The organism is Aquibacillus halophilus (assembly GCF_009649745.1).
In the GTDB taxonomy this organism is placed as follows: Bacteria; Bacillota; Bacilli; order Bacillales; family Amphibacillaceae; genus Aquibacillus; species Aquibacillus halophilus.
Map to the genome: position 1 here is coordinate 519042 of NZ_WJNG01000002.1, position 57671 is coordinate 576712.

General features: G+C 35.1%; 51 protein-coding genes, 1 tRNA gene, 3 pseudogenes and 1 riboswitch (1 of these 56 only partly in view). Of the genes and pseudogenes, 31 read left to right on the forward strand and 24 right to left on the reverse strand.

Annotation, left to right across the window (positions count from 1 at the left end; genetic code table 11):
* Positions 1-176, reverse strand: partial view of a glycine C-acetyltransferase gene (locus GH741_RS03630; protein ID WP_153735386.1) — the 5' portion only. It extends 1015 nt beyond the left edge of the window; 176 of the gene's 1191 nt are visible here — the first part of the coding sequence; its start codon is at positions 174-176; the stop codon falls past the left edge of the window.
* A 776-nt stretch (positions 177-952) separates the two neighbouring features.
* Between GH741_RS03630 and GH741_RS03635 the strand changes: the two genes are divergently transcribed.
* From GH741_RS03635 to GH741_RS03660, 6 genes are all read left to right on the forward strand, one after another.
* Positions 953-1771, forward strand: a complete 819-nt coding sequence (locus tag GH741_RS03635; protein WP_153735387.1) for a pyruvate, water dikinase regulatory protein — start codon at positions 953-955, stop codon at positions 1769-1771.
* A gap of 324 nt (positions 1772-2095) precedes the next feature.
* Positions 2096-3226: an N-methyl-L-tryptophan oxidase gene (gene solA / locus GH741_RS03640; protein WP_338079220.1), complete on the forward strand. Its 1131-nt coding sequence runs from the start codon at positions 2096-2098 to the stop codon at positions 3224-3226.
* A gap of 716 nt (positions 3227-3942) precedes the next feature.
* Positions 3943-4557 carry a 3'-5' exonuclease gene (locus tag GH741_RS03645; RefSeq protein WP_153735388.1) on the forward strand — a complete coding sequence of 205 codons (615 nt, stop codon included), beginning with the start codon at positions 3943-3945 and terminating at the stop codon, positions 4555-4557.
* A 279-nt stretch (positions 4558-4836) separates the two neighbouring features.
* Entirely contained in the window at positions 4837-5379 is a 543-nt protein-coding gene (locus GH741_RS03650) for an NAD(P)H-dependent oxidoreductase (protein WP_153735389.1), read from the forward strand.
* 227 nt (positions 5380-5606) lie between these two features.
* Positions 5607-6830, forward strand: coding sequence for an NAD(P)/FAD-dependent oxidoreductase (locus GH741_RS03655; protein ID WP_153735390.1), 1224 nt, complete (start codon positions 5607-5609; stop codon positions 6828-6830).
* Positions 6831-7347: 517 nt separating this feature from the next.
* Complete coding sequence (locus tag GH741_RS03660) at positions 7348-7671, forward strand: hypothetical protein (RefSeq protein WP_153735391.1); 324 nt, start codon at positions 7348-7350, stop codon at positions 7669-7671.
* Positions 7672-7867: 196 nt separating this feature from the next.
* Here the strand turns inward: GH741_RS03660 and GH741_RS03665 are convergent, their stop codons facing one another.
* From GH741_RS03665 to GH741_RS03715, 11 genes are all read right to left on the reverse strand, one after another.
* Complete coding sequence (locus tag GH741_RS03665) at positions 7868-8014, reverse strand: BH0509 family protein (protein ID WP_240795414.1); 147 nt, start codon at positions 8012-8014, stop codon at positions 7868-7870.
* 333 nt (positions 8015-8347) lie between these two features.
* Complete coding sequence (locus GH741_RS03670) at positions 8348-8833, reverse strand: BsuPI-related putative proteinase inhibitor (protein ID WP_170287549.1); 486 nt, start codon at positions 8831-8833, stop codon at positions 8348-8350.
* 193 nt (positions 8834-9026) lie between these two features.
* Entirely contained in the window at positions 9027-9689 is a 663-nt protein-coding gene (locus GH741_RS03675; RefSeq protein ID WP_153735393.1) for a haloacid dehalogenase type II, read from the reverse strand.
* A 19-nt stretch (positions 9690-9708) separates the two neighbouring features.
* Positions 9709-10257, reverse strand: coding sequence for a polysaccharide deacetylase family protein (locus tag GH741_RS03680; RefSeq protein ID WP_153735394.1), 549 nt, complete (start codon positions 10255-10257; stop codon positions 9709-9711).
* Between the two features lie 128 nt (positions 10258-10385).
* On the reverse strand, positions 10386-11153 hold the full coding sequence (gene phnC, locus GH741_RS03685; protein ID WP_153735395.1) for a phosphonate ABC transporter ATP-binding protein: 768 nt from the start codon (positions 11151-11153) through the stop codon (positions 10386-10388).
* A 14-nt stretch (positions 11154-11167) separates the two neighbouring features.
* Complete coding sequence (phnE, locus tag GH741_RS03690; RefSeq protein WP_338079221.1) at positions 11168-11923, reverse strand: phosphonate ABC transporter, permease protein PhnE; 756 nt, start codon at positions 11921-11923, stop codon at positions 11168-11170.
* An 11-nt stretch (positions 11924-11934) separates the two neighbouring features.
* Entirely contained in the window at positions 11935-12801 is an 867-nt protein-coding gene (gene phnD / locus GH741_RS03695; protein ID WP_153735397.1) for a phosphate/phosphite/phosphonate ABC transporter substrate-binding protein, read from the reverse strand.
* A 46-nt stretch (positions 12802-12847) separates the two neighbouring features.
* Complete coding sequence (locus tag GH741_RS03700; RefSeq protein WP_153735398.1) at positions 12848-13756, reverse strand: NAD-dependent epimerase/dehydratase family protein; 909 nt, start codon at positions 13754-13756, stop codon at positions 12848-12850.
* 145 nt (positions 13757-13901) lie between these two features.
* A complete protein-coding gene (gene selD / locus GH741_RS03705; protein ID WP_153735399.1) occupies positions 13902-14951 on the reverse strand; it encodes a selenide, water dikinase SelD in 1050 nt (349 codons plus the stop codon).
* Between the two features lie 61 nt (positions 14952-15012).
* Positions 15013-16014, reverse strand: coding sequence for a glycosyltransferase family 4 protein (locus GH741_RS03710; RefSeq protein ID WP_205677311.1), 1002 nt, complete (start codon positions 16012-16014; stop codon positions 15013-15015).
* A gap of 685 nt (positions 16015-16699) precedes the next feature.
* A tRNA-Sec gene (locus tag GH741_RS03715) sits at positions 16700-16796 on the reverse strand.
* 156 nt (positions 16797-16952) lie between these two features.
* Between GH741_RS03715 and GH741_RS03720 the strand changes: the two genes are divergently transcribed.
* The 3 genes and pseudogenes from GH741_RS03720 to GH741_RS03730 form a co-directional block, all read left to right on the forward strand.
* Entirely contained in the window at positions 16953-17117 is a 165-nt protein-coding gene (locus tag GH741_RS03720; RefSeq protein WP_153735400.1) for a YfhD family protein, read from the forward strand.
* Between the two features lie 205 nt (positions 17118-17322).
* Positions 17323-19215 (forward strand): selenocysteine-specific translation elongation factor, encoded by a 1893-nt coding sequence (gene selB / locus GH741_RS03725; RefSeq protein WP_153735401.1) that lies wholly within the window; start codon positions 17323-17325, stop codon positions 19213-19215.
* Positions 19216-19318: 103 nt separating this feature from the next.
* A pseudogene (locus tag GH741_RS03730) lies at positions 19319-19507 on the forward strand (Rdx family protein); the annotation flags it as partial.
* A 40-nt stretch (positions 19508-19547) separates the two neighbouring features.
* Here the strand turns inward: GH741_RS03730 and GH741_RS03735 are convergent.
* Positions 19548-20069: a hypothetical protein gene (locus GH741_RS03735; RefSeq protein WP_153735403.1), complete on the reverse strand. Its 522-nt coding sequence runs from the start codon at positions 20067-20069 to the stop codon at positions 19548-19550.
* A 280-nt stretch (positions 20070-20349) separates the two neighbouring features.
* Between GH741_RS03735 and selA the strand changes: the two genes are divergently transcribed.
* Positions 20350-21765, forward strand: a complete 1416-nt coding sequence (selA, locus tag GH741_RS03740; RefSeq protein WP_153735575.1) for an L-seryl-tRNA(Sec) selenium transferase — start codon at positions 20350-20352, stop codon at positions 21763-21765.
* 251 nt (positions 21766-22016) lie between these two features.
* Positions 22017-22256: pseudogene (locus GH741_RS21555) on the forward strand (DsbA family oxidoreductase); the annotation flags it as partial.
* A 43-nt stretch (positions 22257-22299) separates the two neighbouring features.
* Here GH741_RS21555 and GH741_RS03750 read toward each other — a convergent pair.
* Positions 22300-22596 carry a hypothetical protein gene (locus GH741_RS03750; protein WP_153735405.1) on the reverse strand — a complete coding sequence of 99 codons (297 nt, stop codon included), beginning with the start codon at positions 22594-22596 and terminating at the stop codon, positions 22300-22302.
* Positions 22597-22968: 372 nt separating this feature from the next.
* Between GH741_RS03750 and GH741_RS03755 the strand changes: the two genes are divergently transcribed.
* Entirely contained in the window at positions 22969-23178 is a 210-nt protein-coding gene (locus tag GH741_RS03755) for a hypothetical protein (protein ID WP_153735406.1), read from the forward strand.
* Between the two features lie 538 nt (positions 23179-23716).
* Complete coding sequence (locus GH741_RS03760) at positions 23717-25867, forward strand: type IA DNA topoisomerase (protein WP_153735407.1); 2151 nt, start codon at positions 23717-23719, stop codon at positions 25865-25867.
* Positions 25868-25924: 57 nt separating this feature from the next.
* Here GH741_RS03760 and GH741_RS21565 read toward each other — a convergent pair whose 3' ends face one another.
* Positions 25925-26089 carry a hypothetical protein gene (locus tag GH741_RS21565; protein WP_170287551.1) on the reverse strand — a complete coding sequence of 55 codons (165 nt, stop codon included), beginning with the start codon at positions 26087-26089 and terminating at the stop codon, positions 25925-25927.
* A 276-nt stretch (positions 26090-26365) separates the two neighbouring features.
* Between GH741_RS21565 and GH741_RS03765 the strand changes: the two genes are divergently transcribed.
* Together GH741_RS03765 and GH741_RS03770 are read left to right on the forward strand one after the other, a co-directional pair.
* Complete coding sequence (locus GH741_RS03765) at positions 26366-29056, forward strand: EAL domain-containing protein (RefSeq protein WP_153735408.1); 2691 nt, start codon at positions 26366-26368, stop codon at positions 29054-29056.
* Between the two features lie 141 nt (positions 29057-29197).
* Positions 29198-30124 carry a VanW family protein gene (locus GH741_RS03770; protein WP_153735409.1) on the forward strand — a complete coding sequence of 309 codons (927 nt, stop codon included), beginning with the start codon at positions 29198-29200 and terminating at the stop codon, positions 30122-30124.
* On the opposite strand, the gene GH741_RS03775 is transcribed toward GH741_RS03770, so the two are convergent.
* Positions 30121-30447 carry a hypothetical protein gene (locus tag GH741_RS03775; protein WP_153735410.1) on the reverse strand — a complete coding sequence of 109 codons (327 nt, stop codon included), beginning with the start codon at positions 30445-30447 and terminating at the stop codon, positions 30121-30123. The genes GH741_RS03770 and GH741_RS03775 overlap by 4 nt on opposite strands.
* 168 nt (positions 30448-30615) lie before the next feature.
* Here GH741_RS03775 and GH741_RS03780 point away from each other — a divergent pair, with 168 nt between their 5' ends.
* The 4 genes from GH741_RS03780 (at position 30616) to dacB (ending at position 35658) form a co-directional block, all read left to right on the forward strand.
* Positions 30616-31587, forward strand: a complete 972-nt coding sequence (locus GH741_RS03780) for an AAA family ATPase (protein WP_153735411.1) — start codon at positions 30616-30618, stop codon at positions 31585-31587.
* Positions 31584-32723: a DUF58 domain-containing protein gene (locus GH741_RS03785; RefSeq protein ID WP_153735412.1), complete on the forward strand. Its 1140-nt coding sequence runs from the start codon at positions 31584-31586 to the stop codon at positions 32721-32723. Before GH741_RS03780 ends, GH741_RS03785 begins: the two co-directional genes overlap by 4 nt.
* Positions 32695-34041 (forward strand): DUF4129 domain-containing protein, encoded by a 1347-nt coding sequence (locus GH741_RS03790; protein ID WP_170287552.1) that lies wholly within the window; start codon positions 32695-32697, stop codon positions 34039-34041. Before GH741_RS03785 ends, GH741_RS03790 begins: the two co-directional genes overlap by 29 nt.
* A 126-nt stretch (positions 34042-34167) precedes the next feature.
* A complete protein-coding gene (gene dacB / locus GH741_RS03795; RefSeq protein ID WP_240795390.1) occupies positions 34168-35658 on the forward strand; it encodes a D-alanyl-D-alanine carboxypeptidase/D-alanyl-D-alanine endopeptidase in 1491 nt (496 codons plus the stop codon).
* A gap of 58 nt (positions 35659-35716) precedes the next feature.
* Here the strand turns inward: dacB and GH741_RS03800 are convergent.
* A pseudogene (locus GH741_RS03800) lies at positions 35717-37214 on the reverse strand (MDR family MFS transporter).
* Between the two features lie 137 nt (positions 37215-37351).
* The gene (locus GH741_RS03805) at positions 37352-37714 is read right to left on the reverse strand and encodes a hypothetical protein (RefSeq protein WP_153735415.1); all 363 of its coding nucleotides are present in this window, start codon (positions 37712-37714) and stop codon (positions 37352-37354) included.
* A gap of 612 nt (positions 37715-38326) precedes the next feature.
* On the opposite strand from GH741_RS03805, the gene GH741_RS03810 reads away from it, so the two are divergent.
* The 10 genes from GH741_RS03810 (at position 38327) to GH741_RS03855 (ending at position 48033) form a co-directional block, all read left to right on the forward strand.
* Entirely contained in the window at positions 38327-38881 is a 555-nt protein-coding gene (locus GH741_RS03810; RefSeq protein ID WP_153735416.1) for a flavin reductase family protein, read from the forward strand.
* A gap of 105 nt (positions 38882-38986) precedes the next feature.
* Positions 38987-40915, forward strand: a complete 1929-nt coding sequence (locus tag GH741_RS03815) for an ATP-dependent DNA helicase (protein ID WP_153735417.1) — start codon at positions 38987-38989, stop codon at positions 40913-40915.
* Positions 40916-41071: 156 nt separating this feature from the next.
* The gene (locus tag GH741_RS03820) at positions 41072-41269 is read left to right on the forward strand and encodes a hypothetical protein (protein ID WP_153735418.1); all 198 of its coding nucleotides are present in this window, start codon (positions 41072-41074) and stop codon (positions 41267-41269) included.
* Positions 41270-41391: 122 nt separating this feature from the next.
* Entirely contained in the window at positions 41392-42378 is a 987-nt protein-coding gene (locus GH741_RS03825) for an acrylyl-CoA reductase family protein (protein WP_153735419.1), read from the forward strand.
* 21 nt (positions 42379-42399) lie between these two features.
* Positions 42400-42966 carry a histidine phosphatase family protein gene (locus GH741_RS03830; protein WP_153735420.1) on the forward strand — a complete coding sequence of 189 codons (567 nt, stop codon included), beginning with the start codon at positions 42400-42402 and terminating at the stop codon, positions 42964-42966.
* Positions 42967-43029: 63 nt separating this feature from the next.
* Positions 43030-44085: a lactonase family protein gene (locus tag GH741_RS03835; RefSeq protein WP_153735421.1), complete on the forward strand. Its 1056-nt coding sequence runs from the start codon at positions 43030-43032 to the stop codon at positions 44083-44085.
* A gap of 76 nt (positions 44086-44161) precedes the next feature.
* Complete coding sequence (locus tag GH741_RS03840; RefSeq protein ID WP_240795391.1) at positions 44162-45103, forward strand: carbon-nitrogen hydrolase family protein; 942 nt, start codon at positions 44162-44164, stop codon at positions 45101-45103.
* Positions 45104-45285: 182 nt separating this feature from the next.
* Positions 45286-45870, forward strand: coding sequence for a sigma-70 family RNA polymerase sigma factor (locus GH741_RS03845; RefSeq protein ID WP_153735423.1), 585 nt, complete (start codon positions 45286-45288; stop codon positions 45868-45870).
* Positions 45863-46639 (forward strand): hypothetical protein, encoded by a 777-nt coding sequence (locus GH741_RS03850; RefSeq protein WP_153735424.1) that lies wholly within the window; start codon positions 45863-45865, stop codon positions 46637-46639. The genes GH741_RS03845 and GH741_RS03850 overlap by 8 nt, the downstream gene beginning before the upstream one ends.
* 167 nt (positions 46640-46806) lie before the next feature.
* A riboswitch (cyclic di-GMP riboswitch) is annotated at positions 46807-46893 on the forward strand.
* 111 nt (positions 46894-47004) lie between these two features.
* A complete protein-coding gene (locus GH741_RS03855; RefSeq protein ID WP_153735425.1) occupies positions 47005-48033 on the forward strand; it encodes a GGDEF domain-containing protein in 1029 nt (342 codons plus the stop codon).
* Between the two features lie 53 nt (positions 48034-48086).
* Here GH741_RS03855 and htpG read toward each other — a convergent pair whose 3' ends face one another.
* Entirely contained in the window at positions 48087-49955 is a 1869-nt protein-coding gene (gene htpG / locus GH741_RS03860) for a molecular chaperone HtpG (protein ID WP_153735426.1), read from the reverse strand.
* A gap of 541 nt (positions 49956-50496) precedes the next feature.
* Between htpG and GH741_RS03865 the strand changes: the two genes are divergently transcribed.
* Positions 50497-51627, forward strand: coding sequence for a DEAD/DEAH box helicase (locus tag GH741_RS03865; protein WP_153735427.1), 1131 nt, complete (start codon positions 50497-50499; stop codon positions 51625-51627).
* Positions 51628-51916: 289 nt separating this feature from the next.
* Positions 51917-52591 carry a cysteine hydrolase family protein gene (locus tag GH741_RS03870; RefSeq protein WP_153735428.1) on the forward strand — a complete coding sequence of 225 codons (675 nt, stop codon included), beginning with the start codon at positions 51917-51919 and terminating at the stop codon, positions 52589-52591.
* 98 nt (positions 52592-52689) lie between these two features.
* Here the strand turns inward: GH741_RS03870 and GH741_RS03875 are convergent, their stop codons facing one another.
* The 5 genes from GH741_RS03875 to GH741_RS03895 form a co-directional block, all read right to left on the reverse strand.
* Positions 52690-52839, reverse strand: a complete 150-nt coding sequence (locus GH741_RS03875) for an aspartyl-phosphate phosphatase Spo0E family protein (protein ID WP_153735429.1) — start codon at positions 52837-52839, stop codon at positions 52690-52692.
* A 163-nt stretch (positions 52840-53002) separates the two neighbouring features.
* Complete coding sequence (locus GH741_RS03880; protein WP_420809383.1) at positions 53003-53725, reverse strand: amino acid ABC transporter ATP-binding protein; 723 nt, start codon at positions 53723-53725, stop codon at positions 53003-53005.
* Positions 53726-53797: 72 nt separating this feature from the next.
* The gene (locus GH741_RS03885; RefSeq protein ID WP_153735431.1) at positions 53798-55003 is read right to left on the reverse strand and encodes an amino acid ABC transporter permease; all 1206 of its coding nucleotides are present in this window, start codon (positions 55001-55003) and stop codon (positions 53798-53800) included.
* A gap of 4 nt (positions 55004-55007) precedes the next feature.
* Positions 55008-56180, reverse strand: a complete 1173-nt coding sequence (locus tag GH741_RS03890) for an amino acid ABC transporter permease (RefSeq protein ID WP_153735432.1) — start codon at positions 56178-56180, stop codon at positions 55008-55010.
* Between the two features lie 92 nt (positions 56181-56272).
* On the reverse strand, positions 56273-57412 hold the full coding sequence (locus GH741_RS03895; protein ID WP_153735433.1) for an amino acid ABC transporter substrate-binding protein: 1140 nt from the start codon (positions 57410-57412) through the stop codon (positions 56273-56275).
* Positions 57413-57671 lie beyond the last annotated feature (259 nt).

Genomic DNA, 57671 nt, shown 5'->3' on the forward strand with positions numbered 1-57671 from the left:
TCATCTGTTGCTAGTCCTAAGTAATTATTTGATGAAAGGTTAATTAATTCCTTCCCTTTAATAGTAATGATTGCTCCATTGGCACCCTCAACCGGGTCGATTTCATTATATAGTCCTTGTGATTTTAATCCTTCTAACTTCTCAGAAAGAAAGCTGGTAAGTTTCGTACTTGTCAACAAAATCCCTCCTAAATTAATATGTGTGTTAATGCTCTAAAAACAACTGTGCGTCTAATGTGAACATTTCGTTCTGTTTAAGTGCTTATATATATACATTATAACAGAAATCTATAAAAGTGTTCATAGGAAAAAGACATTCAATCAAAAAAACTATCGTATTGGTAAACACGCAAAAAAAAAATCTAGGGTACTTATTTAGTATGGTTAACCATCGTTAAAAGCATGTGAGGCTTTTAATAATTTGGGGAACTAACATAACCGATTCTGTGTTTGGTTTATATTTCCAAAATAGTCGGCGGAGTGTCAAAGGAAGTGCTAAATTCTTGAACATCGTAGAATTTCCAATAAATATATGATGAAAAGCCGAAGCAATTAGCTAGACGTTTCATTGACAATTTTAACAAGTATTCTATTGTTCCAAGTGATATTAGGAAAGCAGGTCCAAAACTTTGTAAGGCTCGTATTTTCTAAAGCTGTTACCAAGGTTTTAATGGAAAATGTTACTTTCCATATAGTTCTTGTATTGGTAATATATAAATTATATGATTAACTCAAGAGTTTAAATTAATGGATATAATTGGATAGAAGGATCTCGATGATTGGATACACCAACCTTATTATCTTATCAAGTTGATAACTTGCCAGTGTACGTGCCACGAGTGATCATGAAAACGAGAGTGAACAACTTGTTGTTGGACGGATTACTAAAACAAATATGACAAGACTACTACTGGAGGCCTAACAGCCTCGTAGAAGGCGAAGGAGGACGAAAATTGATCCAAAAACAACGCTTTATTTATGTTTGCTCTGACGCAGTTGGTGAGACGGCAGAGGCTGTAGCACGTGCGACAACAAGGCAATTTTCTGGAGAACACATTCATTTGATAAGATATGGGCATATTCAAACAGATGATGAGATTCGAGAAATAATGGTGGAGGTCGTCAATACTGGTGGAATAGTAGCCTACACACTGGTTCAACCGGAACTCCGAGAAACAATGAAACAGGAAGCAATTCGTCTGGATATTAAAGCAGTTGATGTAATGGGGCCGATGATGCAGGCTTATATTGATACATATAATGATTCCCCTAGGCAGGAGCCGGGATTAAGACAAGAATTAGATGCAGAATACTTCCAGCGTATCGAAGCGATTGAGTTTGCGGTAAAGTATGACGATGGAAAAGACGTACGAGGCCTAATAGCAGCACAGGTAGTATTAATTGGTGTATCTAGAACATCAAAAACACCTCTTAGTATTTTCCTGGCTCATAAAGGGATCAAGGTTGCAAACCTACCCATATTGCCTGACACCAAACCGCCTATTGAGTTGTTTAGCGCTATTAAACCATTAATAATTGGATTGACTATGGAGCCTGAAAGTCTTTTGAAGATTAGAAAAGCACGGTTAAAGGCACTTGGCTTACCTGATGAAGCAAGATACGCTTCTATAGCTCAGATAAGAGAAGAAATTAAAATTGCTAAAGCACTGATGAAAGAATTAGATTGTCAAGTGATTGATGTTTCTGATAAGTCGATTGAAGAAACTGCTGGAGTTATAATGAGCTGGATGAATGACAAGAATCAAGGCTAATGAAAACCTGTCAAGGGTTTTCATCGACAGATAATAACTGAATATTGAATAAATATTAGAGTTAATTTTATGATAATAAGTCTATCAATGCTCTTAAATCAGAAACAGTTCAGGCAAATCGTGAATGTCGTAGTATAAAGAAAAAATCGAGTCTAGTAATACCATAATTTTACAGGTGTATCTAGCCGGAACTTTAATGTATCTCTTGCATCATCCAAGGCTGTATAGCAATTTTAAAAACATAAGACTTTTCTCGAGAAATAGAGCATTATGTATCTAAAGCAGACACAAGATGACTTTAATATGGAATAGGATGTGAGGATTGTGACTTATGATGTGATAATCGTTGGCGCCGGATCAATGGGAATGGCTGCAGGCTATTATCTTTCCAAGCAAAGTAAGCATGTCTTGCTATTGGATTCTCATGATCCGCCACACGAACAAGGCTCTCACCATGGGGAGACTAGAATAATACGACACGCTTACGGTGAGGGGAATAGCTATGTTCCAATGGCTCTGCGTTCTCAAGAATTATGGTTAGAATTGCAGGAGGTAGCAAAGGAGAAGTTATTTATTCCAACAGGGGTATTAAATGTAGCCCAACCCCACTCATCATTCATTAAAAATGTAATAAAAAGTGCGGATTTCTACTCATTGGCCCTTGAAAAACTAACAGCTGAACAAATCAACAAAAAGTGGAAGGGGTTCAATGTTTCTAATGATTTAGTAGGTTACTTTGAATCTAAATCAGGTGTGTTGTTTAGCGAGGCCTGTATTCAATCTTATCGTGATCTCGCTATGGGAAATGGAGCAGTGCTTAAATCAAATATTCGGGTAGAATCGGTTAAAATTAATGATGAAGGTAATGTGACTGTAAAAACAAATGAAGGTGAATATCAAGGCAATAACTTAGTCTTGACAGCAGGGAAAGGGATGAATAATTTACTTCATATGTTGAAGTTAAAACTGCCTTTGCTACCAGTAAGGAAGACCTTTTCTTGGTTTCATTCTGAAGAATCTATTTATAATTCATTTAATTTTCCTGCCTTTGCATTTGATGTCCCGACTGGAATATATTATGGGTTTCCTAGCATTGAAGGAGCTGGAGTGAAGATTGGTCGACATGATAGTGGACATCCTGTAACAGCGGGAAAAAATCTTGAAGAATTTGGATATTATCCAGAGGACGAAGAGGAAGTTTGTAGATTCTCTGAAAAAGTTATGTCGAGTGCGATGAATCATAAATTAGGTAAAACGTGTACGTATATGAATACACCAGATGGAGATTTTGTTATAGATAATCATCCCAATTATCAAAATGTATTTATTGCATGTGGTTTTTCAGGGCATGGTTTTAAATTTAGTAGTGTCGTTGGTGAAATAATTAGCCAACTAATTATTGATGGCAAGACTCAATTTGATTTAACACCTTTTTCGATAGGTAGGTTCAATTAGAGTTTAAGTAAAAACTTGGAATGGTTAACAAAGCAAGTGCCCCGCGTTGTTGAATTGAGAAATTGGCCTTAGTGCTAATAAAATGACTAGCGTTAAGATGGTTGGGGGAGAGTGAAGAACATTACGATGATGTTTGATTATCTTGAATGGGCTAACCAACAAATTCTTAAATAATGGTCATATTAATGCTCAATCAACGGAGCATTGGTTCAAGCAGATTAACTTAGATTTGATTACCTTTATGCTAGGCTAAATACTATCTATACCAAGATTCCTGATTTTTGATGGTGTTTTCTCATGTTCAAATCAATAAACATGTAGTAAAATCTAGGAGGTGCAGAAAGATTAATTTTTCACCCATATTTATCAGGCGATAGGCTTCATTATGGAACGCAAATTTAAGAGGGATTTAGGAATGCATAAAAAGAGGGAACACATGATGCGAGCAGTACTTGAAGGGATCAATCTTAACATGTTAATGTCAATACGGAATTGGTTCCTAACTATTTGAGGCTCAGTCGCTTATTTGAAGAAGATTATGAAGCAATTGTTAAATTTCAGCAGAAGTATATTGGTTAATATCCAAAAATGCCACTAGGTATTAGTCCTAGTGGCATTTTTTTATGAAAGATTGATAGAGTTCATGTTAGAATAATTAAGTAGTGACTTTAAGGTTTCGCATCAAGTACACCCACAATTTTTGGAGGATACAATAAATGAACTTAGTATCTATTGATTTTGAGACGGCAAATCGATATAGGTCTAGCCCATGTGCAATTGGTATCGTGGTTGCAAATAAAGATGGAATTATTGATGAATTTTATAGCTTGATTAATCCGTTAATGGATTTTGAGTCAAATAATATTTACGTACATGGTATTACAGAAACTGACGTTTTGGACGCACCAACTTTTGCAGAATTATGGCCAAGGATTGTTCCGTTTCTAACAAATAACCTAGTGATTGCTCATAATGCTAGTTTTGATATGAGTGTATTACGAGCATCATTAGATCGGTATAATTTGCCTTATCCGGAGCTTGAATATCTATGCTCTGTTATGATTTCGAAAAAGGTTTGGCCAGGGATGAGTAGTTATAAGTTGAATAGATTGGCTGAAGTTAAGGGCATAGAATTTTCACATCACCATGCTTTGGACGACTCAAGAGCTGTAATAGAGTTATTGCTGCAGGCAATTGGAGAAAAACAAGTAGATAGTTTGCAAGAACTTGTTAGTACAGTTAATATCTCTTGTGGTAGAATTTTTGAACGAAGCTACATAACACCAAAAGTAATAGGTAAAACTAGAGAGAATAGTAGAACAACTAATTAATGCAACCGAGGAAAACCTCGGTTTTACTTTAATTTATGGTTCGTTTTCTAAGGTAGTTATTCGAGATTAAGAAATCAAATGCGTCATAACCTTTTGCCTTTTCTTCCTTATAATGGGATTGCTAATCCAGCGCTGAGGAAAGCGCCTGCCCTGAACAGAAATCAACGACCGGTTAGTAGCAGGTCTATACATTTTGTGTCAAAAACGTCAAAAACAACAACAATCTTTTAATAGGAACCTTAATTATTGTGATGAAACGGAAGAAGTGAGGAGAATTAGATGAAGACACTAGTTAATATTGCGCACCCGACCATGCAAGAGTCTCGATTGAATGCCTATTTAAAGGATGCAATAAAAAATCAGCCTGACCTTAAAGTTAATGATCTTTATGCTGAATATCCTGATGAACAAATAGATGTTACAAGAGAGCAACAGTTATTAGAAGAACATGACCGAGTAATCTTTCAGTTTCCCAATTATTGGTATAGCTACCCGCCACTTTTAAAAAAATGGTTTGATCATGTTTTACTCCGTGGTTGGGCATTTAAGGGAGGCTATGCACTTGAGGGAACAGAGTTTGGATTAGCGATTAGCTCGGGATTTACCTCGGAGGATTATCGGTTTGACGGACTTCACAGACATTCAATCGAACAAGTGATGGCTCCTTTTTATGCGACTTGTAATTTTATAAGGACAAAATCGTTACCTATATTCAATACATTTGAGGATGAAATGAATACAGAATTAGACCTTCAAAATCATTCATTAGAATATCTCAAGTACCTCCGAAGAGAATCCTATCCGTTTCACTATAAATCATGATTTAACAACACGCCATTTATAATTGAAAAGAGCTATTGGAAAATACTATTCGTTAGACGACTTTAGTTCTGTTTGATACAATTAAAGGTAGATTTAAGAAAGTCCTGGTTGTGGAACTTCCTCATTGACATTGAATGTGAAAGAATCTACATAAGAGTTTTTTCTACTAACTGGGGCCTAAACGATGTTCTCATATATAAAATTTAAATAAGAGAGGTGGATGAAATTTGAATCAAAATAAACCAAAAATAGTCATTCTTGGTGCAGGGTACGCAGGAATGATGACAACAAAAAAACTAATCCAAAAATTTAGACCTGAGGAAGCTGACATTGTTTTGGTAAATAAGCATAACTACCATTACCAAACAACATGGCTTCATGAAGTGGCAGCAGGCACTATCGATATTAATCGTTCAAGAATCATGATAAGTGATGTAATTAATACAAGAAGAGTTCAGCTGCTTCAGGATACAGTTGTTGAAATAAATCGAGAAGATCAAAAGGTTATCTTGGAAAATGGCGAGATAGACTACGATTATTTAGTTATTGGTCTAGGTTTTGAGAAAGCCACATTTGGTATTCCAGGTATGGATGAAAATGCTTTTACAATACAGAGTGTTGATAAAAGTCGAATGATTCGTGAACATATTGAGTATCAGTTTGCTAGTTATAAAAATTCTACTAATGATGACGGTGATAAAGACCATTTGTTAAACATTGTAGTGGGTGGTGGCGGTTTCACTGGGATTGAATTTGTTGGTGAACTTGCTGAGAAGGTACCTGAATTATGTAATAAATATGATATCCCAAGGAACAAAGCAAGAATTATTAATATTGAAGCGGCACCTACGATTTTACCAGGTTTCGATCAGGAGTTGATAGACTATGCTCGGAAATCATTAGAAAACCGAGGAGTTGAATTTAAGACTGGTGCAATGATTAAAGAATGCAAACAAACTAGTGTAATGGTAGGAGAAGAAGAGGAAGAAATCAAAGCTGGAACTATTGTCTGGACTGGTGGAGTTCAAGCAAACTCAATTGTAGGAAATTCAGGATTCGAATTAACCAAAGGTAAAGTAAATGTTGATGAAGATTTGCGTGCTCCAGGTTATGAAAATGTATTCATTTTAGGAGATTGTTCTTGGGTAATGGATAAGGAAAGTGGTCGACCATATCCTCCAACCGCACAACTTGCGATGCAAGAAGCAGATACATGTGCAAACAACCTTAAGGCATTAATTCAAGGAGGGCCATTGGAGAACTTTGTGTTTGATAATAAAGGAACTGTGGCCTCACTTGGCGGGAAGCATGCTATGGGAACCGTTTTTGAAGGAAAAAAACTTTTCGGAGTTACAGCTAAAGCGATGAAAAACGTCATTGATGATCGTTATTTGTTCTTACTTGGTGGACCTAAATTAGTACTGAAAAAAGGAAAGTTTCGTCCTTTTTAACGTAAGTTAGTATAAATGAAACCAATCACGGGATCACTAGAGGAGGGAAAATTGGTAATGAAAAATACACTTCTTTTTACATTGCTTACGTTGGCATCAACAATAGCGTATGTGATTTTTTCTCGGAATATGGAAAAAACAAGGGATTTTAGATAATTAAATCTTTAAAGCGTACATTGAAAAGCTAGTAGCCATCCATGGACTACTAGCTTTTTACGATAAGAAATGGGCAGACTAAATAGGATGAATACAACTATTTAACTGGGTTGCAATTAAGTATTTGAATTGGTTTTAGATAATAGAAATCATTCAACATCGGAGAAATGAAGTCACTATAATGATCTGATGATGATTAAGGGAAATTTTTTAAAAATGGAAACCTATGATACACTTAGGTTTTCTAAATTCCCGGATAAACATTGTCTTTTATTACAAAAAAAATGAAACAAATTATTATTTTCTTACGTAGATTCAATGAAGAGGTTTGTCCTCAACAATTACATGAGGGGGTTAAAAAATGAGCACAGTAAAGAAAAAGAAATTTGATATTAAGGTTTTTATTCTCATTGCACTGCCATTATCAATTCTTATTCTAATTTTGATATTACCAGAACTTAATATACAGAGTGATCTTGAAAAGAATATTATCGAACCCTATTTAAATACTGTTATAGACGGTGATTATGAAATTGAAAATATTGCAGAAAATATGCATCCTGTTTCTGGTGTATCTGGAGATGTTTATGATGTGTATATCTCTGAAGATGGTTCACGGGGAGCATATCAAGTAATAATAGAAGATGACAAGGTCGTATCTTTTAAAAGGAAGGAAGGTTATTAAAGTTAATATCATTTATGGTGTTAAACAAATGGCGTTCAAGTTTAATAATCCGATAATAAAAAAGTAAAACTTCCATAAAAAAGGAAGTTTTACTTTTTTATAATAAATATCAACAAAACGTTTAAGAAGTCAAGAAATATAAAATATAAAGCTCTCATGCAGTCTCGCATAAGAGCTTAAGAATAATTATTAAATTCTACATTAAGTCATAAACTGATTCCTCGAAATAGAGCCAGTGGAAATATTCAATCTGTTCATCCGACATGTTAAGGACGTCTTCTTTGTTGTACTTCGTCTTCTCCCATAAGTGCTCCATCTTGAAATTCCGTTCTACTTGACTCACTGTAAATCCTCCTTATAAACCTTCTTTAAAAGAAGTGTTTATTTATTGTAATCGTTTTCTTTACCTTGATTTCATTATACATCTCAATATGAGATTAAACAAATATCATTTTGAGAATGATTTATCTAATAGTGATATTGAAATGCTATCTTTCATTTTAAAAGCCTAGTTGTGAGGTAAATAGGATATAAAATTGCTATTTTATGTGGGGGAGGGCATGGAGAATCTAACTATAATTTTGAGGGAAAAGCTATTAACCAAAAAAACAACTCTTCAAAATGAAGAGTTGTTTTTTGTTAATGATTGTTAGGATATATAACGTACATTAGTTTATCAGTTAACCGAAAAATCAGTAGACACTTCATACTTTTTGCCATCTTCTGGTGTCATCCAAGCTGTTAACACATAATCTCCAGCTGTTAGGTTTAATTCCTGAAGTTCAATGGTGTATTGTAATGCTTCGCCTGGCTTTACTTGTTCTTCGCCTAATACTTGCATAAATGATGCAACACTTGAGAATTGATGTAATTGTTCTCCATCCTTAGTTTCCACAGTGTAATCAAATCGTTGGGAGCTAGTGAATTTTAGTGTTATTTCTTGTTCTGTCTGATTAGCTACTTGGTATTCGTATACTAGTGGGCTTTGCTCTGTAAGGCTTGGCACCATTTTACCTGCGACAATACCCTCATTTCCATCATCGTTACTACCACTTGTATTTTCATCTTGTTGGTCTTGATTTGATTCATTATTACTTGTACCACATCCAACTAATAGTACACTAGTTACTAGGATAAACAACAGTAAGATTATTTTTTTCATTAATATTACCTCCACTTTAATAGTTATAAAGAATACTCTTTTGTCTATTTGTCGTTCCATCAGCTAGTTTAGTTACAAAAATCATGTGTATTTTTTAAAAAAATTATATTATCTAATAACATTTTATTGCTTATAAGATATTATGTATAAATTAAAATGAATCGCATGTAGTTGATCACATGCGATTCATTAATTAAACCCATTCTAAGATACCGGTTAAATCTTGGTAAACACTGTCAGGCATTAGATTTAATTCTTCAACTGGGAGTCTTTTTCGATTAATCCAGGCAGTACGGACTCCATAATTCTCTGCTCCGGAGATATCCCACCCATTTGATGAAACAAATAGTGTGTTTTCTTTTTGGCTATTTAGAACTTCCATTGCATAATGGTATGATGCCGGGGCAGGTTTGAATTCCTTTACTTCATTTGTACTAATAATTTTGTCGAATAAAGTGGTTATTCCCGCATTTTTTACTAAAGGATCAAGCATGTCATGGGAACCATTTGAAAAAATAGCTAGCTGTTTGTTCCCCAGTTGGCTTAATACTCCCTTGACTTCAGGATATACATCTAAGTTCAAGTAGGCAGCAACTAGTTCTTCCATTTGTTCTGGATTAGTCTGTTCCCCATGCTTCTTAATTGCGTAGGTTAGGGCAGCTTTAGTAATTTCAAAAAAAGTAGCATAGTTTCCCATAATTTGACGTAGTAGGGCATATTCAATTTGTTTTTCTCGCCAAGTCTGGCTAATCTTTTGTCCTTTTCCCGAAAAGTGATTTTCAAGTTTATTAGATAAGGAATGAACGTCAAAAAGAGTACCATATGAATCAAAAATTATTGTATTTATATGACTCATTCATTCTCCTCCTTTTTTCTTATAAGAGTCGGAATGTGTATCCTTTTTCCCTAATAGCATCTATTAATTGAGGTAGGATGGACAATGTTTGTTTTAACTCATGTAAAAGGATGATTGACCCATCTTCTAAATTATTAACAACATTATTAATGATTTGATTTGGATTGTTTTTAAGTTCCCAATCGATACTGGCAATTTTCCACATTACAGGGATTAATTCTAACTGTTGTGCCGCTTTAATTGTATCGTCATTATATCGGCCGAAAGGAGGACGGAAATATGTTACCTTGTTTCCAGTGATGTCCTCTAGATGTTTAACGCTATTTTGGAGTTGTTTTAATTGCTTTTGATATGATAGCCTTTCCATATCAGGATGATTGATTGTATGTGTCCCAATCCAATGACCTTCATCCAAGACACGCTTCCAAGGCCTAGTCGGATAAAGCAGTCGAGATTGCCAGAAGAACACAGCAGGAACATTCGTTTCCCGTAATATGTCGAGTATCTCAGGTAATACTTTACTAGGACCATCATCAAAAGTTAATACTACAGATTTTTGAGTAGTCAAGTTTACTCTGGTTAGTACATTTACATCCTTAGAGTCGTACACGACCCTTGTCTGATCTACTATTCATGGAGTTTTAATCATCATAGTAGTCACTCCTTTGGTTAATTATCTTTACCAGGACAGAAATATTAGGTATAGCTATGTTGCTTATTTTTAATTGCATTGTGATAGGTATGGTCGAATTCAATTTCATTAAATAATTCAGGACTTCCATCAAATACAATTTTACCATCTTTTAATGCGATAATACGAGTAGCAAATCGTCTTGCTAAATCAACATCATGAACATTAATGACAGTAAGAAGTTGATGACGATTGTGCATTTCTTGTAGTAGAGTAAATATATGGTTTGATGTCCCAGGGTCTAAGCTAGAGACTGGTTCATCACCTAGTAATAGTTTTGGCTGTTGTAATAAAGCCCGTGCAATACCTACTCGTTGCTTCTGGCCACCACTTAAATGTTCCACCCGACGTCCAATTTGTTCGGTGAGTCCAACATCTTCAATGACTTGTTTAGCACGATTTACTTCCTCTGGACTGAACCAGCCTATGAGATTCTTGTAAGTGCTTCGATAGCCAAACATACCAGTTAAGACATTCTGTAATACACTTAGACGTGGGATCAGGTTGAAGTGTTGAAAAATCATCCCCATCTCACGTCTAATTTTTAGTAATTGTTTTTCAGTCATGTTGGAGACAGATTCGCCATTCCAAGATACTTGGCCTTGGTTCGGTTTTTGGAGACCATTAATACACCGAATAAATGTTGACTTTCCAGCTCCACTCTTACCTAATATACACACGAATTCACCTTTTTCAAATGTAAGGTTAATTCCCGATAGTGCATTTTCGTGGCCCCCACGGTAACGCACAGATAAGTTTTTTATCTCTAACATAGTAAATAGCCTCCTTAGATGACCTTCTTGCGCACATAGCTACCGTATAAATCAACAACAATAACAATGACCATAATTATTAAGACGTCTAATGATACAGATGAATACTGAAAGGTTTTAAAGTCATTAAACAGTCGTTGACCAATACCACCGCCACCAATAAAACCTAATACAAGAGACGTTCTGATAGCAACTTCAAAACGATAGAAGTAATGTGATAATACATTTGGCCATATTTGCGGAAGAATGCTAAACAGATACGCAAACCAGTTTTTTGCTCCTACCGCCTTCATTGCTTCTTGCGGACCTGGATCAGCAGATTCTATTAACTCCGAAATCAATTTACCTAATACCCCTACATTGTGGAACATAATTGCCAACACAGCAGGGAAGGGACCTAGACCAAGTGCTGTTAATAAAACAAGTCCAAAAACAATTTCTGGAATCGATCGAACAAAGCTCAGTGCGAACCTAGAAAAATGATAAAGATATTTGGAGGGTGAAGTATTCCACGCTGCGACAAAACTAATTGGGAGTGCTATAAGTAAACCAAGAAAACTACCTAGAAACGCCATCGAAAGCGTTTCTAGACTGTCTTCAAGCATATTAGGAAGTTTAGAGAAATCCATAGGGAACCATTGAGATAAGAAATCAATCATGTTACGAAAATCCCTAAATTTAGATAGATCGAATTCAGTTAGTCTCATACTAATAAAAATAAATAAAGAGAGTATGAGAAAAGTTATAATATTACGACGTTTAAACCACACAATGATCAGCCCTATTCTTCAATAATTCCTTGTTTGACTGCTGCTTGCTTTATGCTTTCATAGTCTTCATTCGTAGCAGTGGTAAATGCACTTGCTCCAAATGCATTAAGGATTTCTTCATCTTCAATCTCAGTGAAGGATTGTTGTAATTTTTCAATTGTTTCCTCGTCAGTATCTTTGTGAACAGCCCATGGATATTGAAATAAATCTTCTGATTGCCAAATCGTTTTCAATTGGTCGCCATCAACTTTGCCTGCTTCTACTAGCTGATTATAAATAGCACTATCAATTGCTCCAGCATCGACTTGTTGATTCTGAACGGCTAAGGCTGTCGCATCATGGGAGCCGGTAAAACGAGTTGAATTAAATTCGTTTTCATCCTCGTCTTGATAAACACCGCGATCCTGTAATTCAATACTTGGTATTAACGATCCAGATGTTGAATTTTGATCGCCAAAAGCAAAATCAATTTCCTCTGAATTAGCTAGCAAATCTTCAATTGAATTCCAGGGATTATCTACATGAGTAATAATATAAGAGTGGTAAAAAGGTTCCCCATCTATTAACTGAGTTATGATTGCTTGTGCTCCGCTCTTTGCATGAGCAACTACATATGTTAAAGGTCCGAAATAAGCCATATCAATTTTGTCATAATTCATAGCTTCCACAACGCCATTATAGTCTGGATATACTTCAATGCTTACTTCGCGATCTAATTCCTCAGATAGGTGAGATTGTAGCTTATCCATGGCGCCTTCCATTTCTCCCTCTGTTTGAGCAGGAATAACCCCTATCGTAAATAGCTCACTTTCTTCCCCACATGCAGTAAGTATAAATATCGAACAAAGAATAAGAACAGTAAATATTTTTTTTATCATTGGTTTCACCTCATTTAAATATTATGAAATGTACTTTTAAAACTATTTACTTTAGCTCCAATAGAGTCATGTTCAATCCTTGCTCCAAGGAGTATTTTGCTTTCCAGTTTAATGTATTTAATGCTTTTTTATTATTTAAATAACTGTGTAAGATATCACCGTTTCGGCCTTCGGAGTAGATCGGTTCAATATCCTTTACAAGTAAATTGTTTATCATACGGACTAGATTATTTAGGCTTGTTTTCGTATTCGTGCTAACATTTAAGATTTGATTATTTCCTTGTTCAATCGCAGCTACATTTGCAGTAGCGATATCTTTAACATAGATGAAGTCTCTAGTCTGATTACCATCACCAAAAATTATTGGATTACTATCTTCTAACATTTTATTGAGAAATATAGAGATGACATTACCTTCACCTTTGCTATTAGCGGAACCAGGTCCGTATACGTTAGAATATCTTAGTATCGTAAAGTTAAGTCCATGGATACCACAGTATGTTTTTATATAATGTTCTGCAGTTAGTTTAGAAATTCCATAGAATGATAAAGGCAACTGTGGATGTTTTTCGTCGACAGGTAAATAAATAGGATCACCGTAAACAGCTGCAGTGGACGAGAATATCACTTTTTTTACGTCATGTTTGTTACATTTTTCTAGGACATGTATAGTTCCTAAAATATTAGTAGTCGCATCCAGTTTAGGGTTGATAATTGATTGACCTACATCAACCTGGGCAGCTAGGTGAATTAAACAATCTGGTTTTTCTGTCTCGAAAATGCCATCTAAATCACTATTAATATCAACAGAATAACAACGAATATTACGGTGATGTTCGAACTGCTCGTTAGTACTTTGTTCATCAATAATTGCCACATCATATTTATTTTCAATCAGTTCATTTACTACGTGTTTTCCAATAAATCCAATACCGCCAGTTACAAGAACTTTCATTGTAATGTATCCTTTCTATTACTAGTAACTAGAACAGTTATGTGTTATGAAGATATCAAGTTCCAAAGATATTGTAAAAAAGGACTCGAGCAGAGTCCTTTATAATTTTTGGATCAATAGCTTTAATTTTCAGTTCTAGGAGTTATTAAATAACTTTAATCCTGCCTGGATTCTCAGCAGTTACTTCTCCAATAATTGCTGATGATACGTTTCTATCTTGGAGGTCCTGCTGGAGTGAATCGGCTTCGGATTCAGGTACAGAAATCAAAAGTCCTCCAGAGGTGACAGCATCACAAAGAATCATTTGATCGATCTCACTAATATCATCACTATAATCGATACAATCAGCTAACCATTTGTGATTTTTCTTTGAACCACCTGGAATAATATCCTGCTCAGCAAGTTCCTTAGCCTTTGATAGAACTGGAACAGCATTATTATGAATGGTAATTCCGACACAACTTCCTTCAGCAATTTCTCTTGTATGGCCTAAAAGTCCAAAACCAGTAACATCTGTACAAGCATTTACTGAGTAGTTTTCCATTGCTTCGGCTGCATCCTTATTAAGAGTGGCCATCACAGTTGAAACTTCATCAATATCTTTTTGTTCCAATAGACCATTTTTTATTGCAGTTGTTAAAATCCCAACGCCAATTGGCTTCGTTAAGATTAGACGATCTCCTGGCTTTGCGCCGGCATTAGCTCTAATTCTGTCAGGGTGGATGATTCCAGTGACCGATAAACCAAATTTAGGCTCTTGATCATCAATCGAGTGACCACCAACTAACGCTGCTCCAGATTCTCTTACTTTATCTGATGCTCCAGCTAGAATATCAGCTAAAATACTTTTATCAAGTGTATTAATCGGGAATCCAACGATATTCATTACCGTAATCGGTTTGCCGCCCATAGCATAGACATCGCTAAGTGAATTTGCTGCACCAATTTGCCCAAACATGTACGGATCATCAACAATTGGTGTGAAAAAATCCAATGTCTGAACAAGCGCAGTATCATCATTAATTTTATATACTCCTGCATCATCAGAAGTGTCTAAACCAACTAGTAAATTTGGATCTGGTACGGACTTAGGTAAATGACGCAGAACCTGCGCCAGGTCTTCAGGACCAATTTTGCATCCTCAACCACCTTTAGTAGATAGAGAAGTTAATTTAATAATTTCATCTTTAGACATATGGATCACTCCTTGTAATTAGAATGTAGTTGTAGAAGGGGAAGAATACTACTTTTAAAGTTCATTTTTGATTTAATACATCTTGATAGATATTTAATAAATATTCCGCTTCATGTGTACTTGAGTGGTGCTTGGCAATGTATTGTTTTGCATTATCACTTATTGATTGCCTTAACTTGATATTATTCATGATTTGCTCAGCATAATCAAGAAATTGGTTTGTATCACGATAGATAAAACCCGTCCGCGTGTGGGATACAATACTTTTATTCCCTTCATTGCTAGAGACTAAAACTGGTAATCCATAGCCCATTGCTTCTAATATCGCAGAAGATTGACCTTCAGAATGAGAGGTATTCAAAATACAATCTGCAAGATGGTACACAGCACCCATTTTTTCATGAGGGAGCTGACCAAGATATTCAACCCATTCTTCATTTTCACTTACTAAGTCCTTGACAATTTGCCCTTCTTCTTCTTCAAGAACAGGCCCAACAAGCCAAAGTCTTATATGTGGGTGCTTCTCATGTAATTTTTTTAACATTTGAATTGCTGAAGGAATGTTTTTTACTTGTCTTACTCCAGCCGGAAGTACATACAAAAAAGTGTTTGGTTCTTTTTGAAAATCATCGCCTGAAACACTAAATTCACTAGTTCCCTGAGGTATCATAAATGTCTTGTCTTTAATTTCTGGTACCTCTTTTATTAAGGTTTCTTTTGCCTCCTCATTAAATACATGAATCGCTTTCGCTTCACTTAAACAAGTAAGTACATCAGAACGAGTATCGTTATCAAACAAATTATAATTTAGGTCAGTTCCAGTTAGAGTGACAATATAGTCTTTTGGCTTTATCTTAAGATTTTGTAAGAATATATAAAAACGATAGGCATTAAATCCGTGTACAATATCTGCTTGAAGCTGCATCTCAGATCCTTTATTGTCTGTTATAGAAATAATTTCCGTATTAACACCTAACTGTTCTAACCCATCCGCCATTCGTTGGACGGTAATCGTATTTCCTCTCGGTTGGTGAAAATTAGGTGTAGCTAAGATAACTTTCATCATGTTTCATCCTTTGTGGTATTAAATTCTGTATGTAAATTAAAATCATAAAACGATTCAATAATTAGTTTTAGCCTAATTATTGATTACAATTCTAACTTCTACTAGATGTAATGGTTAAGTGCTTTCCTAATCATTATTAATAGTAATTTCAAGTTTGTCATTTATTTTGCTCAATGTGTAGAGAGAAAAAATATGTTCTTTTCGTTATTTGAAGAAAATATACTTAATTTTTTATGTGACAATAAAATTGAAAAAAAAAGAACCATGCAGGGCATGATCCTTAATATGTGAAAGATAAACGAGTTAGTGATAATTATATTTTTTGGCAGGACTCTGGTTGAAAACTGACCTTAATCCTTCTTGCCATTTTGTTTTAGTTACTGTTTGCTCTTCTACTTTTACTTAAGGTTCCTTTATGAAAAAGGTGAAAGTAAAGGAAACCAACGCCCTGTTCCAATAGTAATAAAGAAAATAGAAGGTTAGAAGAGGTTTAACACTGCTAGAAAGCATACCGGATCCGATATTTCCATAAGCACCTACCATTAAAGGGGTAGCAGTCATAGAATATAAATCTCATTGTGTTAGAAAAATTTCATGCATTTTCTGAAGTTTTGTAGTACTTAATAAGTAAAAGGATAGGTTTTTTTGACTCATTAATTATTGTTGCAATAGGATTTTAAATTGGCGGGACTGTGTGGGAATCGAACCCACCGAACCTGGCACGCAGGTTCCTCAGGGTTTTGAAGACCCAGGGGGACACCAGTCACCCATCCAACCCCATGAAATAATAGTTATACATTTGTTTGAACCTTATTTAGTTTATAACGAAAAGATTTCATGTGCAAGAAGGATGCATATGGCAAATTTAGTAACAAATTATTTAAGGCCTTTCTTATCATACTAAAAATGTATGAACATGAAAAGAGGTGAAAAATATGGGAAGAGATGAGCATCACCATTCGAAAGGGAAAAACAAAAATGAACTTCCACAGACACCTGATTATGCAAAGGGTGCAGTCGGTGTAGATATGGAGATGGCCAAGCATCCAGAAGTTCAATCTGGAGTTGCAGATGAAAGTGAAGAACGTAATCAAAAATAATTGCATATAAATAAGAACGAGCGATTTATCAAAGGAGCTATTCTGCTACTTGTTGGTAAATCGCTTGTTTATTAAACTTTCACTTTGGAAAGGCACTATTTTAATAGTAAAAGGACGTTACCCTATAAATCTTCGTACTTGAATCAATAGCTGGCTAGGATTAAAGTAATAGTAACTAGATAAAATCGAAGGCAGGGTAATTAGAATGGAAGCGACATATTATACCATTGGTATGGCAGGACATATTGATCATGGGAAAACCACTTTAACTAAAGCATTAACTAATGTTGATACCGATAGGTTAAAAGAAGAGAAGCAACGGAATATTTCGATTGAAGCAGGTTATGCACCTTTACATACAAAAGATGGGACGCATGTATCTATCGTAGATGTTCCTGGACATGAACGATTCATAAGACAGATGATTGCTGGTGTAGCAGGAATAGACTTAGTTGTGCTAGTAGTTGCTGCTGATGAGGGCGTAATGCCACAAACAAAAGAACACTTGGAAATTCTTGAATTTTTGGGGATTAAGCGGTGTATTGTGACAATTACTAAAATAGATCGAGTCGACGAAGAATTATTAGAGTTAATTGCCCTTGATATTGATGAAACATTGTCAGGTACATCATTTGAAAATTCGCCAATGGTTAATGTCGATAGTGTTTCGGGTAAAGGAATCGATACATTAAAAGAATCGATTTTTCATGAATTACAGTCCGTCGAACATCGTGATCGCTATGGTTCGTTTCGTTTACCAATCGATCAAGTGTTTACTGTTCAAGGACAGGGAACGATTGTACGAGGAACAGTTTATGAAGGAATTGTAAAAAATGGAAGTCTGCTTCGAATATTACCTGGTGACGAAAAGGTTAAAGCAAGAAATATCCAAGTTCATCATCAAGATGTAGAGGAGGCTAGAGCAGGGCAACGAACCGCTATCAATCTTACTGGAGTTGAAAAAGATGGCATTAAAAGAGGTGACGTACTCGTTGCTTCAGATCATTTTTTAGTAACGGATACTATTGATGTTGCGATTCGGTTTGTCACTGACTTACGTTCAGTTCTTAAACAACGTTCCCCAGTAAAGCTCCATGTTGGAACGTCAGAGGTAATGGGCAAAATTGTATTTTTTGATAGGAACTCAGTTGAAGAAATAAATAAAGAAGTATTATGCCAAATTCGTTTAGATAATGAGATAGTCGTCCGCCGGGGAGATCGTTTTATTTTAAGACGACCAACACCAGTAGAAACAATTGGTGGAGGTTGGGTGATAGAGCCAAAAGGAGAAAAGTACCGTTTTGGTGATGAAACAATCAAAATGCTTCAAAAGAAAAAAGAGGGGACACCGGAAGATTTGATTAAGGATGTACTAAAAGTAAGTTCCCCACTTACAATAAATCAGATAATTCAAGCAACATCATTGGATCAGAAGGAAGTACAAACAATCCTGAACAAAACAATCGAAAAAGGCGTTCTAGTTGAAATTCCAGGAAACAAATATGTCCTCTCATCACAAATTCACAAAATTAAAGATGACATAACTGACCAATTGACCGATTTCCATGACCGTTTTCCGATGCGTCTAGGGATGAACAAGGCTGAATTAGTTCAATTATTGCGAGCAGATTTTTCGAAAGAAATGGTTGAGTATACCTTGGAGCAAATGGTAAATCACGGAACCATCAAGAAAATAGAAAGATTTATAGCAAATGAAAATTTTGAACCACACTTACCAACAAAGTGGAAAACTAGAATGGAAGAAATTATCTCTAACCTCAAGGCAGATGAGCTTGAAGTAAAAAAGTGGGAAGACTATATATCGAGTACGCCTATTTCTAAGGATGAATCAGCTGAATTAAGAGGTTTTCTACTTCTAACTAATCGTGCGTACCAGCTAACAGATGATATGATTGTACACAAACTGGCTATTAATCAAGCCGTAGATTCATTACAACAACAAACTGGTACTGTTTTTGATTTAAAAGATGCAAAAGACATTTTAAATGTGTCACGAAAATATCTAATCCCACTATTGGAATTATTAGACTCTCTCCATCATACTGAAAGAGAAGAAGGAAAACGAAGATGGTTATAATGAACTTATATTTCAATCCTTTTATTAGATTTTAATGAGGAGGTAGTATGTGATGAATTATAAAGTATCCGTTGAATTTTGTATGCAGTGAAATTATGCTCCTAAAGCCGCAAGTTTTGCGGAACAATTATTTACCCATTACCGGTCAAGAATCACATCTATGGAGCTTATTCCGAGCTCTGGTGGGGCGTTCGAAATCACTGTCAATAGTAAGAAGATTTACTCGAAATTAGAAACTGGTAAGTATCCAGAAGTAACTCAGATTATTGAAAAAATGGAAAATCAAGTCTAGCAAACAAAACGCTCAGGAAAAATCCTAAGCGTTTTGTTTTTTATGGCTTGAATGATTGGTATTTTTCGCTGTAAATTGGACTTAACATGTAATGATTTTCTTTTTTGTTATCTAAATCTTGGAAAGAAACTTCACCATTCCCCATTTGTAAATGAACAGTGTTTAATGAGCTGATTTTTTCTTCAAGTTCAACAGTAAGTGCCACCTTCATCGTAGTCATATCATTGTTCATATTGGATACTGACATTTCTTGAACGGAATGTGGAGAGTTGTTGATGTTAATAGTATCCATATCTAAATCAGATTGGTCACCGGTAAAAGTTCCAGAAACCGTAATGGTTGAACTGTCTTTAGTAAATGGGAATGAGAAAAAACGATCTACCTTGCCTAACCTTATTTGCCATTCAAAAGAAACCCAGTTTGCTTCGAAATACCATGGCATACCATCCGTTTCACCAAACTCATTTTTGTTTTTGAATGGAAAATGCCCAATCCCAGTTATGTGATACGCTGAATCGTTTATCTCTAACGTTTTATCTACAGAATAGGTTTGAAATTTCAAGAAATGGTGATATCCAAATACCACTAACGTGCACATTATAGCTGTAATTATAACAACTGAGATCTTTTTTATGATAGGAATCTCTCCCTTTTAAAAGAAATTTTAATTGCTGATCTTTCATCTAGTTTAACACAATTTACAATCCATTATTTTACATTCTCTCCGGATTTTTTAAACAACTAGTGTATCCATAAACATTGTCAAATGAAGCTAAATTGTTTGGTATTGATGGGTATTCCATTTATAATAAAGATGGATTTTGTAGGAGGTTGATTGTGTGATGCAATTGTTGAGAGAATTACCGCCTGTACATGAGTTACAAAAGAGTAATCGATTCACGAGTCTTGTTGAGAAACTATCGATTCCTGACTCACAGGTTACTAAAATCATTCAAGCTGAAATTGATTATTTGAGAGAAGAATTGTTAGCTGGCAATGTCCCTATCGAAAAGCCTAACAAGCTAACCTTTACTGAATACATATGGAACAACACCGAAGAAAAGGTTCTGAAATTTAAACAAGATCGATTAATCCGTGTAATTAACGGAACAGGGACTGTACTCCATACAAATTTAGGACGTGCCAGATTAAGTGAAGAGGCCATTACCCATGTAGTTTCGGTTGCATCTAATTACTCTAATCTTGAATACAAAATTTCAGAAGGAAAAAGAGGATCAAGACATGATATCCTTGAGGAATTACTGACTGAAGTAACCGGTGCTGAGGCTGCGATGGTTGTTAATAACAATGCAGCAGCTGTCTATTTAGTGTTACGTGCCTTGGCAAAAGACAAAGAGGTAATCGTTTCTCGTGGACAACTGGTGGAAATCGGAGGATCTTTTCGTGTTTCATCAATTATGAGTGAAAGTGATGCAGAGCTCGTAGAAGTTGGAACAACAAACAAAACTCACTTGTATGATTATCAAAACGCAATCTCGGAAAAAACTGCGATGATCCTTAAGGTACATACAAGTAATTTCAAAACAATTGGATTTACCGAAACTGTGGCAACTGAGGAATTAGTTGAACTGAAAAGAAAAAACTCGCACTTAATTTTTTATGAAGATCTAGGGAGTGGCTCATTATATGATTTTAGGAACGAAGGGATTGGGGAAGAGCCGGTTGTCAGAGGAGTAATTGAATCAGGTGTGGATCTAGTATCTTTTAGTGGTGACAAGCTATTGGGTGGACCGCAAGCCGGTATCATTGTCGGTAAAAAAGAATATATTGAAAAATTAAAAAGTCACCAATTAGCAAGAGTTCTACGAGTAGATAAAATGACTTTTGCCGGACTAGAAAAGACACTACGCTCATATTTGTCTAGTCAGGATTTAGTTGAACAACTTCCTACAGTACGAGATATCATTAAAACAGATCAACAAATATATGAACAAGCAAACGATTTTTGTGTTCAATTAAAGAAATACAGCGAGTTGTATCATTTACAAGTTTTAGCAGATACTTCCCAAGTTGGTGGGGGAACGATGCCTGGAGTTAAACTTCCAACCTATATAGTGACAATTAACCATAAGAACATATCCACACCAGAACTAGCAAGAATTTTAAGAACTGGAACTCCTGCTATTGTTACGAGAATAAAAGAAGATAAAATCATTATTGATTTCCGAACAGTAACAAAAAAAGAAATGCCAGAGTTAATAGAGAGTTTTATTAGTCTAAGTGGGATGGATGATTAGGCAGAAGTTTTGTAGATGCACTAGTGAAAACTAATCAAAGGATATTAACCTCTATATTATAAAATGTGGAAGAGAATATGACCAAAAAAATCACTGTATATTCAGTGTTTTATAGGAAAAATCCCTCCTTGACCAGTTGGCCAAGGATCATAAAGTAGAATGGAAAGCATTCGAATTAAACCAGAGGGGGTAGAAATACCACCACATCCTCTGGAGTATTATGAACAGGCCAAAGGCAAGCACATTTTCAGAAAGAAAAAACAATCAATGATATCGACACCCTTGCAGAGATAGGTGAGGTCATTGGGCTTAATCCAAATTCTCTTCGTGAGGCGATTGAGTCTCATCAATATGAACAACAAATAATAAATGAAACGGAAGAAGCCCAACGAATGGGTGTGACAGGAATTCCATGCTTTGTTTCTGGAACGAGAGGCGTTATGGGTGCACAAAACTATGACACTCTAATGCAATTAATTAACGAAGAATAAGTCTAATTTAAGGAGCGTGAAAATCAGCTCCTTTTTAACTTATTTATCTCGTTTGGCTTTTCTTGAAAAATTTCCAAAGTAGAACAATGTTCAACAAGCAAATCAATACAAATGACGTTTGATAGACAAATACACTTAAACCTTTGCCAATTGAATCGGGCTCTGTTAAATACCAATAATAGCCTGACGGAATAATAACCACTAAAGAAACAGCGATTGAAATTACTAATGAAAGCCAAAAGTTTTTCGACTTTTTCAACAGACCAACTCCAACTCGGTTGGAAATAATCCATGCAAATACAATAATTCCCCAGAAAAGTAATACTCGAATAAGATCCATTAAATTCACTCCTTTCGTGTGAAATGTGAACTCTATTTGTTTTTTTCTTGTAGTAATACTTATTAGTCGAAATCTTTTAACAGTTGGTTACATGTAATTATATTTTTATAAAACCTTTAATCTAATGACTTACTGAATCAAAACCAAAACCGATGACATGCCATCAGCAATTATTTTTAAAAAACCAAGTGAAGTAAACTACACCACAACAGGTGTTGACTACCCCTGCTCCTATTTTTGAGAAGTTAGGGGTTTACTTTTATTTAAAAAACAGTAAAATTTAAATGATAATAATATTTTGTTGATTTATACATAAGATAATTGAATTTTGCTGACTATCATGCTATTTTTCCTGAAAATGAGGTGAAGATTTTGGATTTTATTAAAGAGTCAATGCAGTTACCAATAGACAACTTAGTTGGTTTGTTATTATACGCAGTGATCTATATGTTTTCAGCTGGTTTATTTGTTGTATTAGCACTTACATTTATTCCTAATCGATTGCCATATGCTGTAAAAAGTGCAATTGTAGGAATTGCTGTATTAGTAAGTCTAGTGTTTTGGTGGAATAATATATTATAACCTTCTGATGAGCAAGTCTTGTTCAATGTGGGCATTCGCTGCTATCTATTTGATAATGCACCTTCAATTGTAGAGTGGATTGTTATTGCGACTGAACAATTCCAAAGTCAACGTGGCTTGATTGTTTTAAAAAGTGGTCACTTACTAGTTAATAAATCAAACTAACAGGCTAGCTGGTTATTCTCAATTAGGGAATAGTGGCTAGCTTTTTCCTCGCTCACTAAAAATCAGTTGGCTCAACTTTTACTAATATTGTATAGCTACGAACATACGTCATTAACTGTATTTTTTTATTTAGAAGTTGAAGGATTATAGCAACTTTTGTAGAATTTTAGAACTAATAAATAAACTGATTGTAGGTTCCCCATTTCCATACTCCTAAAGAAGTAGTTTATATCCTTCCTGCGAAAAAATGATAACCCTTTCTTTTGTCTGTACTTTACAAAACAAAATGTATTATATGTAGATCTAAACATATAAAAGATGTGGAGTATGATAAAATAGTAAGTCTAGTATTCTAAAAGATTGGTGATAACCTATGAGATTAATTATTGCAGAAAAACCCTCTGTCGCAAAAAACATTGCAGATGCATTGAAAATAAAAACGAAAAAGGATGGTTATTTTGAGGGAAATAACTATTTGATTACGTGGGCGTTCGGCCATTTGTTGCAGCTATTTGATGCCAAGGATTACGATAGTAAAATGGCAAGTTGGAAAATGGATAACTTTCCATTTATCCCACCGAAATTTCAGTATAAGGTGAAGAGTAGTCCGAGAAGTAAGGGGAGAGTTGATAGTGGAGCGTATAAACAACTAAAAACGATTCAATCCTTAATCAAGAGAAACGATGTAGATATGATTATCTCCGCTTGTGACTATGATCGTGAAGGACAATTAATAGGCGATAGTATTATTGAATATCAAAAGGTTAAAAAGCCAGTATACCGTTTGTTGTTAAATGAATGGACACAAGCAGAAGTACTCCAGGGTATAGAAAAGATGAAATCCAATGACGAGATGAAGCCCTTAAAGGACGCAGGGATTAGCAGGCAATGGGCAGACTGGGTAATTGGGATAAATCTAACATCTGTTGCAACGTTAAAATATCAAAAAGGTAAAGGTAAGGCCCTTAATATTGGACGTGTACTCCTTCCGACCCTTAAAATCATCTATGATCGTGACAAAGAAATAGAGCAGTTTAAGCCAGAAAACTATTTTAAGCTAACTGCAACGTTTCAAACGACTGAAGGAAAAGACTATCAGGGCTCATACACCGAAAATGACCAGGAAAAATTTAAGAAAAAAGAAAATTTAGAAGAAATAGCCAAGGATATTGAAAATAAGGAAGCAATGATCGTCGATAAGCAAATAGAGCGTAAAAAGGATTTTCCACCGTTTTTATTTAATCTTTCCAATTTACAAGGATTCATCACTAGTAAATATAAAGGGTGGACATCTGATAAAGTGTTAAAGGTAGCCCAGACACTTTATGAGAAAAAATTCATTACATATCCAAGAACCTCCAGTGTTGCATTAGAAGAAAGTTTAGTTGCTAAAACAGCAAGTGTACTAAAGGCGTTAACGGAAAATTTTGTTTACAAGGACGAGGTAAAGTTCATTAAATCAAAACGAGTGTTTAACAATGCAAAGGTAGAGAGTCATAGTGCGATTATACCTACTTATGTGTTGCCAAACCGCTTAACGATGGATGAAGAGACTGTCTATTCTGCAATTAAAAATCGTTTCATTGCCCAGTTTATGCCAATTGCTGAACATGAGGAAACAAAGCTGACCACCAAAATAGTTGATGCAGAGCTAGTAACCGGTGTCTTCATTTCTAAAGGAAAAGTGCAGCTTGTGGAGGGATGGAAAAAGGTTGAAAAAATCCAATCCAAGGATACCCTTTTGCCTCAGGTACAAGTAAATGACCATGTGCAATTGCTAGAATACGAGATATCATCCCATGCAACGAAGCCACCGAAATATCATACAGAAAAAACGTTGTTAAGAGTGATGGAAACGTGTGGAAAAGGATATAAGGAAGATGACGTTGAAGAGGTATTAACAGGGTTCAGTATCGGCACACCTGCAACCAGAGCAGACACAATGAAAAAACTTAAGGATGTAGGGTATATAACATCCGAATCACGGAACTTATTATGCACGGATTTGGGTAAAAAACTCGTTGAAACATTTCCAATTAAGGACTTATTTGACCTAGAGTTTACCGGTCGACTCGAAAAGTCATTAGCTGACATAGAAAAAGAACAAGTGAATAAAGACGACTTCCTCCGATTAGTTTTTTCATTTACAAGCAAGTCTGTTCAGACAATAAAGGGTGATGCTGACGTGACAATCAACCAACTTTCCACTGAACAAAATTCTATTACCAAAGAGGTGTTAGGGAAATGTCCGGCATGTGGGAATAGTATTATTGAAGGAGTAAAAGGATTTGGTTGCAGTAACTGGAAACAAGGCTGCAAATTTGTCGTTTGGAAAAATGACAAATTTCTAGGCGCAATGAAAAAGAAAGCAACAAAATCAATGGTTAAGATGCTATTAAAAGATAATGTCGCCCATGTTAAAGGCTTAACAAGTAAAAAGGGGAACAAATTTGATGCTTACTTGAGATATGAAAAAAATCCAGCAAATGATTATTATAGTTGGAAAATGGAATTTAAGAAGTAAGAAAAAGTTATTAAAAGTGAAGAGTGTTTAGAAGACTCTTCACTTTTACTTATCCTTCTAAGTATCGCTAGGATCATACTCATCATAAGACAGCCGAGTAACGGTTGTTGAATCATCTTTGTTCATATCCGTTTCCGTTGCATTTTCTCCGTAGGATTCATCAGGATCGATACCAGGTGCCACTTTTGGTTCTACCTTTTCTGTTTTTTTCTTTTTATCCATCATCAAACCTCCTATCTTTATTAGTCTTCCGAGTATCTTAAAATTTATAGATAGAGAAATGTTAAAAATACAAGAGTGAATGGTTACAACTAAACTTAACTCATATCTTTCAAATACATACTATTAATCAGTCAAAGCAAATTTGTACAACTGTCGACAAATCTCACGTCCATTTGATAATTTAATATGGTAATATAGTAACAAAGAACTATACCTACATAATAAACTAATTTACTTGTTATCTCCGGACAAAAAGCGAAGAGCGGGTGAAAACCAATGGTTTTTAAGAAAAATATATCTTTTATTGTTTTATTTTTGATTGCATCCTATATCACGATTATATTTGGGAGAAATGATGATATGATTCATTTAATCGGTGGTATTATTACTTCTTTCATTCCTCTAATTGCTGCTTTCTGGTTGTTCAAGGCATCACGACGTAGTAGTAATGAAGAAAAAATATTTTGGTTATTATTTTCTATTGGGTATTTAAGTAGTTTCATTGGTGAAATAATTTGGGATGTTTATGAATACCTTTTTCAATTAGCAATACCTTTTCCAGGATACCCAGACTTCTTTTATTTGTTGAATTACTCCCTTTTATTTATGGCTTTTATTTACAAGATGTTTAAGGAGACTAGAACTGTATCAGCAGTACGATACCTGTTTGATTTGGTGGTTGTAATGACTGTTGCTTCAGCTTTTAGCTGGCATTATCTAGTTAGGCCAATTATCAACATTTCTATGCATAATGAACCATATCTTCTTTTTATGTTAGGATACCCAATGGGAGACTTGGCTATTTTGCTTTTAGCTACTAGCATTTACTTGAGCAGTACTGATTTATTGAAACAAAAAAGCCTACTATTACTTTTCGCTGGATTAGTGACACAAGTAATCGCTAATTCTTCTTACCTCTACTTGCAACTTTCAGATCAGTACAGTTCGTGGAGCCTGATTGATCCAATATTTTACCTTTCGGTATTACTTATTGCTATGGCAGGTCGCCAATATGATAAAGCAGATACCGATTCCATGGTAATTACGAAAAAAAGAAAAAGTGTTCTTATCAATGAAAGAAATTTATTTTTAAGAATTTCAGTTCCATATATTGGTGTAGCTGTTTTAATTGGTTTTCTGTTATTTGAAGGTAGTTCATCTACTTCTATTATGTTAGGTGCCATTATTTCTATATCTCTCATTATATGCAGGCAAATAATTGTCATAGTTGATAACCGCGATCTATTACTAAAATATAGAAAGCAAGCAAGAGAATTAACAGTTAACGAACAAAGGTATCGGTCATTATTTGAACACCATACTGATGCTGTATTTTCTTTAGACTTAGAGGGTAATTTTAAGACAGCTAATCCTCAATTTTTATCTATGACTGGTCTAGAAGAATCTGAATTGGAAACATTAAATCTCTCAAACATTCTTCCACAAAAAATAGTGACAAGGGTTTTCAATTATTTTATTTATGCAAAAGAAGGTAAGCCCCAATATTTTGAAATTGGTATAAAGAATAAAAAAGGAGAAAATCAATACTTAAGCATTAACTACATTCCTATTTTTATAATGGATAAAGTAAATGGAGTATTTGGAATTGCTAAGGATGTAACTCAGATGAAAGAGACGGAGGAGAAAATTAATCATCTTGCATACCATGATTCATTAACCGGATTACCCAACCGTAGACATTTTGAAACCTTACTTAATCAGGCGATTGTTGAGGCAGATAATAATAAATCAATGCTTGGTGTCCTCTTTCTTGATCTTGATCATTTCAAGCTAATCAATGATACACTTGGCCATTCAGTTGGGGATGATTTGCTTGTATCGGTTGCAGAACGGCTAACTCAATGTTTATCAACTGATAATATTGCTGCTAGACATGGTGGAGATGAGTTTATCATCCTTCTCAAAGGAATTCATCAAAGTGAAGAAATTAGTGGTCATGCTGAAGTACTCTTGAAACATTTAAATGAACCTTTCTTGATTAACCAGGGTAAGGTTTCGGTAACCCCAAGTATAGGTATTTCTATCTATCCAGAAGACGCATCGAGTAGTGAAGATTTGTTAAAAAATGCGGATAAAGCGATGTATCGTGTGAAGTATCAAGGTAAAAACCATTATCGTATTTACAAGCCATTGAGTGATGATAAATCCCTTAGAAAATTGGCAATAGAGAAGGATATTTACTCAGTTATAGCAAACGAAGAGCTAGAAGTGTATTACCAACCGCAAATTGAAACAGATACCGGCTTAATCTACGGTGTCGAGGCATTAGTTCGATGGAATCACCCTGAGTTTGGATTAATTTCACCAGCTGATTTTATACCTCTAGCAGAGGCAACAGGAGTTATATTTCCTTTAAATGAATGGGTGCTGAGAACTGCTTGCAAACAACTAAAAATATGGCATGAGCAAGGTATTCTTATCTACATGGCCGTAAACATATCCCCACAGCAGTTTTATAAAGAAGAGAACCTTACAACTAAGGTAAAAGAAGTACTTGACGAATGTGAGCTTGATCCAAGTTTCTTAGTTATTGAAATTACAGAGGCAATTGCTATTAACAATATGGATATAGCTATTCGAAAACTGTTTGAATTAAAGAGGTTAGGGGTACAGGTTGCCTTAGATGACTTTGGAACGGGCTACTCTTCCCTTTCTTACTTAACTCAATTACCAATAGACACAATTAAAATTGCAAGGGAATTTATTGATGAAATTGGAACAGCTTCAACAACCTCAGCAATACTAGCGGCTTTAGTTACAATGGCTAACGACTTGAATCTGAAAATTGTCCTCGAGGGAGTTGAAAGAGAGGAACAACTTCAGCAGTTAATGCGATTTAGAAGTCACTATATGCAAGGTTTTTATTTTAGTCGACCTATTCCTTTAGAGGAAATGAATGCCATGTTAAACGATATGTGTGTACCGTGGCTTTTAAAAAAAATATAAATAATTATTAAAATGAAAAGCAAACCAGTCTATCAATTAGATTGTTTTGCTTTTTTTGATGGGTAAATTTGTTAAAAAGAGTTGATAAGTCACATGAAATTGTTTCATTCGATGAATACTAAGATAAGGAGGTCATATGGGATGAAATCAATTGCTTTATCATTATTGTTACTGACAACGATTCAACCAGTTCTTGAAATGAATTTACTCATATCGCATAGAGGAATAAAGATTGATGAGGTAAGTCGTTCAGAATTTGCGATTCCTTTATTAGATGAAACTATTATTGATCAAGCAAAGTATCATGAGCTTGTTGAAAAATTGGAGAAAGTAGCAGTCCTAGATCCAATTAATGCTTTTATGGATGAAAAAGGGGAAATTGTTCCAGGTGAATCAGGTTATGCTCTTGATCGATATCTTTTCGCTCAGCAATTTTATGATTTTTTTTATAAAAACAGCTATTCTAAGATTCAACTACCTTTAAGGAAGGTTTATCCAAAAGTAGACGGCGAGTTACTAGATTCGATTCGATCTAAACAAATTGGTAAGTACGTAACCTATTTTAATGTTAGTAACAAGGAGCGATCTCACAATATTAGATTAGCAACTGAAGCCATAAATAATGAAGTTGTCTTTCCAGATGAGACTTTCTCTTTTAATCAGGTTGTTGGCAAAAGGACGGAAGGTAAGGGTTACTTACCAGCCCCAGTCATTGTTAAAGGAGAATTGGCAGAAGATATAGGAGGCGGTATATGTCAGGTTTCTTCTACACTTTATAATGCAGTGGACCAAGCAGGAATGAGAATAGGACAACGATATTCCCATAGTAGACATGTTCCTTATGTACCACCAGGTCGAGATGCCACTGTAAGTTGGTATGGACCGGATTTTTCTTTTGAAAATAATTATAATCAACCTATTCTTATTCGGGCAAAGACCGTCCATGGGAAAGTTATTATTTCTATTTATTCATCTGATCAGATAAGGAATGAAGAAAAATCTATTCCAAACGCATCAAAACAATTACCGTTTGAAATCAATCGTGAGTCTAAAAGAGGTGAGGATTAATCACTTTTAGGACTCCAGACTCCAAGGTGATTGAGTAATAGCGTTAGCTCCTCAGCTGCACGGTCAGTGGATTTAAAGTATTCTTCAATCCCACAATCTTGGAGATGGCGATATCTTTCAATTATACTGTCTAATGGTATCCTTTCTTCCTTGGTTGCGTTTAAATAATAGGGTGCTAAAGCAGTACAAAGAACAGTGAAAGCCCCTTTTTCATTTTCGATGAAATTGGTTGATACAACTCCTGCCATCCCATCCTTATCCTGGATATTTAAAGCCCTTTTTGCTACGATTTCCAACTTGATTGCTATTTGTTGGCTAAACAAAGCGGATCACTCCTAACTAAAATTTTGTCAATCAATCTAATCATCTATCTAAAGTTTACCTTAATCCTTGTTTCCATCAAAGTTTATTGATTTTGAAGGAAAAAATGATGTGTATGTTAAATACTATTAATGGAACCATTTTAAATTAACAAAAAAGGAGTACAATCCATGGATTTAACAACTATCGCAATAATGGCAGAAAAAGTTAAAGAAAATATTGAAAAGGTAATCGTCGGAAAAGAAGAAACTGTCGACCAGTTACTAGTAGCATTAATATCATCCGGACACGTTTTACTTGAAGATGTCCCGGGAACCGGGAAAACATTATTGGCAAAATCATTAGCTCAATCATTGAGTTGTTCCTTTAAACGAATCCAATTTACTCCTGATTTATTACCAACTGATATAACAGGAATTAATTTTTATAACCAAAAACAAGGTGAATTTGAGTTTAGACCTGGACCAATTTTCACTAATATTTTGTTGGCGGATGAAATTAACCGTGCCACACCTAGAACACAGTCAAGTTTGCTAGAAAGTATGGAGGAAAGACAGGCAACTATTGATGGGGATACTATGCAATTGGTTGAACCATTCATCGTAGTAGCCACTCAAAACCCGATTGAGAGTCACGGGACATTTCCTTTACCTGAAGCGCAATTAGACCGATTTTTGTTAAAAATTAATGTAGGTTATCCCTCCAAAGAAGAAGGGATAGAAATTCTCAAACGATTTAAAGAGAGTAATCCACTCGATCAAATTGAGGCAGTAGTAAGTAGTGAGGAGATAATTGAAGCACAACGGTTATATTCTCAAGTTTATGTAAGTGATGATATGCTTTTTTACATAATGGATATTGTTGAAAGAACGAGGATACATCCAGATATTGAATTGGGTGTGAGTCCACGTGGAAGCCAGGCTTTGCTAAAAGCTACCCAAGTTTATGCAATATTAAAAGGTAGAGATTATGTCATTCCTGATGACATAAAGGCAATGGTTAAACCTGTTCTAGGTCACAGGATCACACTCACTCCTTTTATGGGAAGAAAGAACAAACAAGTGGACAAGACTTTGGATAAACTAGTAAACGATATAATTGTTCCTACTGAAAAGGATTTAATAAAGGGTACGAGAAAATGAGTCTTGCATGGTTTATTTTTGTGTTGATATTTTGTATCCTTGGTCAAGCTTATATCTATCAAAAATGGGGATTAACTAATATTCATTATACTCGCTCTTTTAGTGAACGGGCAGTTTTTGAAGGTGAACAAGTAGAGATGATTGACGAGATTTCAAATAAAAAGATATTACCAGTCCCCTGGGTGCGATTAGATTCTAAGATTAATAGTCATTTACAATTTACCCATTCAGTTAATGATGATGGAGAACCTGAATTATTCCACCATACCATGTTTAGTTTGATGCCTTATCAAAAAGTAACTAGACGTCACCAGATATCCTGTGAAAAACGTGGATACTATCGCCTTAATACAGTTTCTATTTCAACTGGAGATGCTTTTGGATTTGGCCAGGATTTTCAACTGTTTCAAGCGTTAACTGATATTACTGTTTATCCAACAATTTCTTCCATCGAAGATGTTCCACTGCCTTCACATAGCTGGCTAGGAGATATTGTGGTTCGAAGATGGATCATTGAGGATCCATTTTTTCATGCAGGGGTTCGTGAATATAGCTATGGTGATTCAATGAATAATATTAACTGGAAAGCCACTGCTCGGACAAATCAATTACAAGTAAGTAAAAAAGATTATACTTCGGATCATCATTTAATGATATATTTGAATTTTGATGAAACAGAAGATATATGGCTTCCAATTGAAGATGAGGAATTAATGGAACGTGGTTTGTCTTATGCTGCTTCTGTTGCTCAATACGCTATTTCAAAAGGGATTAGTACCGGTTTTGGATGTAACTCCTATCTTGTAGAACCGTTTGGGCAGATGGGCAAAGTTAAGGATTCTGTAAGAATAAGTTCCAAAAACAATCAAAACCAGCTTACCTTCATTCTAGATACCATGGCCAAACTAAAAATGGATCGAAGTAGGAATTTTAATTATTTCTTACAGGAAGATATTGAAAGGACTATGTCCAATACAGATATTCTTCTAATAACATCAATTCTTACATCTAAAATGAAACACCAAATAAGACAATTAGAAGCACTTGGTAACTCAGTCGAGATTTTATGGCTTCAAAAAGAGGGCGTAAGCCAGGAGACCAATGGCCATGAAGAAGGTGTTCTATATGGTAACTAGAAGTAAGTATATCGTTGTTAAATGGCTACAGGTAATGGTTGAATTTCTAACTGTATTTCCGATTCTTCTCCTAATTGCAATTTATACAGTCCCATCCAGTTCAATGTTTTACTGGTTTATATGTCTATCTTTACTACCTTTAATCGGTATGATCTTTCGCTTTTATTTTACGAATAAAAAACAATGGTATTATGTTAGCTTTATTTCACTGTTTAGTTTGGTATTGCCAATTTTATTTGGAAGTGGTACTGTATCGGCTTCTATTTTTTATTTGCTTACATTTGTTTTTCTTTATCGAGGGCTTCTCTATGTGGAGCAGGAATGGGATGAGCTTTTTTTGCCTACTTATATGTGGGTCGTTGGTTTACCTATTTATTTTAGTGGCTACTTTCTCTACTTAAACGTGAACAAATTGACAGTATATTCCGGGTTGATTTTATGGAGCGGGATTATACTCATAGTTCTTACCTTATTTATAACAAATCATAGGCGTTTGATGGAAGCTGACTTATCTAATTCACATAAAACAACGATTAATCGGGCAGTTCAGCGACATAATCGAATTTTCATCATCCTTACCCTTTGTTTAGCTTTATTTATTACGAATTTTAAAGTATTTCAAGATTTTTTATATAGTGTTACTTCAAACATCTTTCGCTCTCTTTTTTGGGTACTTTCTTTATTAGATGGTGGAGAATCAAACGGCGAACAGCCCTCTCCAAACGAAATGCAATTTTTCCCAAGCGTCGGCGAAAATGAACAATCATTACTAGCTGTTTGGTTTGAACGGATATTTTTGTTTATAGTATCAGTTCTTCTTATTTTAGCAATAATCATGCTAGTTATATATCTAATAAATAAACTAAACCGTAATATTACAGCTGTTTTTTCAAAGGTTTTTCAATTTTTAAATCGATTACTTCGAATAAACAATCAGGAAGCTATTGAACAAGAATATGTCGATGAAAAAGAAGTAACTTTTGATTGGGATGATGTTCTTAAACACACAAAAAACAGAGCTAGTGAGTTGCTTTTTAACCGATTAAAACGGAGAGCCAGCTGGGATAATCTAACCAACACGGATAAGGTACGATACCTTTACCGTCAATTTATCAATAATCAAATAAATAACGGATATTCAGTGCACCCTTACCATACTCCACGCGAAATATTAGAGGAAATAAATAAACAAGCCCCTATAAAAAAAGAGGTTCTCTCACAATTACAAGAATCATATGAACAGGCAAGGTATGGGAGAGTTCAAGTAAGTGATGAAAAGGTTAAGGACCTAATAAATATGATAAGTAATAATAAGTAGCTGTTCGTCTCAAATAAAAAATAAAAGGGTATTTGATGAGACAGTACTAAAATTTATACTATTAATATGGAGAATTGGAAACAATAGATACCGTTGCTAATTTTTAGTATGGATAAGGTGGTTTTGATGAAATTTCTTAAAGTAGAAGTAAGTTTATTGTCTGTTATTGCTTTTTGTGCTCTGTTCACGTTTTCTAATTCAACAAAGGATAGTACTTTTGCAAATAGCGTTTTGGATCATCAGGCACTTACTAGTCAATTGGATCAACTTCTTCAATCCGACCCTAATCTACAAGGAGCGTTGATCGGGGTAAGCATTCGATCTGCTTCTACTGGTGAAATTATTTATGATCACTTAGGAGACACGAGATTAAGACCTGCTTCGAATATGAAATTGTTGACTGCTGCATCAGCTTTATCTGTGCTAGGGGAGAACTTTTCTTTTGTGACAGAAGTAACTACTGACGGCTCAATTAACGGAAACACCCTAGATGGAAACCTTTTTTTAAAGGGAAAAGGAGATCCCACCCTACTAAAATCTGATTTTGAAAAAATAGCAAAGGTTCTTCGTCAAAGTGGCTTGAAAGTTATTCAGGGTGACCTAATCGCAGACGACAGCTGGTATGATGATGTCCGTTATTCACCTGATTTAATTTGGAGTGATGAGCATACCTATTACGGTGGGCAGGTATCTGCTTTAACAGTATCACCAAATAAAGATTATGACGCAGGCTCAGTTATTGTGGACATTGCACCGGGAACAGAAACTGGTAGTGACGCAACCATTACTGTAACGCCAAAAACTGATTATGTTTCTATTGAAAACAATGTTATAACTGTGCCTGCTAATACGAAAAAGGATATTACTATTATAAGACAACATGGAACAAACAATATAATTATAAAGGGCACGATACCTGAGAGTTCTCCAATTGAAAGAGAATGGATATCTGTTTGGGAACCGACTGGATATGCATTAAATTTATTTAAGCAATCGTTGAAAAAATATGGAATTATTTGGACTGGGATAGCAAAAGTTGGTGAAAGTGATGATCAGACAAGCAGATTAGTGACCCATTCGTCCATGCCGCTTTCTGAATTATTAATTCCCTTTATGAAACTGAGCAATAACGGACATGCGGAGGTTCTTTTGAAGGAAATGGGAAAAGTCAGTGAGGATGAGGGTAGCTGGGATAGTGGCATTAAAGTTCTCGAACGAGAGATAGCGAAATTTAGTGTTAATCCAGATACGTTGGTCATAAGAGATGGTTCAGGTATATCGCATATTAATCTAATCCCTGCCAATGAACTTTCTAAACTACTTTACACGATTCAAGAGGAATCATGGTTTCCTGTATATCTTAACTCCTTACCAATTGCTGGGGAGAATAATCGTACAGTTGGCGGAACGCTAGGAAATCGATTAACATCTGCTTCAAGTATATCCAATATTCATGCGAAAACAGGTACGATATCAACTGTTAGTGGTCTATCCGGTTATATTGAAACAAAAAGCGGAGAACAGTTAATCTTTTCGATTCTTCTAAATAACCTTGTTGATGAATCTAAAGGCAAAAAAGTTGAAGATAGCATCGTTTCATTACTAGCTAAACAGTGATTGATTTATAAAGATTCATCAGAGGGTAAATGGGTGAGTGGGGACAAGGGACCTGTCCCTATGTCCCTTGCTTTGGAAAGAAAATGGTGATCACAAATGTTAAAATGGCAATCGCAAATAACGTAAGGTAAACAACATGTAGTGAACTCGATAAGGAATCTTTTAATAACTCCTGTGCTTGAACTGATAGTTGATTTAGTTGAGCACCGTCTAATAATGATTCAGTATTTTCTATCGAGATTTCCACGGCATGGTTTGATCCTTCTTCTGCTAAGGTCTTTTTCATATTGATGTTTAGGATACCGCCAAGAAATGATGCACCTAACGCACTTCCAATAATTCGCATAAACATATTAAGCGATGTTGCAACACCGCGTTTTTTCCACTCAACACTATTTTGAATCGCAACAATAAAGGTAGTACTAGTAAGTCCCATCCCTATACCTACGAAAAAAGATCCAAAACCGGCATACACTGGACCTTTTCCTTGATCAAGGAATACGAATAGTAAAGCACCGATAACTAGGGAGATTCCACCTAGTATAGCAGTTGGACGAAAACCTATTTTAAGTACTAAATGGCCAGCTGAAGTAGCTGCTATTGGCCAGCCAACTGACATTGCGCAGAGCGTGAATCCTGCAACTACGGCTGAATAGCCCATCACTCCTTGGACGTATGTGGGAAGAAAACTAGCTAAACCAATCATAATCATTCCTGAGGTGAGGGTAGCTAGATTAGTAATCACGATTAAACGACTGTTCCATATTTGGAGTGGCATCATTGGCGATTTTGCACGATTTTCTTGCCATAGAAATAGTAGCCCACTGACAATAAACAAACTAAGTAACAAAATGACCGGTAAGGAGTTCCAATTCCAACTGGTGCCAGCTTGTACCAAAACAATAATAAGTGCTGAAATAGAGATAAAGAATAATCCAGAACCAAGGTAATCAATCGATCTTTTTTCTTTGGTTACGTTCTCATGGAAGAAAAAAATGATTCCGATAATACCAATAATTCCAAGGGGGATATTCATCCAGAATATCCAAGCCCAGTCGGAATACCTAACAACAAATCCACCAAGTAGAGGTCCAATCACAGAGGAAATCCCCCAAACGCTTGCCAAATATCCTTGAATTTTTGCACGTTCCTTGATTGTGTACATATCCCCCACAATAGTAGTTACAATTGGATGAATTGCCTGCACCAATTCCTTGAATAATTCGGAAGATAACAAGCATAGTCATTGTTTTTGCAAGTCCACATAGAATCGAACCTATTAAAAAGATAACAACACCAATTATGAAAATTGGTTTTCTGCCAAATAGATCAGCTAACTTACCATATATTAGGGTTGTTACTCCCTGCATAAGTAAAAACGAAGAAAAAACCCAACTATATACGGAAAAACCACCCAGGTCCCCAACGATATTAGGCATGGCTGTTGCCACAATTGTACCTTCGATGGCAGCCATAAACATGGAAATGACAAGCGAAGCAAGTACTAAAGGACGATGTGTTGTTTTTGATGTATTTAATTGAGTTTCCATATACATTTCCCTCTTTCAAAGATTTTTTTACACTAAATAATAACCGTACCAGTTTAAACAATATGTACAAGACCTAGGTTATACTTGAATTAGAATATAAAAAAGCTGAACAGAAGACATAATAGTCTTTTGAACAGCCTGTACTAAGATGCATTACTATAGTATTTATTAGTTTTTTGTTTGAGGTTCACATACTTATTATTAACCACGCAAATAACTGTAGCAATGATTCCGATGATGATAGCAAATGTTATGTTTGTAATGAACATTAATAAGACAGTTATCCCAATAGAAACTAAAAAGTACATTAATCTTCTCAAATTGATGGGTATGCTTAACGTGAATAAAAGGAAAGCTAAAACAATTGCGGGAAGTATATTCAAATAAAAAAAAGCTAATCCTGATAAAAATAGTAGTAAACCCCAATACCAGAATGAAGCTTTTTGAAAAATACGGTATTGATCTTGCTTATAAACCAAATCATAATCTGGTTGCTGTTGATCCATCTTTATCCTCTCCATTATTCATCTATCTTCTACTATTATAATTTATAATAAAGCAAAAAGGGACGTTCGTTTTAATTTTCATTAAAAAATTGCCGACCGTAATAGGGAATGTGGATCAAATTGATGGTTATAAGTTGTAATTTTTCAGATTTTCAAATATATACCATTGTACATTTAAAATAGGCATGTTATATTAATTTAGCGATGAGCTATTTTGCGTAAGACGAAGGATATGCCATCTGTGCTAAACGTCGAATGTGGTCGACGGTTCTTCGCCGCAAAACGTACATGGACACTTGTTTAGACAAGTGTCCTTTTGTTTTTTAAAAAAGCTAATACTAGTTAGTTAAGATCTTTGTTGCCTTATTTTGAAGTTTAAGACTGGGTCATTCCCTCATCAACTCACCAGCGTTTGTTATATATCTAACCAACCATTTTGTTATTCCGTAGTATTCTTAGTTCCACCGGTGCGGAATCACTCCCCATAACTAGCTCATATCAAAATTCTCTCTACTCTAAATACATTTAAGTCCTTATGGCAATATGAAAATGGTCTATTAATGGACACCTATTGGTGAATATCAGTACAATAGACTAAGGAGGAGAGACTATATGAGGAAATCAACTAGAAATACTGTCATGCATAGTTATCCAGGCATGGTTGCTATTGTTACTGTTTCAAATGATGGACAAGACAACATAATGGCCGCAGGTTGGCATTCTTATATTTCATATCAACCACCAATTTATGGTGTTGCAATAGGAAGAGAACGATTCACCCATGGTTTAATGAGCGCTGCAGGCAGTTTTGCTATTAATTTTTTACCCTATGAACAAGCAACGATTATTCAAGAATCTGGTGTATTAACTGGCGAGACAACAGATAAGTTTACAAAGAGGAATATTAAATTTGATCGTGGGCTAACGACAGATGCACCAATCCTTCAGGATGCCTATATTGCTTATGAGTGTAAGACTATTGATGTTAACAGATATGGGGATCACGATTGGTTTGTTGGAGAGATTACATACTTTTATAAGGATGAATCATTATTCCTTAAGAACGGATTACCAGATTTAAATAAATTGGAGATTCCGCTTTATCTAGGACGTTCATCCTATGCGAAATTAGACATAAACACAGAAATTAAAACAATCAAAACATGAAGAAGAATAGGAATTCCAATAATTAACTGCATGTTCTGAGGAGCAGGGTACATAGTAAAATATTAGTTAATTCTTTTCATGAAAACAAAAGGAGTTACATTCTTAATGTCAAAATCACTACCATTCACAATTTCAAAAACTGAAAATTTTTTCGATCGCTTGGGGGACTATGTTGGGGATGTATTCTACGATATTTTACCGGAACAAGGGTATGAACTTCGTGATGAGCAAATCTACATGGCTTTTCAACTAGAGCAAGCTTTTAAAAACAAAACCACGATATTCGCAGAGGCTGGTGTTGGAACTGGCAAAACGTTTGTCTATTTGCTTTATGCAATATGTTTTGCGCGTTATAAAAGAAAACCAGCAATTATATCCTGTGCGGATGAAACACTAATTGAACAACTCGTCAAAGAAGAGGGAGACATTCAGAAATTAGAAAAAGCCCTTGGAATTAACATTGATGTACGATTAGCAAAAGCTCGTGAACAATATGTATGTATCAAAAAGTTAGATCCACTTGCAAATAAAACGGATGACGAGGATATTCTTAAGGTACACGATCAAATACCGGATTTTGTATTCGAACAAGGTTCTTCGATGCAGTCGTTTGAGCGTTATGGAGATCGTAAAGAGTATCCGTGGGTACCAAATGATAAATGGGAAAAGATTGCTTGGGATCCCCTTCAGCAATGCTCTACCTGCGACTGGCGCCATCGAAGCGGGCAAACACTAAATCGTGAATATTATCGTCATTCGACAGACCTGATCATTTGTTCTCATGATTTTTACATGGAGCATGTTTGGACAAAGGACTCTCGTAAACGAGAAGGACAAATGCCATTATTACCTGAAGCTAGTTCAGTAGTGTTTGACGAAGGACATTTGTTGGAATTCGCTGCACAAAAGGCTTTAACCTACCGTTTCCATTCCGCAACGTTGTCGAATGTTCTAACGGGATATATGAGCCAGGATGTACGAGAAGTATCTCTATATCTTATTGAAGATATTTTAACTCTACATGACGAATGGTTTGGTCTATTGAGTGACACAGCAGTATTAGTAGAGGGTTCGAATCGACTTGAAGTACCTCGGACAAAAACGATGATGGACCTTGCTACTAAGATGAACGAAAAAGTGCAATATCTTTTGGAACAACTGGTTTTTGATTCGGAGTTATTTACTATAGATGAGTATCATGTAAAAATTATAGAGGAGTATTTAGAATTTTTTTCATACGGACTAGCTATATTATTAGAAGATGATCAAGGTATCTTCTGGCTTGAAGAAAATGAATCCGAGAGCTCATTTGTGATTATGCCACGATTAGTAGAAGATGTCTTAAAAAATGAAGTCTTTTCACAGTCAATTCCATTTGTATTCTCTTCTGCTACGCTATCTCAGGCGGGTGACTTTAACTATATTTCAGATAGCTTGGGAATTAATCGTTATGATTCATTTACTGTTAAATCTCCATTTGACTATCAGAAACAAATGAAAGTGTTTGGACACGTTCAGGTAAATGAAACTGGAAAGTGGCAGGAAATCGCCAAACAGCTGCGCGACAATAACGGAAAAACACTTATACTTTTCTCTTCAAAGGAAGAAATGAGTCGATTCCAGGAATGGGCCAATCAAGAGGTTTGGGAGTTTCCAATGATTTACGAAGGTGAACGTGAAATAAGTGAACTAGTCAAAAATTTCCAACTCGATAAACCTTCTGTCCTTTGTTCTTATCATTTATGGGAAGGGTTAGATGTACCTGGAGAGTCATTGTCACAAGTTATAATTGCATCTTTACCATTTCCGCCACACGACCCTGTATTTAAAGCTAAGCGAAAGCATGCTAAAAATCCGATTGAAGAGGTAGATACGCCGTATATGATACTACGTCTTAGACAAGGAATTGGACGACTAATTCGAACTAGTAGTGATAAGGGAATCATTCAAATTTGGATGGATCAAAAAGAAAAAGATTTGTACAAAGAAGCTATTGAACAAGTTATTCCGGTTGATTTAAGTTGGTTGTCATAACCATAAGTTTGTAGTTCATTCTGTTTATTTGTACTGACAGTAAAAATTTTATTTTATACTCCGCTGTTCATTTTTTACACTCCCAATTTATAACGGACATCTTTCTTAAAAGGAAGGACAACTTATAAAAGATCGATTATTAGGGGGTGAAAAAACATGGCAAAACAAGGTGGAATGATGCCAGTAATAGCATCGGTTGGTATTGGTGCTGCAGCTTATTACAGCATGACTAGAGGTAAAGGTGTAGGCAATATGGCTCAACAATTTATGCCTGGAATGGCTGGCATGGCTGGACAAGGTCAAGGTCAACAACAAAACCAAAACCAAAACAATCAATCACAACCATTTAGTTAATTTATATTTAATAAACTGAGCAGGCTTCTAGATGAAGTCTGCTCTTTGTATATGCGCTTTGCTAGTTAAGAAAAGTGCTGCATGATATTATTTAGGAAATTACCATTTTTGGAGGGTTAAATTTGGAAAAATTTGAAGCGTTTGTATTGGATCAGAGAAATGATCAACCACACACGGAAATTAGACAGATGACCATCGATGAATTATCGGAAGGAGACGTAACAATTCGTGTTGCATATTCAAGTGTTAATTATAAGGATGGTAGTGTGGTAGAAAGACAAATGTTCGTGAAAAACTACCCATTAATTCCAGGTATTGATTTAGCTGGTACGGTACTTACTTCAAAAGATAAGCGTTTTAAAGAAGGAGATGAGGTAATAGTAACGAGCTATGGATTGGGTACAGACCACGATGGTGGTTATAGTGAAGTTGCCCGTGTTCCTGCTAACTGGATTGTTCCTTTACCAGAAGGTTTAACGTTACGTGAAGCAATGATTTTAGGTACTGCTGGATTTACCGCTGGACTATCTGTTCAGCGACTAGAGGATAATGGATTAGAGAGTAGTCAGGGTTCCGTATTAGTAGCTGGATCTACAGGTGGTGTCGGTAGTATTGCAGTCGATATTTTGGCAAAAAAAGGGTACGATGTGGTCGCAAGTACTGGAAAATTAAACGAACATGAGTATTTAAAAAGAATTGGTGCAAAAAAAGTTATTAATCGGGATGAAGTGATAGATAATGAATCACAGCCTTTTCGAGAAGAGAAGTGGGCTGGAGCTATTGATCCGGTTGGTGGAAAGACATTACAGTACATATTAACAACACTTCAATATGGAACATCTGTTGCTACAAGTGGATTAACAGGTGGAATGGAAGTTGCTACAACTGTTGGACCGTTTATTGGTCGTGGCGTCAATTGGTTAGGAATTGATTCTGTAAATTGTCCAATGAATATTCGTGAAAAAGTATGGCAACGTTTAGCTTCTGATCTAAAGCCTGAACATTTAAATGAAGACATTGTTAAGGAAATTTCAATGGAAGAGCTTCCTGTGGTTTTAACCGATATTTTAGAAGGTAAAAATCGTGGAAGAACAATTGTTAAGATGTAAATACTTTTGGGGGAGCCAAAAATGAATACTTTTCTGTATTTTGTTCGCCATGCTGATTCAACCTACACACCAGATGAATGGAATCGTCCTTTATCTGATCAGGGAATTAATGATGCTAGTCTTGTAGTGGAAAGGTTAAAACTTGAGAACGTCGATTATATTGTGTCTAGTCCCTATAAACGAGCAATTCAAACTGTTGAAGGGTTAGCTGTTTTGTTGGATTGTGAGATTCAAATAATCAATGAATTTAAAGAACGAAAGATAGCGGATAAACCCGTAGTTGATTTCAACAAGACGATTAAAAAATTATGGAGTGATCAGGAATATTCCATTCACGGTGGAGAGTCTAATCAAAATGCGCAGGAAAGAGGTGTGAAAGCTACTATAAAAGTTTTGCAACAATATAAAGGTAAAAACATTGTGATTGCAACGCACGGAAATCTAATGGTATTAATTATGAATTATTTCAATAAAAGGTATGATTATGAGTTTTGGCAAAAATTAAGTATGCCAGATATTTATAGATTAACTTTTGAAGGAACTGAATTAAAAGAAGTAAACAGATTATGGTCTAACAACTATTCATAATAGATATCAATAATTAATTTTGATATAATTATCACAATAATAGATAAGAAGGAGTTTACATTGATGTCAATTAATGGAAAGTTTATTGGTTATGTTGGAACGTACACGAAAATAGAAAGTAAAGGAGTATATTCGTTTGTATTAGATGCTAAGAAAGGCGAAATCACTGACATTAAATTAGCAGCCGAATTAGATAATCCTACATATCTTACAGTCAGCAATAATAACAAGAACTTATATGCAGTAGCAAAAGAAGGCGATGAAGGGGGCGTAACTGCTTTCTCATTAAATGATCAAACAGGGGAATTGACTAAATTAAACAGTCAAGTATCTTCGGGGTCACCTCCATGTCATGTTAGTGTAAACAAGGATAATAGTAATGTAGTAACAGCGAACTATCACACAACAAAAGTTGAATCTTATTTAACGAATAAAGACGGTTCAGTAAATCCTGAAACATCTGTTGTAGAACATGAAGGAACAGGGCCTCATAATAGACAAGAAAAACCACACATACACTTTGCTGGTTTTACTCCTGATGAAAAATATGTAATTGCAATTGATTTAGGAAGCGATCAAATTACTACTTATTCTGTAGATAATGGAGCATTAGAAAAAGTACATATATTTAAGACTAAGCCCGGAAGTGGGCCGAGACACATGGCATTTCATCCAAATGGAAAGTACGCTTATGTTATGACTGAACTTAGTTCACAGGTTGTTGTGTTAAATTATCATGTTGAGGACGGAAGCTTCACAGAATTGCAATCGATACCAACGATACCAACGAATTTTAATGAAACAAATGACGGAAGTGCAATCCATATTAGTTCTGATGGGAAATTTGTATATGCTGGAAACCGTGGTCATAATAGTATTACAATTTTTAGTGTTGATCAAAATTCAGGACAACTTAGCTTTGTGGATTGGACATCCACAGAAGGAAACTGGCCTCGTGACTTTGTTTTAGATCCAACAGAAAAATTTCTTATTGTTTCAAATCAAAAATCTAACACATTAGTACTATTTGCTAGAAATGAGTTAACTGGTAGATTGAATTTACTACAATCCGGTGTAAAGGTTCCAGAACCAGTATGTGTAAAGTTTTTGAATCAGTAAAAATGTAAAGATTAGTTGAGATGAGCAGAGCGATAGGCATTGCTCATCTTTTTTGTTGTAAATGGGGGGAGTCAAAATGAAAAAAAGTAAAGTTAAAGTGGCTGTTATACAAGCTGCTTCAGTCATAATGGATCAAGAAGCAAGTACTGAAAAAGCTGTTGTTTTAACACAACAAGCAGGTGAGCAGGGAGCGAATATCGTTGTATTCCCAGAAGCATTTATTCCAGGGTATCCAAGGGGGCTTAACTTTGGGACGAGCATAGGAAGTCGATCTCAAGCAGGTCGGAGGGATTGGTTGCGTTACTGGGAAAATTCAATAGAGGTTCCGAGTCAAGAAACTAATAAGCTAGGTGAGGCAGCTCGAAAAGCTGGTGTGTATTTAGTTATCGGCGTAATTGAACGAGATAACGAGGCAAGTGGTGGTACACTTTACTGTTCCGCATTATTTTTTGGACCGGATGGAGAATTACTAGGAAAACACAGAAAGCTAAAACCAACAGGTTCCGAAAGAATTATATGGGGAGAAGGAGACGGCAGTACATTACCAGTGTTTGCTACACCTTACGGGAAAATTGGAGCACTGATTTGTTGGGAGAATTATATGCCATTGGCAAGAACTGCGATGTATGAAAAAGGCATTCAAATTTATATCACACCTACAGCTGATTCAAGAGAATTATGGCAATCAACCATTCGCCATATTGCAGCTGAAGGTAGGTGCTTTGTTCTCTCATCCAATCAATATGTGACAAAGGATATGTATCCTACTGATTTGGCTTGCTACGAAGAATTATCGTCTTCTCCCGATGAGATGTGTAGTGGAGGTAGTGCAATAGTGGGGCCCTTAGGTGATTATGTAGTTAAACCGGTTTATGGCCAAGAAGACATATTAATTACTGAACTAAATTTAAATGATATTCATGCAAGTCAGTTTGATTTTGATGTAGTCGGCCATTATTCAAGACCGGATGTGTTTCAACTCTTAGTAAATGAAGAAAAACAAAAAAATAAAAGATAGTATAAAAGGAATGTTGGTTAGTCAACATTCCTTTTATACTTAAATTGATTAAGAGAAGCGTAACGATTAATATTAAATCAGGTTTTGTTTAAATAAAAAAATAAAAAATACAAAAATTGAATAACTTTACATAATTCATGCGTCTTACTTTTGAAAATATCAATATAAAGGAGGGACAAAGGATGAACTACTTAGATTTTCCTAATGATTTAACGGAAAATAATCTGGAAATATTGCAATCTGATCCTACAAGAGTAATTGAGATGATTATGGATCAATATGGAGAAGAGATTAAACGTTTAGTTTTTACCTATGTTAAAAATACTGCTGATGCTGATGATGTCACCCAAGAAGTTTTCTTGACTGTATATCGAAAACTTCATACATTTCAGGGGAAGTCGTCGATACGGAGTTGGATTTATTCAATAGCAATAAACAAAAGTAAAGATTATCTAAGAAGCTGGAAAGTACGTAATGATAAATTAAGGGATAAGTTAATAAATTTCAATCAAGTAGCACGAACAACTGAAACAGTAGAGGATTCTTTCGAACAATCGGTTTCTAACGAATTATTAGAGCGGGTACTAAGCCTACCAGTTAAATATAGAGAAGTCATTATCCTTTTCTATTTTAAAGACTTAACCGTGGTTGAAATCGGTAATTCATTGGAATTAAAACAAACAACAGTAAGAACTCGATTAAATAGAGGTCGTGATCGTTTGAAAAATCTACTGGATTTAGCAGAGAGAGGTGAGAATATTGGATAAGACATTAAGAGAATTGAAAATGGTATATGAAAAAGAGATACCAACATCGTTTACTACTGAAGATAAAAAAGAAGTATTTCGGAAGATAGTAAAAGAAGAAGCCAGTTCAAAGAAAATAGGATTCACCTTTATACCTAAAGCTATTTCGTTCATTGTTTATGCTGCCCTCATTTTTGTGATTTTGGGAGTCGCAAACCAACAATTGAATATTATTGAATTCAATAATGGAGACAATGGAGGTAGTCCCATTAGTTATACTGAACAAAATGAGTTTGATAGTACTATAAGTGAGCCAGGTAAAGAGGAAGAAGTTGAAATAGTAGAAAGTGAGTTAAAAACAGAAACTATTGATACATCAATTGTACCTTCAGCTGAATTGCAATCCATTTATGAAACTTATTCCAACAATCCTAGTGACGTTATACTTCAAGGATTGACACCATTAGATGTATTTAAGATCTACTTTCATGCCCTCCATTTAGAAGATGTTGATACTAAATATGCCACCTATATTCAAGGTGAAAATTATGGAACACCTAGTTCAGAAGAGTACTTTGGGGATCCAGAATTTTTCGGCGCTATACCAAACGAACATGACAAGGCATTGTATTCTCAACTCGAATCAATTGAGACATTTGAAGTAAATTACTTAGTAGAAAATGAAGCTACTATTTCTTGGAAAGAACTTAAGGACCAAGAACTTGCATTTAGATTAATTAAGGATTTGGATGCAGATGTATGGAAAGTTGCTTGGAATCCTATGCAATAGCAAGACGAAAAAGTGCCGCTTACATGCGGTACTTTTTTGTTTTATAGATTGGGATAGACTAACAAAAAGTTTTAAAAAATAAAACGCCATAAGCTTGTAATTTCTATCATTTAGCAGGATAATAGTCCTATATAGAAGTTTACTAGTAGTTTTCTAGTTTAAAACATAATATGACAAGGCAAACTCACTGAAAGGTGAATACGCAAAGCTATAGGGGCTAAGTTCTTACTAGAATATGCCAGCCGGTTACCGATTTAAAAACTAATCGGCGGATTAGTTTTTTTAAATATTATAAAAAACAGGTTGAAAAATTATTCTCAATATATTAAACGGTACGATTTTATAGATGAAACGAGTTGATTCCTATGGAAAATCAATTAAGCAAATACGAAATGTTTAAGCGTAAATTGTATCTGCATATCATACCAATACTAGTTCTCGCCCTACTCACCAGTCTGTTTAACTTTACTGAACAAGAACCAATCAATAAAGTTATGTTACCATTGCTTACTATTTTTTTTAGTTTGTCTTTGATATTAATCTATTATAAAAAATGGATGAAATTCATTGAAATTGCTAATTTGGCTATGGTCAGTGTCTTTCATTTGGTTAAATCTTTTGAAATTGTAGCTCTTGAGATGGCTGTCTCAGGGGAATTTTCTACAGGTCGTTCGACTTACTGGACACCACTTTTATTTGTCTTTATTTTTATTTTGCTGAACATAAAAAAAGGAATAATTTATGCATTAATTCTTTGGGGAATAACTGTATCATTAGGTCTGCTTTATTGGAATGACATATCACCTCAAGCTATTGACATGTTAATACAGTATTATTTGTCTACTTTAGTGTATATTATATTTTTGTTTTTAGCTCGACATATTATTAGTGCTTACACAAAGTCTGAAGTACTAGAGAAAATGGCTTTTCAGGATGCATTAACTGGAATCGCAAATAGAAGGAAAGTATATCAATGGCTTGAAAATAAACTAGAAGCAAAGGAAATTTTTTCGGTTGTTTTTTTTGACTTAGATCACTTTAAGCAAATTAACGATCGATTTGGACATGTTGTTGGGGATAGAGTACTTACAGAAGTAGCCGCGCTTATAAAGAGTAACCTAGCTAAAGATGACTATTTTGGACGGTGGGGTGGGGAAGAGTTCATAATTATAAGTCATACCAGGGATAAACAGAAGGCAATTAAATTTGCAGAAAAAATAAGAAACAAAATAGAAAACTATCAATTTGCTATTGTTGGTAACATTACGTCGAGTTTTGGTGTTGATGTTTCACGCGGAGATGACACAACAGAAATATTGATAAAGAGAGTGGACGAAGCATTATATCTAGCAAAAAATGAAGGTCGAAATCGTGTTAGGTATTTGGAAAATTAACAAAGAAAAATAAAAGTATGCCTCCTATTATAGTATAGGAGGCATACTTAATTTTAAACCATTATTTTGCACATATCATTAGTAAACTCAACAGGATCGCTTACAGGTAAGCCTTCAATGAGAAGGGCTTGATTGTACAACAGGTTTGTATAAAGATCTAATTTAGCTTTATCATTTTCAAAGGCATCCTTTAGTGATTGAAAAACCTGGTGATTTATATTGATTTCTAGGATTTTGTCAGCTTGAATGTTTTGATTTTTTGGCATGGATCTTAATATCTTTTCCATTTCAATTGATACTTCACCATCTGTAGATAAACACACTGGATGTGTTTTTAATCTGGTTGAAATTTTAACATCTTTAACTTTATCTTGTAATTGTTTTTTCATATAATCAAATAATTCTTTGTTTTCTTTCTTTTCTGTTTCTGTGCTACTTGGGCTTTCATCTTCAATCCCTAGATCTCCACTGGATACCGATTTAAATTCCTTATCTTTAAATGTCATCAGCATTCTAATCGCAAATTCATCCACTTCATCGGTGAAATACAAAATTTCATAGCCTTTATCGGCAACTAGCTCCGTCTGTGGTAGTTTCTTAATCCTGTCATGACTTTCTCCAGATGCATAATAGATGAATTTTTGATCATCGGACATTCTAGATGCATATTCATCTAATGTTACTAGTTTTTTCTCCTTGGATGAGTAGAACATCAACAAATCTTGCAACACTTCTTTGTTACTTCCAAAGTCACTATAGACACCGTATTTTAGTTGTCTACCAAATGCTTGATAAAATTTTTCATACTTTTCTCTTTCAACATTTAGCAAACTTAGTAGCTGTCCTTTGATTTTTTTGTTAATATTCTTTGCAATTAATTTTAATTGCCGGTCATGTTGTAGAATCTCTCTAGAAATGTTGAGTGATAAGTCTTCAGAGTCAACCATTCCCTTTACAAAACTAAAATAGTCTGGTAGTAAATCTGAGCACTTTTCCATGATTAAGACACCATTGGAATATAATTCTAAACCTTTTTCAAATTCTTTAGAATAATAGTCATAAGGCATTTGCTCTGGAATGAATAAGATTGATTGATATCTCACTGTACCATCAACACTAATATGGACATGCTTTAGTGGTTTATCAAAGCCATAGCGCTTTTCCTCGTAAAAGTTCTCATAATCTTCATCAGTGAGTTCGCTTTTATTTTTTCTCCAGATTGGAACCATGCTATTAATGACTTGTACATCTTCGGTTTCATTCTCGCTACCTTCGACAGGTTTTGTCTCAGTAACATCCATTTTAATAGGATAACGAATGAAGTCAGAGTATTTTTTAATAGTAGTCTTTAAACGAGAAGCGTCTAAATACTCATCGTAGGATTCATCTTCGGTATTCTCTTTGATTTTAAGAGTAATTTCTGTTCCTATTTCGTCTTTGTCACAAGGTTTAATCGTATATCCATCAACACCTTTAGATTCCCACTTATAAGCTTCGTCACTGCCTAATGCTTTAGTTATAACTGTTACAACATCTGCAACCATAAATGCAGAGTAGAATCCAACCCCAAACTGACCAATTATGTCTTGTCCATCCTTCATCTCATTTTCATTTTTAAATGATAATGAGCCGCTTTTAGCGATGATTCCAAGGTTGCTTTCAAGTTCTTCTTTTGTCATTCCGATTCCAGTGTCCTTAATCGTAAGTGTTCTGTTAGCTTTGTTGGTATCAACTTTTATGTAGTAATTGTCTTTGTCAAAAGTTAATGAATCATCTGTCAAAGCCCGATAATAGATTTTATCAATCGCATCACTAGAGTTAGAAATTAACTCTCTTATAAAAATCTCCTTATGGGAATAGATGGAATTAATCATCATCTCTAAAAGTCTTTTAGACTCCGCTTTAAACTGTCTCTTAGCCATAAAATATTCTCCTTTGTACTGAATGAATTTGAAAAAATTATAGTAAGTATAATGATCACTGTACATCTACTAACTATTCTTTTAATATCACATACTATAAGTAGTGTCAATAGATTCAATTGTTATTTGAATTATTTAAGGTATCGATTAATCGATAGAAGGCAGGGTTTATGACATAGACTAAAAAGGAGAAATTAATCCAACATTAATCCCATTTTAATAATACAAGCCTTTAAAAACGATTTTTTATAAAATATCCTATTGTTTAACATTAGAAACCGTCAGTATTTTTATAGATAGTCGTTTAATGGTACTATATAAGAATGGATAGTTAAATTATAAGACTATGCCATGAATCAGAGTGAAGACGTATACTGTGTATGTTTTGGTTCGAACTTGAAAAGAGCATAATCTACTCATTTCAAGGACAGAAGTAATCTTAAAATAGCAGGGTAAAGGTAGGTCTTCTAGTATAATTAGTACTAAATCTTTGTGATGAAATTTATCCAACATAATTGTATTAAAAGGAGATTCACGTGTCATGATAAATAGTTTAAAGCCATTCTTAAAAAATGCATGGGAATCGTCAGGTTATGAAAACCTGACCCCTATTCAACAAAAAACAGCACCATTGATCACTGAAGGTAAGGATGTTATTGCTGAGTCGCCAACCGGTAGTGGAAAAACGTTAGCTTATATCCTGCCAATTTTACAAGAAATCGATCTTGACCAAAAACATGTACAGGTTATAATCTTAGCCTCTTCTCATGAGTTAGTAATGCAAATAAACCAGGAACTCCAAAGGTGGACAACAGGTAGTGGCATAACGAGTACAACCCTCATTGGTGGGGCAAACATAAAAAGACAATTAGAAAAGTTGAAGAAGAAGCCGCATATTGTCTTAGGAACCCCAGGAAGAATCCAAGAAATTTTAAAGTTAAAGAAACTAAAAGTTCACCAGGTAAAAACACTCGTACTTGATGAAGGTGACCAATTAATTGTTCCTGAGCACCTATCGATCATTCAGGAAGTTATTAAAGGGACCCCAAAGGAAAGACAGTTATTATTGTTTTCAGCTACACTTCCACCGACTGTTGAGCAGCTTGCAAAAACTTTCATGAATAGTCCTGAAGTAATTCGAGTAACAAATAAAGAGTTAGATATTCCTTCGGTTAACCATATTTATTTTGTTTGTGAAGAACGTGATAAGATTGAAACATTACGAAAAGTTGTCCAAGTTAACCAAGCAAAAGCTCTTGTTTTCTTTAGAGATATCGGTACTTTAACTGTTATGGCTGAAAAGCTTGAGTACAAGGGGATTTCTGTTGGAGTAATACACGGTGATTCTAAAAAACAGGCTAGAGAGCAGGCTATTAAGGAGTTTAGGTCTGGTCAATCTGAACTATTGTTAGCAACTGATGTAGCGGCAAGAGGACTAGACATACAGGACTTAACACATGTCATTCACATGGATATTCCTAACAAGGACACCCAGTACATTCACCGTTCAGGGAGGACAGGTAGATTAGGCTCCACTTCTGGAACAGTTATTTCGATAGTTACGAAGGCTGAAGAAAGTATTTTACAAAAAATTAGTCGGAAGTTAGACATTCCAATGGAGAAGAAGGTTCTGTATAAGGGCCAAATAGTGGATTCTAAAAAGGATTATTAGAGTCTTCTTAAAATATTCAAGAAGAATTGGTTTATGAGATATTGAGTATGGATGGTTCGTTTTAGTTGTAAATAACATTGCTGCAAGTATCATGTGGCAATGTTTTTTGTATTAATTTATGTAAAATGTGCCATTCTAACTTAACAAGGGAAATTTGAATGTTTCTTTCTGTGATCGTAGTAGACCTTCAGTACCTAAAACCAAACAGAAGAAAACTATAACAAGGTTTTCATGGGATATTAGAGAGAAAAAATGTTTTCTACAATAAATATATAAAAGGGAGAGTCATATGAACATCAAAGAATCAGCTTTAGTTCTAATTGATCTCCAAAAAGAGACCGACTTTGGACTTTTTGGATTGAATGAAGTAATTAAAAACACTAGTAGTGTGATTGATGCTTGTCGTGAAGCCAATGTACCAATTATCCATACCAGGCAGATTAATCGTGTAGATGGAGTAGGTCTGTCATTAGGGGAACCATTAAATGAAGATGGCAGCCCTTTTTTCTACAATGCAGATAGCGAAAAAGTAGAAACAATTGACGAAATCAAACCTCAAAAAGGTGATATTGTTATTGATAAGTATCGCTGGAGTGCTTTTTTTGATACAAATTTAAATCTAACACTTAAAAGTTTAGGTGTAAAAAATGTAATTATTGGAGGTGTAGTTACAGATGGTTGTCTAATGACATCCGTCTTCGATGCCTATTTTAGAGACTATAATGTTCATCTTATTAAGGATATTTGTACGACATCAAATGAAGGAGCCCATATGGCATCACTAATGATTATGGCTAATTGGGTTTACAATATTAAGGTGTATGATACAACTAATATCATAAATTTAGTTAAAGGAAATGAGTATAAAGTTTGGCAACCGGAAAAGGTTGATTCCCTTCATTTCACCCCAGAAAACATGAGGGAGAAGTTCAATCAATTTGAGCAACTCAGAAAACCGGACTAGTTTATCATTTATCGTAGTTTCAGCATGGCGGAAAAAACAACCAGGTAAACTTTTTTGTTAATAAGAGACAAAAGAATAGTTTCTTTTGTCTCTTATTTCTATCTTAATTTTTCATAGTTATTCAGAAGCTCATCAAGCCGTTGTGAAATTTCTAGGATATCTTCCTTATTTGTATTGCTTTGAAAGACTTCATAGAGCCTTAATCTCAGGTATTCAATTTGTTCTTCTAGTTCGGTTTTAATATTCAACTGTATCCCCACTTATCTAGGTAGTATTAAACTAATATTATACTGCTTAGCCTCTATTTTATAAGAAAATTAATAGATTGTACTTAGTATACAGTAGAATGAGTAAAAAAGTTTCAAAAATACAGAAAAGAGAAAAGCAAAATTTGCTTTTCTCTTAAAATTATTACAAGATTTGAGACAGGAAGAGCTTAGTTCTCTCATGTTGCGGATTATCAAATAATTCTGTAGGTGTACCAGTTTCTATGATTTCTCCTTCATCAAAAAGAACAATACGATCAGCTACCTCGCGAGCAAAACCCATCTCATGCGTGACTACCAACATCGTAATTCCGGATCTAGCAAGTTCCTTCATTACATCTAAAACTTCTTTGATCATTTCAGGATCGAGGGCAGAGGTTGGTTCATCAAATAACATGATTTCCGGTTGCATTGCAAGTGCCCTTGCAATGGCCACACGTTGCTGTTGTCCACCAGACAATTGACCGGGATATTTATGTGCTTGTTCTGGTATTCCTACACGTTCTAGTAGTTCGAACGCTTCCTTTTCTGCTTCCGCTTTAGGTTTTTTTCTAACCCAAATGGGTGCTAAGGTAATGTTTTTTAGAATGGTCATGTGAGGGAAGAGGTTAAACTGCTGAAATACCATCCCTGTTTCTCTTCGAATAGCTTCGATATTTTTAACATCATGAGATAAATTAATACCATCGATATGGATTTGGCCTTTTTGAATTTCTTCTAATGCGTTGATTGTTCGAATAAAGGTTGATTTTCCGGAACCTGATGGTCCCAAGATAACCACAACTTCTCCCTTGGTTACTGAGAGGGAAACATCCTTTAATACATGGAGACTACCAAACCATTTATTTACTTTGTCACAAGCAATTATTTCTTCTCCCTCTTTGGCTTTAGTAACTTGTAATTTAGTTTGTGCCATTTGAATTTCCTCCTAATAATAAGATTAACGCTCACCAACGCCAAGTGATTTTTCTAAGCGGCGACTGGAGTATGACATAGAATAGGCGATAACCCAGTAAACAAGTGCAATGAATACGTAAACCTCCATATGTCTTCCTAAAAATTCAGGGTTTGCTTTAACCGTTTGTGCAATTCCAAGTAAATCAATTAAACCAACAATTGCCACTAACGTTGTATCTTTAAACATGGATATACTTTGACCAACTATAGCTGGTATAACTGCTCGTAATGCCTGTGGCATAATAATAAAGGCCATAGAATGAACAGGGTTCAAACCGATTGCTTTGGCAGCTTCGAATTGTCCTCGTTGTAATGATTGTAACCCACCGCGCACATTTTCAGCCATGTAGGCTGCTGTGAAAAGAGTGGCACCGATCATTACTCGAATCACATTATTGATTTCGAACCCCTCGGGTAGGAATAAAGGTATCATGATTTGTGCCATGAAAAACACTGTAATAAGTGGAATCCCTCTAATAATCTCAATATAGGTAATGCAAAAGTACTTGATAATAGGAAGTTTACTAGTTCTACCTAATGCTAATAAAATTCCAATTGGGAATGAACCAAGAATTGCAACAACTGAAATGAGTAGGGTTAATAATAATCCACCCCAAATATTTGTTTTAACCGGTGAAAAAACTCCAAATCCATTTAATAAGAATATAATTAATGGGAAAGAAATAAACCAACCGACTAATGTAATAGCTTTACTTTTTGGAAGTCTAGGACCGATAAAGTATCCTGCTAATATTATTGCTATATTTATTGCCAACCACATTTTACCTGTCGATGATACAAACGGTACAATAGTGTGAACCAAGTAAAGAAGCATGAGCACAATCGATAGATTTCTTATTGTTCCTTTCCATATACCTGCAGATAATCCAAATAAAAGGGACACAAAGCCTAAACAGGTCCATACTCGCCATAGCTGATCAATAGTATATTGTCCTACCATAAATAATCGGTAGTTTTCAGTGACGACAGCCCATTGTGCAGTAGTGAAAACCCAAGTTATACTGCCCTTGAGGATAAAGTAAATGACTAAGACCGAGACTACTGTCAGTATCGAATTAAAAAAACTATTAAATAAATTTTTCTTCAACCATCCGTTAATTCCCAAAGTGGACTTAGGAGGTTCTAATGTCTGCTTTACAGATTCTTCAGGCTTTAGACTGGAGCTCATATAATCACCTCTCTACTATTTGAGTCTTTTTGTTGAAGTAGTTCATAAACCAGGATGTTAGTAAACTCAAAGTTAAATATACTAGAATCATGATTAAAACCATTTCAACTGCTCGGCCAGTTTGGTTTAATGTTGTATTTCCTACAAAAACTAAGTCAGCGTAACCTACTGCAATTGCCAAACTCGAGTTTTTTGTTAAGTTCAAGTACTGACTTGTAACTGGGGGAATAATGATCCGGATAGCCTGTGGAAAAATAACTAATCGCATTATTGTTGAAGATTTTACTCCTAACGCTTTAGCTGCCTCCACTTGTCCTTTTGAAACTGATAATATTCCACCACGAACGATTTCAGCGATATATGTAGCTGTGTAAACCGTTAAACCGATAAGAATGGCTAAAAATTCAGGGGTTAAGGTGTGACCACCCTCAAAGTTAAAATTTCCAAGGACAGGGACTGTTATATTTGCTGGCCCCTGTTGAGTAATGATAAAAGCTATTACTAATGATGCAACTAACGAACCAATTGCCCAAACAAACGGATATTTTCTTTTACCAGAAGTGATTTGAGATTTTAGCATTTTTCTCCAAAGCGTAAAAGCGAGAACAATACCTAGTAAAAATAGTATTATCCAAATTACTGTTCCCGAATTAGCTTCAAACCACGGAATTGAAGCACCGCGATTACTTAAGTGAAATGAACCGATTGTGATACTTTCTTTTACCTGTGGAAGTTGAAGAAAGACCGCAAAATACCAAATGAAAATTTGGACAAGCAATGGTGTGTTTCTGAAAATTTCAATGTACAGTCCAGCTATTTTCTGTACTAGCCAGTTAGTAGAAAGTCGAGAAATACCAACAAAAACACCAATTAATGTTGCGAAAATAACGCCAATTACCGATACTTTAATTGTATTTAATATACCCACTAGTACGGCCCGTTTATATGTATCTGTAGGTTGGTAGTCGATTAGTGCTTCAGTAATATTGAAAGACGCCGTCCCGTTTAAAAAACCAAAGCCAACTTCCATGCCTTGTCGTGCTAATCCATTTAATGCATTGTTTATTAAAAATCCACCTGTAACTAATACTATGATTACAAATAAAATTTGAAGTAGAATTGGTATAATTCGATTATCTCTCCAAAAGGGAGTGGATACGTTATTTTGTTTTGCCATTATTTTTCACCTCTCAGCTAACTAAAATGAAAGGACCTGCCCCAAACGAAGCAGGAAGAGCAGGTCCTTTTAACTATAAGGTAATCAATTTATTAACGGAAAGGAGGAGAGTATAAAAGTCCTCCATTTGTCCAGTTCTCATTTAGACCTCTTTCAAGATTAAATACTGTATCAGGACCTAGATGACGTGCAAAAATTTCGTCATAGTTACCAACATGTTTGATAACTCGATAAGCAAAGTCGTTAGGTAGACCCATCATAGCCCCAAGTTCACCTTCATTGCCCAAGAATCGACGAATAACTGGATCTTCACTATCCATGAACTCCTCAATGTTTTCAGAGTTAATTCCAAGTTCTTCCGCTTCAATTGTAGCAAATGTTACCCATTTAACAATGTTGAACCATTGATCATCACCTTGTCTTACAGTAGGACCAAGTGGTTCTTTAGAAAGAGCCTCAGACAAAATTTTGTGTGCCTCTGGTTCAGTTAAAGTTGCTTGCCTGGAAACTAGACCAGATTTATCAGTTGTCCACGCGTCAACACTACCACTCTCGTATGCTTCTACTAGGGAATCACTATCGTCAAATACGACTTGTTCGTAAGTAATTCCTAATTTTCTGAATTGGTCCGCTAGGTTAAGCTCAGTAGTTGTACCTGTTTCCACACCAATACGTGCACCTTCTAGTTCCGCTAATGTTGTAATACCACTTTCTTTTGTTACCATGATGCCTTGACCATCATAGAATGTAGTTGGTGCGAAGTGTGTACCTAACTCAGTATCACGAGTAGTAGTCCAAGTCGTATTACGAATCAGTATATCAATTTCACCAGTTTGTAATGCAGTAAAACGTTCTTGTGCTGATAGTGGTCTAACTTCGATTGCCTCAGGATCATCAAAAATAGCAGCAGCAATTGCTTTACCGAAGTCAACATCGAAGCCTACGTTTTCACCATCAGAGTTAACATAGCCAAATCCAGGTAATTGACCGTTACCACCAACTACCACGTAACCTCTGTCTTCAACAGTAGCTAATGTTGAACCTTCTGTAGAACTTTCCCCTTCATCTCCTGAAGTAGTATCAGACCCGCCATCATCAGATCCACCATCATCAGTTGTGCTAGGCTCGTCCGTGCTAGCATCTTCATCTGATGTACATCCAGCTAAGAAAAGAGCAAAAATAAGAAATAGACTAGCTAAAAGAACCGATAAAGAATTTTTTCTTTTCCCCAAAACAATTCCCCCTTTTTTTTAGTCCCATAAGAATGAACTTAACATCGTTATGTAATTAAACATAACATCCAATGATCTAAAATAATTAGAAAATTGGATTTATTTAATTATAATCGTACATGCAAGTGCATTTCAAGTTATTTTCTAAATCTTTTAAAAATTATGACAATTTTAAAAGTAATATATTTAAAATAGTGTATATGCATAAAAGGTTAAAGCGATTTCATTTTTGGGGATTTTGATTATATAAATTTACTTA

Coding starts and splice junctions, on each gene's coding strand:
- GH741_RS03645 (WP_153735388.1), top strand. CDS start 3,943: ATGAACTTAGTATCTATTGATTTTGAGACGGCAAATCGATATAGGTCT.
- GH741_RS03650 (WP_153735389.1), top strand. CDS start 4,837: ATGAAGACACTAGTTAATATTGCGCACCCGACCATGCAAGAGTCTCGA.
- GH741_RS03660 (WP_153735391.1), top strand. CDS start 7,348: ATGAGCACAGTAAAGAAAAAGAAATTTGATATTAAGGTTTTTATTCTC.
- GH741_RS03670 (WP_170287549.1), bottom strand. CDS start 8,833: ATGAAAAAAATAATCTTACTGTTGTTTATCCTAGTAACTAGTGTACTA.
- GH741_RS03675 (WP_153735393.1), bottom strand. CDS start 9,689: ATGAGTCATATAAATACAATAATTTTTGATTCATATGGTACTCTTTTT.
- phnC (WP_153735395.1), bottom strand. CDS start 11,153: ATGTTAGAGATAAAAAACTTATCTGTGCGTTACCGTGGGGGCCACGAA.
- phnD (WP_153735397.1), bottom strand. CDS start 12,801: ATGATAAAAAAAATATTTACTGTTCTTATTCTTTGTTCGATATTTATA.
- GH741_RS03700 (WP_153735398.1), bottom strand. CDS start 13,756: ATGAAAGTTCTTGTAACTGGCGGTATTGGATTTATTGGAAAACACGTA.
- GH741_RS03710 (WP_205677311.1), bottom strand. CDS start 16,014: ATGAAAGTTATCTTAGCTACACCTAATTTTCACCAACCGAGAGGAAAT.
- GH741_RS03720 (WP_153735400.1), top strand. CDS start 16,953: ATGGGAAGAGATGAGCATCACCATTCGAAAGGGAAAAACAAAAATGAA.
- selB (WP_153735401.1), top strand. CDS start 17,323: ATGGAAGCGACATATTATACCATTGGTATGGCAGGACATATTGATCAT.
- selA (WP_153735575.1), top strand. CDS start 20,350: ATGCAATTGTTGAGAGAATTACCGCCTGTACATGAGTTACAAAAGAGT.
- GH741_RS03750 (WP_153735405.1), bottom strand. CDS start 22,596: ATGGATCTTATTCGAGTATTACTTTTCTGGGGAATTATTGTATTTGCA.
- GH741_RS03760 (WP_153735407.1), top strand. CDS start 23,717: ATGAGATTAATTATTGCAGAAAAACCCTCTGTCGCAAAAAACATTGCA.
- GH741_RS21565 (WP_170287551.1), bottom strand. CDS start 26,089: ATGGATAAAAAGAAAAAAACAGAAAAGGTAGAACCAAAAGTGGCACCT.
- GH741_RS03765 (WP_153735408.1), top strand. CDS start 26,366: ATGGTTTTTAAGAAAAATATATCTTTTATTGTTTTATTTTTGATTGCA.
- GH741_RS03770 (WP_153735409.1), top strand. CDS start 29,198: ATGAAATCAATTGCTTTATCATTATTGTTACTGACAACGATTCAACCA.
- GH741_RS03780 (WP_153735411.1), top strand. CDS start 30,616: ATGGATTTAACAACTATCGCAATAATGGCAGAAAAAGTTAAAGAAAAT.
- GH741_RS03785 (WP_153735412.1), top strand. CDS start 31,584: ATGAGTCTTGCATGGTTTATTTTTGTGTTGATATTTTGTATCCTTGGT.
- GH741_RS03790 (WP_170287552.1), top strand. CDS start 32,695: ATGAAGAAGGTGTTCTATATGGTAACTAGAAGTAAGTATATCGTTGTT.
- dacB (WP_240795390.1), top strand. CDS start 34,168: ATGAAATTTCTTAAAGTAGAAGTAAGTTTATTGTCTGTTATTGCTTTT.
- GH741_RS03805 (WP_153735415.1), bottom strand. CDS start 37,714: ATGGATCAACAGCAACCAGATTATGATTTGGTTTATAAGCAAGATCAA.
- GH741_RS03810 (WP_153735416.1), top strand. CDS start 38,327: ATGAGGAAATCAACTAGAAATACTGTCATGCATAGTTATCCAGGCATG.
- GH741_RS03815 (WP_153735417.1), top strand. CDS start 38,987: ATGTCAAAATCACTACCATTCACAATTTCAAAAACTGAAAATTTTTTC.
- GH741_RS03820 (WP_153735418.1), top strand. CDS start 41,072: ATGGCAAAACAAGGTGGAATGATGCCAGTAATAGCATCGGTTGGTATT.
- GH741_RS03830 (WP_153735420.1), top strand. CDS start 42,400: ATGAATACTTTTCTGTATTTTGTTCGCCATGCTGATTCAACCTACACA.
- GH741_RS03835 (WP_153735421.1), top strand. CDS start 43,030: ATGTCAATTAATGGAAAGTTTATTGGTTATGTTGGAACGTACACGAAA.
- GH741_RS03840 (WP_240795391.1), top strand. CDS start 44,162: ATGAAAAAAAGTAAAGTTAAAGTGGCTGTTATACAAGCTGCTTCAGTC.
- GH741_RS03845 (WP_153735423.1), top strand. CDS start 45,286: ATGAACTACTTAGATTTTCCTAATGATTTAACGGAAAATAATCTGGAA.
- GH741_RS03855 (WP_153735425.1), top strand. CDS start 47,005: ATGGAAAATCAATTAAGCAAATACGAAATGTTTAAGCGTAAATTGTAT.
- htpG (WP_153735426.1), bottom strand. CDS start 49,955: ATGGCTAAGAGACAGTTTAAAGCGGAGTCTAAAAGACTTTTAGAGATG.
- GH741_RS03865 (WP_153735427.1), top strand. CDS start 50,497: ATGATAAATAGTTTAAAGCCATTCTTAAAAAATGCATGGGAATCGTCA.
- GH741_RS03870 (WP_153735428.1), top strand. CDS start 51,917: ATGAACATCAAAGAATCAGCTTTAGTTCTAATTGATCTCCAAAAAGAG.
- GH741_RS03885 (WP_153735431.1), bottom strand. CDS start 55,003: ATGAGCTCCAGTCTAAAGCCTGAAGAATCTGTAAAGCAGACATTAGAA.
- GH741_RS03890 (WP_153735432.1), bottom strand. CDS start 56,180: ATGGCAAAACAAAATAACGTATCCACTCCCTTTTGGAGAGATAATCGA.